Raw genomic sequence first — 52,438 nt, forward strand, 5'->3', positions numbered from 1 at the left:
GGTATCTGACTAGAACAAAAAAATGTATTTTCATCCAAATATGGCTTTGATGAGGTAACAAGTCCTATGGTAGTATAAATAGATTATAAGTAGGAGGGATAGGGTGGAAAATAAATCAGCGTGGCTACTTATTGCAATCGGTGCTTCACTATGGGGTGTTATCGGGGTTTTTGTCACTTACCTTTATGAAGTAGGGTTTACGCCACTTGAAGTTGTCGCTGTGCGCGTATTAACGGCATCCATCTTCATGGTTCCTTATGTTTTGATGAAAAATCGGAAGTTGTTCAAAATAAAGGTGAAGGATTCTAGGTATTTCATAGGTACCGGTATTATTAGTATTGTTCTCTTTAATTGGTGTTTGTTTAGTTCAATGAAAGAGTCTTCCATTTCGGTTGCCTTTATTTTGCTGTATACAGCACCGGCGTTCGTGACGATTTTATCGCGCATCTTCTTTAAAGAAGCATTAACCACTCGCAAACTCACAGCCCTTCTCATTACGTTAGTAGGATGCTCGCTTGTCATTGGAATCTTTTCTAATTCTACCGCATCCATTTCACTTTATGGATTAATCCTCGGACTCGGATCAGGATTTTTCTATGCGCTTTACAGCATATTCGGAAAAGCAGCCTTATCAAAATATGACTCGTTAACCGTTACGGTATACACGTTTCTCTTCGCGACCGTGGCAATTGTCCCTTTTAGTGGATTAGGTGCAAAAATAACTCTTCTGATGGACGTAAAAGTGCTTGGACTGGTAATTGGACTTGGCTTTCTTTCGACCATGTTGCCATTTATTTTTTATACAAAAGGTCTTCAATATGTCGAGTCAAGCCGCGCCTCTATTATCGCAACGATTGAACCTGTCGTTGCTTCGGTCGTAGGGTTCTTTATCTTTAATGAAACGTTATCAACGTGGCAATACGTAGGGATGGTTATGGTGATCAGCTCGGTCATTATTGTACAGGAATCAAAAAAACAAAAAGCCAATCGTCCCCAGCAATTTGACCAAGCTGGCGTGTGATTTGGTTAAACAACCTCTTTACTACTCAATAGGAGGATATGATAAAGTTTATCATGGTCACAAACCGTTTGGAGCGGAATCGAAAATTAAAGATCACTTTAACTTGTGAATGGCGGGGGAAAAATTTTGACTGTTTGAAAGTAGAAAGAGATTTTATGTAAGGAGGTAGTTGTTTTGTTAACGTATCCTGTTTCTACTACTCGAAGTGAAAAGTTAGAAATGATCGCTGTATTAAAAGACCGGTTGTTGGCAGCTTACGGGGAGCAGCTACTAGCCATCGGAGTATACGGCTCTATCGCGTTAGAAACAGAAGGACCGTATTCAGATATTGAAATGCATGTGGTGACAAAAGAGTATCATTCGATAGAAGATCTTGAATTTGTTTACGACAAGTTCAAAATCGAAATAGGTTTTCATGACAAGCAGGCGTTTTTTGAGAAAGCCAAAAAGATTGATGATGCTTGGGCGATCAAAGCAGGAGCGTTTATCCATGTTTTACCTGTATACGATCCTACAAACCTGTTTGAACAAGTGAAATGCTTGCCTTTTGAAGGGTTGAGTTCATCTGCTCACCGTGTAATGAAAGAATTCATGGTGGGGGAGCCATATGAGACCATGGCAAAAATTCGTAATAGTTACCATAGCGGCAACCACAACTACATCCCACTTGGCGCAAACGATTTGGTATGGGAAACAGCCAAGTTAATCGGTCTTGCAAATCATACATACTACAGTACAAGAGCAAAAACTTATGAAGAGTCCGTACGGATGAAGTCGGTGCCTACTGGTTACCGAGAACTCGTGCAGTTCGTTATGAATGGACAGTTGACGGATACGGAAACCGTTTACCAGCTTTGTGAAAGTTTATGGACAGGGTTAAATAGATGGATGGAGTCATTAGGCTTAAATTATCGACTCACTAAACTTCCATTTTAGTTTTAAGCAGGAAATGAATTTTGATAATAAGTATTTCAAAACGGAGGAACTTATAAAGTGGATAGCAATTGCTAAATTACAGGAGTACCGTATATATCCACAAGGGATTCGGTTACCGATCCAGCAGTTTGCAGAGAATCAGAAAAATGTTGTGTATTTAGGGGATATAAACTAAACGAAAAAGAAAGTATGGGTTTTTATTAAAAATGTAGTTATCTACTTAAGGATATTCTATTAAATTCATAACATAGCAACTAAAGAACTACTCAAGTGACTGAACAAAAGTGCAATCAATACACAAAGACCGCAGTTCAACTGGAACTGCGGTCTTTGAATTTTAGAAAAAAATAGATGGAAACAGCAAGTATCTTCTACGTAGCTACTGCCATCTTGTGAAAAAATGCTGTATAGTAATGAAGGATATAGAGAGAAGTGAAAGGGGTTTTCAAAAGATGATGCAAAACCCAACAGGAAGAAAACGGCTCGGGCTGGCATTGATTTTAAGCATGCTCGGCATATTAGCGCCATTGAACATTGATATGTACTTACCAGCGTTTCCAGCGATTGCAGATGAACTAGATGCGCACGTGTCATTAGTTCAACTTAGTTTGACTGCGTGTTTAATTGGACTCGCGGCTGGGCAAATCGTCGTTGGGCCTTTTAGTGACGCGGTAGGAAGACGAAAGCCACTCATTGTTTCCGTCATTTTGTTTGCACTCGCCTCCGTACTCTGTGCCCTTGCTCCGAACATTGAAACATTGGTTGCGGCTCGTTTTGTTCAAGGATTTACTGCATCGGGTGGTGTGGTGTTATCGAGAGCGGTCGTGAGCGATGTGTTTACAGGACGAGAAATGACCAAGTTTTTTGCGTTATTGATGGTGATTAATGCAGTTGCTCCTATGGCTGCTCCTATTGCAGGGGGTGCCATTTTGGCGTTGCCGTTTGCTGGCTGGGAAACAATATTTTATTTCCTTGGTTTACTAGGTGTAATCATGGTGATTGTGGTGATTTTGCGCTTACCGGAAACTTTGCCGCCTGAACAACGCGTGCCAAGTTCCATCGGTCATTCGGTTCGGACAATGGCCAGTTTGTTTAAGGAATGTCCCTTTATTGGCTACGCGCTTGTGGTCGGACTAATTCACGGGGGAAGCTTCGCCTATGTTGCCGGGACGCCTTTTGTCTACCAAGAAATTTACGGTGTGTCGCCTCAAACGTTTAGTGTGTTGTTTGGCATTAACGGTATTGCTATGATTCTGGGCAGTTTCATTATCGGAAAGTTTGGTGGCAATGTTTCTGAGCACCGTTTGCTGCAAGGAGCTGTCGTGGTCGCCGTGAGTGCTACGTTTGTGCTGCTGATGATGACACTCATCCAAGGGCCACTCGCAACACTTGTGATTTCCATTTTTATTTACATGATTGCGATTGGCATGATCTTTACGAGTTCGTTTACGCTGGCGATGAAAGGACAAGGACACCGAGCAGGGAGTGCAAGTGCCGTTGTGGGCATGTTGCCTTTAGTTATTGGGTCGCTTGTGTCACCGCTCGTTGGAATCAATGAAACCTCTGCGGTTCCAATGGGCGCTATTTTATTTGGAACGTCTGTACTCGGAACGATTGCCTTTTTCTTTTTAACTGGACATCGACAGCAAGTCAAACAATAATGAGAAACAAGAGCAGAGGAAAGTTAATCTCGCTCTTGTTTTTTAATTTTCATAAATAACATGAGTATTCAAATATCTTGGGTGTTAATTGGAAAACTCTTTTGTTGAACCTCGCAATTAAAGAGTCTTTTTTGTTTAACGTTTCCTAACTCGAGGTATAAGGAACAAAAAAGCTTGTGTCAACAGTAGAGAGCGAGGGATATTCATGTTTGACAAAACAGCTGGGAGTTATGTCACCGAGTTGCTGAAAGAGTGGAAAGTAAATCACATTTACGGGATGCCCGGAGACTCGATCAATGAATTGATGGTAGAATTGCGAAAAGAAGAAAGCATCCGTTTTATCCAAGTTCGGCACGAAGAAACCGGTGCATTAGCAGCTGCCGCTCTTTCCAAATTGACAGGAAACATCGGTGTTTGCTTGTCTATTGCAGGTCCCGGAGCGGTTCATCTGTTAAATGGGCTATACGATGCGCAAAAAGACAAAACACCCATGCTAGCTATCATTGGACAGGTCGATAGCAAGTTGGTCGGAACAGATACGTTTCAAGAGCTTAAAATGGAATCTCTGTTTGAGGAAGTTGCTGTTTATAATCGGTCTGTTCAGCATGCAGAACAACTACCGGCTATGCTTAATCAAGCGATTCGTACTGCCTATGCTGAAAAAGGACCTGCAGTGCTGATTGTTTCAGGTGATTTGTTTAGTACAAAAATCAAACATGAAAAACCACTTACGTCCGCTATTTTTTCTAGACCGAATATACGAGCTTCTGAAGAAGACTTGCAAGACGCATTAAAATTGCTAAATGCTGCGAAAAAACCCGTGATATTGGCTGGTAAAGGGGCAAAAGGGGCAAAAGCGGAAGTATTGGCATTGGCAGAAAAGCTGAAAGCGCCATTAATTGCTTCTTTTCCAGCGAAAGGCATTATTCCGGACGACCACCCACATAATCTCGGTCAATTGGGAAAGTTAGGGACTGATCCGGCTGAACAGGCTATGCAAGAAACAGACTTACTGATCCTAGCAGGTACTGCTTTTCCATACCGAGATTATTTGCCTGCGGATGTAGCTGCTATTCAAATTGATACAGATCCGAAAGTAATCGGCAAGTATTATCCGGTGTTGCTTGGACTAGTGAGTGAACTCGCAGCAACTGCTACTTGGTTGACTGCCAGACTAACGGAAAAAGAAGATGCCTTCCTTTTAACGTACCAGCAAAAGCGTGAACGGTGGCATGACACGTTGCAACAAGACATGAATACAGAAACTCACCAATTGCAGCCGCAGCAAGTTATAGCGGAGGTACAACGCATTTTACAAGAGGACGCCATTGTCTCACTCGATGTTGGCAGTATTACGTTGTGGGCGGCACGCTATTTGCAACTAAACAATCAACAACTCGTGGTGTCGGCGTGGCTCGGGACGATGGGGTGCGGCCTTCCGGGTGCCATTGCAGGGAAGCTGGCGTATCCCGACAAGCAAGTTGTGGCTTTACTCGGGGATGGCGGATTTTCAATGGGCATGCAAGACTTCGTCACGGCAGTTAAATACGACTTGCCGATGATTCTCGTTGTTTTTAATAACCAAAAACTCCAATTGATTGAACACGAACAACAAGAAATGGGCAACAAATCAACCCAAGTAGATTTAGCAAATATCGACTTTGCCGCCTTTGCTCATGCTTGTGGCGGAGAAGGGTATACCGCTAAAAACCGTGATGAGCTGAGACAAGCGTTGACAAAAGCGAAAGGTAGTCGGAAACCGGTGATTATCGACGTGTTTGTAGAAGACAGCACACCACCTTCTTAAATTCAAAATAAAAAAGCGGACGATTATCTTCGTCCACTTTTTTATTTTGGTTATTTTTTATATACCGTGGTCAAATCGTGCAACGCTGCAGGCAAGGGACGTCCAAAATAATATCCTTGGTCTTTATCGCATTTTTTACCTCGTAAAAAGGCTAATTGCGTATCGTCGTTATTTGTTGTTTACCCGATATTGCCTTGGTGTAACACTCACAACTTTCTTAAATGCCGCTTGAAACTGCGTATCGCTTTTGTATCCAATTTTACTAGCTATTTTGGAGATGGAACTATTACTCGTACATAGTAAGTATTTCGCTGTATTGATACGACAAGAGATGATGTACTGGAGCGGACTCACACCGGTAACTTGTTTAAAAAGACGTGCTAATTGATATTTATTCAACTCAAATCGCGTAGCAAGTTCTTCTAATGACAGCGATTTTGTGTAGTTTTCCTCCATATAATGCTTGATCTCTTGAATTGTTTTATCCAAGTTTGAGTAACTGATTGATTCTCGGTTATTCGCAGAACGAATTACGTGTAGCAAGATCAAATTTATCAAGTGATGTGCTATTTGGCTAGAGTCCGGTCGTGGATGTTCTGTTTCTTGCTTCAATTGCATCAAGAGTGAATTGAAGCTATCAATCTGACTAATAGGAATAATAGAAGGCAATTCCGCGTAACTTTCAACGTTTTCGGTACAAAAAGTGAGTCGATAGCCACTCTGCATGTCAGAAGCAGCATATAGTTGCTCATGCCATTTTCCTGCTTCTATGAAAAGAACCGTTCCAGCGGGGGCTAAGTAGGTTTGTCCGTCAATTTTGCAGTGAACCGTTCCAGCTACCACTAATAGCAACTCTACTGTTGCGGGGTGGTGGTGGAGCGGGTGATATTCCGACGTACCATATGGGATAGAAAAAGATTGAATGCTATGAAATAAGGTTGGATCCGTGGCTGCAGACAATTAAATCGCTCATTTCTTTTTCTTTAAGTTTAGCAAGAATTGATAAGAAAATCTGTATAATACCGGTAAATTTAAAGATAATTTCAATAGTAAATACAAGAATTGATAGGAAATCTATTAAAGATAAAGATTTTCAAGTAGAATAGCTTTAAAAACTAATTCTAGATATGAATATTCTGATAATTACACTAAAATAAACGTAAGATAATCGAATAAAAAAAGAAAGAAGGTTGAATATGATGAAGCAATTATGGATTAATTTACCTGTTAACGATTTAAATCGATCGAAAGAGTTTTTCAGCAATATTGGAATACCAATCATGGAAAGTCGCAGTGAGTCAGATCAAATGCTAGGTTTATTAATCGGCAATCCACCCGTACAAATTATGTTATTTACAGACGAGCAATTTAAAGGGTTTACGCAAAATGAGTTAACAAACACAAACGAGTCGACAGAAGTATTATTTTCCATCTCAGTAGAGACTAAAGAAGAACTTGATGAGACGATTGGAAAAGTGAAACAAGCAGGCGGATTTGTGTTTGGCGAGCCGACACAGCGAAATGGATTGTACGGCGCAGGATTTGCAGATTTGGATGGACATCGGTGGAATTTGCTGGTGATGTAGTTTAGCGAAGTTTGTAAATTAAAAGCTACTTAAAATATGAACATGAAGATTTGTATTTATTTAGAAAGGAATTTTTAAAAAGAAATTTTACAGAAGAATTTTCAAAACTAAAATTCTTCAATTACTAAATTTGTTGATCAATTGTAAAATTATAAACAACGTTACACAGAAAATGTTACAAAAATAGTTATACTATAAATTAGCTTAAAACGACGAAAAAATTGATTTTGTCTCACTGTCTTAAGTATACTCAATGAGTGAAACGTTACTTCCGATAATTTATATTATGTAAACTTAAAAAGAATTTAACGATTAGGCACGGTTTCTGGCTTCCCGCCTTTGTTCCTTGTTATCCAGCTAATTCGACGTTAGTTTCTTTGCAATCTAGCCACTGTCTTATATTTTGTTCCCTCTGACTTCATTAAGTTCACTGTTGTTTCCTTATTGGGTTTTTTAATCTCATCCTATAGCTATAAACTTCCTATATGTTTTTTCTTAGTCCCAACGACAAATTCATAGACTACTAGTTCGTAGTCTATAGTAACGCATCCTGTCAGTCACTTCATAACAAAAACAAACAAATAAATAAATCCCTTCTATGTAACCCCTAGTTTATCCAGTTATGAAGTCTATTGAGTTAGTAGTTCCTTATCAAAAAAATTACTACAAGACCATTAATTTCATAGAAGTAAAACCTCCCCCTTCATCTAGCTAAGATTTACCAAAAACACATTAGGTAAACACAAAAAACCTGCACCCAGATTGGATGCAGGTTTTCTCAAGTATTGCTGCGTTTCATGTCCCGAATAGCTTGAATGGACAGCCTTACTAGTAAAATAACACATAAAAACAGTCCGGTATAAGCTGCTGTGTTTAAGTAAACGGCATAGGCAGTATTGATAAACTGTGCAATGGCTAGTAATGCTGCTGAGATTAACCCGAATGTGATGCCCGAAAACAATAACACAAACCGAGAAAATAGCTGCAAAATGAAATTGGCATTATGTTTGTCGGAAAACACATCATGATGGAGAATCATTTTGCCACCTTCTATGCGCTGGATCAGCTGATCGGCACGTTTAGGCAACTTCATCAATTCTGGGATTAATAACGCTAATTCTTCTTCTACTCTTTGTTTCGTTTCACGCGGTTCTTTAAAAGGTTTTTTCAAGACAGCCGTTTTGTATTTTTTCGCAAACACTTTAGCTTCCGTGAACATATCAAATTTCGGATCTATCGTGTGTAAAGTGCCGTCCAGGCTGATTAATGACCGAAGTGCCATTCCGACTGATGGATAAAACGATAACCCGAATTCACGGACAATATCAAACATCGCATGAATCAGTTCTTCAGTTTGGATCTTATCGACATAGGCAATTTTCAACAGCAATTGACCAACTGATTGTTCAAGTTTTTGACGATCAATATGACTATTGTCTTCTACAAGCACGCTAATCGCGTCACAAATGACTTCTGCATCGTTTTGTTGCACACCGATGATAAAGAGGTTTAGTCCATCTTGCTGTTGCGCTGCAAGACGTCCAACAGCTCCAAAATCGAGTAATATGGGTTTTCCATCTTGTTCATCAATAAAAATATTGCCAGGATGCGGATCGGCATGAAAAATACCTGAAAACAGCATTTGCTCAAAAAACGAAAACAACACTGTACGTCCAAACTCTTTTTGATCGATAGCAAAATGATCAAAAACAGCTTGTCCGCGCGAAATGCTTTTTCCTTTAAAATACTGCATGACGATCAAATTATCATTGCAATACTCCTGAAAAATATGCGGAATTTTCACAGGATAATCACTTTTTCTTAAGGCATTTGCGACTTGAATGGTATTACGTGTTTCAATTTCAAAGTTGATTTCTTCACGCAAACCGTTCGCAAAGCCAATCGCTAACTCACGAAAACCGATGTTCTCAGCCCAAGTAGATTTACTCGTCACCCATTCTGCAAACTCAACAAGAATATCCAAATCGTTACGCATAACGCCTTTTACTTCGGGACGTAGTAGCTTAACGACAACTTTTTCTTGCGTTGATTTCAACACAGCCTGATGGACTTGTCCGATTGAACCTGCAGCTAATGGATCCATATTGAATTCCGAGAAAACATCTTCCACTCCAGCAGCTAATGATTTCTTTAAAATCGCTGTTACTTGCTCACTCGTTAACGGTTTAACATCTTGCTGTAAGGTCTCTAGTTCTTCGATAAAAACCGGTGAAAACAACTCTGTGCGCGTCGATAACACTTGCCCGAATTTGATGAAAATGCCACCACTTTGTTCTAATGTATCGCGAAAAGCAATAGCGAAATCACGATTATTCTCCCGGTGACGCGCATACCGAATTGTGCGTGAAAACCCGTTTCTGACGGCGATTTCTAGTACTTGACTCAATCGTTTTTGACGTCTCCACCGATGTCTGATGCGCTGTAAGATAAATTTCTGACCGGTGATCCGTTCTCCACGCTCACCGAGTTCAATTGGATCAAACAGTTCAAAAAACAGATAAAAGAGCATGGAAATTAGCAACATACTGCCGACCCAAATAATGGCACTAGCATCTGCAACCGCAAAACCAATATCTTCGCTCATAAAATCGATATAACGTAAATAGGAATACCAATACACGAATGTTGTTAAGCTGACTCCCAATAAGACAGAAAGAATTCTTTTCGTGAAATTGATCTTAGAACCCATTAAACGGCCACTGACGTAATAAATAAATAAAGCGATTGCCAATAATTCCAGTAACATAATAACGTAAATCATGGAGGACATTCTCCTTTTCTCATCCATCCCTAACTTGCGGACTTGGTTTCTTCAGTATACCAAAGCTCCGTTTAATGTTCTTGAAACGATAGAAAGTAACGACTAGTTAGTGTTAACAGGGTCCATCATCTTTTTTAAGATTGCAAGCAATCCAACTGGATAAAGAATGGTCTCAGCAAGCGACAGCTCTTGTAAACTAATCCAAGTCGCTTTGGTCTTATTGCTTCCTTCTACCACGTCAAATACGCGCTGATTGTAAAAACTGCTGTCCGTAAATTCCACTTCATAAATGAGTGAGATTTCATGAAAGACTTGTTCTTTCAGTGTGTAGATGTTTTCCAGTACATCTACATAGCGTATAATCTCAATACTGGCATTGATTTCTTCTTTGAACTCTCTCTGTAAGGTCATTGTAGAGGGCTCGCCAAGTTCAATGGTTCCACCCAGTGGTCGGTAAAACGGACCATTTCCAGCTGAATGATGCGCAAATTGTTGCTCAACTAAAATCGATTGTCCTTTTCTCAGGATTCCCAGTGTAGTTGCTCGAGGTCGAAGATGGCGACTTTTTTTATCGTGCCAATCATTTATGACTGAGGTGACAATGTGAACGGTATCCCATTCACCGCTTGAAAATTGGGTAATTGGGTAAGATTTCGAAAAAAGTTGTTCGTTGATGTCACTTAACTGCAGTCCTTTTTCATAAAGCTCAATGATTGTTTGCTGAAGGGTTTCTAAATACAGCAGTTTTTGCTCTAATAAAGACCGACCATTTTCTAAAACTCCTGCATGACTGCAAAAGACGGTTTGGAATGGCAGCGCTAGTAATTTACGAAGAGAAGCAGCAATGAGCGGCAGCGATTCACTTGTCATCATGACACGAGTTTTCGGTGAGATAAACAAATCTCCAGTGAAAAGCCGGCCGGATGGTGCATGGAATAACGAGATATGATCGTCTGCGTGTCCCGGCGTATGGATCACTTGCCAGCTCAGTGATCGCGAACAGATTTGATCATTCAGTGGCAACGCATCGAACGCGAAACGATTTCCCCAAGTAATTTTTCGGTAATCTGGGTATTCCCCATCTTTTTTGGTGATCGCGATTCCCATTGAATGAATAAAAATGGGTTTATGCTGATGCTGCTGGAGCCACGCGGCATTTCCCGTATGATCTTCGTGATGATGCGTTAAAACCACTTGATCAAATGACTGATTCGTAAAAAAATCAATCAATTCAGGCTGAAGCTTTTCAGCACCTGTGTCAATCAACATGCCGTCAACCAAATAGACAAAGACTTTACTGCGTGTTGCTTCTAAAAATCCTTCCACACATAGCACCTGTTCTTTTTCGTAGACCTTTATCACCGGCTATTCCCTCCTCGCAAAATTTAAGCACCCTGTTGTACTTTTTATGTATGATACAGAATTTGGCAGCTCTCTGCTACTTAAAATCGCAGCTTTATGAATGGGTTTTAGTTTTAAGTTGTACAAAGTTTTTTTCTTGTTGACGTAATTGATTTTATGTGATAAATCCTTATGTAGGATACTACATATTAAGTAAATAAATGATTTTTACTGCTCTGTCGTTAATAAATCATTTATTAACCGGTCAATCTCTTGACGATTTTTAATGACAATAAATTGATTGGGTAAGGTTTCACATTGCAGAAGAAACGCGGGCTTTATCGTTTCTTCGAAATATCGGTTCCAGTTAAACATTTTGACTAACATACTAAGACTGGGTTTATAATTAGAGCGCTCTACTCTCGCTTTTTGTTTCAAATAGCGAAAAACGAATCGATATGTTCTTACAGCATAAGGCATATCCAAAAAGACTACGACATCTGCAGCATGCATCGCTCGTTCTGTCCAACCCGTGTGTACACCTTCGACAATCCAGTTTATCTGTCTAACAGCGGTAAGCAACTGTTCGTCTCTCACTGATTCGGCATTACGCATGTCTCCGTCTCCTTGCCGACTCCAAACAAAATTATCTGTTTCAAAATGAGGAATTGTTAAAACCTTAGACAACTGACGAGCCAATGTGGTCTTGCCGCTCCCAACCGAGCCGATGATGTAAATCTTCACGATTCAGCGATCTTTACTACCCGCGCCAGTAACTCATCTACTTGTTGCTTACTGCTGTCATGAGGGTCAATTTTGAGTAAAGTTTTTCCGATTACATTGGCGCCTTTATTAGAACCGCTATAAACAAATAAAGTCCGTTCAGCATCCAGTCGACTTAATGCAAAACTCAATGTAATTTCGAAAAGTCCGGCTGCCACAAAATGGATGTCTTTGCGTTTTTGTTCGGGTAAATCGGTGTAGGCCGTAATTTCCATGACATAGCTAACCAAACGGCCAGCTATTCGGTTTTGCTGCGCATATTTTGATCCCACTCTGTTTGGTGATCCTTCAATTAATTGATGTTTTTCCAATTGCGGCATGATGCGCTGCAGTTGCTCATCTGAAAATAACGCCCATACTTGATCGATTGGTGCTGCAATAATGCGTTGCTCATTCCACTGAATCACGTCCCACACTCTCCTTTACAGTTTTAATGCTTCGTCTCTTACCCGCTCCATAAACGTCTTAATGGTTTGCTGGCGAGTTTTTTTACTGCCCGACAACAGCATCGCTTTGCCCATCATTCCTTTGCCTTTATTAGATCCTTCGTAGATAAATTTTGTGCGCTTTTCTCCGTCTTTTAATAAGGTAAACGAATAAAACACAACAACTAGCTGATTCATGTCAAACTGAGTTTGTTTGATTTTTTTGTCTGGCAAATCTTCATAACCGACGGTCTCCACAATGTACGTTTGCAATTGCCCCCCTTCGTAATAGCTTTGGGCATGTTTAGCGCCTAGCTGATCGTGATCGTTTTCAAGCAACACATGCTCTTCTACTTTGGGCATTAGTTTTTGTACACAGTCATCCCGAAATAAACTCCAAACTTTATCGATTTCAACAGCTATGATCATTTCTTCTTTCCATTTAACCATAATGACTCCTCCTTGAGGTTAACGACTCTTTTGACTATTATCCCATTAGCACACGAAAGATTCACGTCTCATTGCTCTACTTTTTGCAGGCAGCCGCTTGAATTAATGTGCAGCCGCTTTATAATGGATAACAGAACGGAGTTGATTTAATGAAAACTTCAACCGTATTGATTTTATTTATTGTCATGATGCAAGTAATCACTACAGCGAACGCAGTTGTTTTTGATGGTGGGCTGGGAGACATTGTCTTTTGGTTCAATTCCGCGTTATTCATGGGAGCACTTGCTGTCTATGTATACCGCATGGATAAAGACAAAGCGGCGGGTAAATAAAAAGCAGCAAAGACTTTTGTCTTTGCTGCTTTTTTGGTTAAATTTTGCTACCAGATTTTTGGAGGTGGCTCACTTGGTTATAATTTTTGATTAGCCATTGGTCTCGGTCAAACTGAATGTGACTAAGACAAGTATTCAGGAGTCTTGTTTTTCCAGAACCAATTTCACCATTTGACAATTCACCGAGCAAGGCATTGATGACACCTCCGTGTGAAACAAGCAACACCCGCTGATTTGGGTACCGATCGGCAATCCTTTTCAATCCGATTTCTAATCGCTTGGCAAACAAATCATTGTCTTCTTGATTTGGATAAAACCTATCCGGAAAAGTAAGTGCTCGCTCTTCATAGGTCATTCCTTCGGCGTCACCAAAATGCTTTTCTGCAAATTCTTCCATTTCAATAAGTGGTAACATTAAAGATTCATTGATAATTTCTGCAGTTGTACGAGCACGTTGGAGTGGACTTGTGATCATTAAATCCCAATTAGAAGCTGACAAATGATGACCACAGCGAGTGGCCTGTTCGACACCCGCTGCATTTAATGGAATATCTGTTTTTCCTTGAATTTTCCCTTGGGCATTCCAATCCGTTTCACCATGGCGAACCAAACAGATGGTGGTCATACTGTTCACCTCTTCTATCTTAACTTGATATTGGGCTATTTTATCACAAAATATTATGGAACTCACCTAAAAAGCACGTACTCCGTCTATACAAAACTAAAATCCAATCAAATCGATTAATTGAAAATCATTTAGCGTGATTCGATTGCCACAACCTCGACACGTAAAACACAATTCAAAATCAATGGTTTCCGAAAATGCATTTTCAGAAATCCCCTCTTCTAAGATTTCTTTTCGTTGTGCATCAGTTGTAGCTTTGCCCACTTGGCGGATAAACGCTTCTTGAAAATTTTCAATTACTTCACTTTTCCAACTAACCCCTACTTGAAAACCAGTTGTAATCGAATGAATTCCGACTTCTCCATTTTTTTGCGGTGAGCTAAATTTACCGGTGATTTTACAATCGTCGCATATTACATGGATTTCCATAGTTATTCCTCCTTTAGTCAAGGTTCATGAATGCATATGAACTGCTTATGGGTGTTTCATCTAATAGAAAGTTCATTTGTTCCGGTATAGTAAACGTTGTTGTTTTGATTATAAGGACCAATTGTCGAGAAGTTATCGAGAAAATAAGATTGAACTGATTTTTTTGCAATCTTTTCGTTATCCATAAGATTTAACTATCTGTATTTCGCGGCTAGTATGGAATGCATACCTATTTAACCATAAGTAAAAGACTACATGGATTCCTTCGATTGATTCCTGTACATTTCTAACGGCATATAAAAAAATCAGGTTACTTTTCCTCCAACAAAAGTAACCTGATTCCGTATGTGAAAGAGCATTTGCAGTAACACAAGCTTCGGAAAACACCAGAATCTTTCGGTTTTCCATAACCTGACAAACTTTTATTTATTAATCAAAATTTTTCGCTTAGTCAGTCGACTCAATGACAAAAGTGATCAATGTCTTTATCTTGCTGTCTTTTGCGTCGTCTACTTCATATAAGTCACAATACGTGTAGACTTTCTCAGTACCATCTTCTCCTTTTCGACTCATTTTACCGGTAAGTGCCGCTCCCTTCTTCCCAACTAACGACAACTCAGTTGAATAATTCATCCCCGTGTACCCTTCATTTATCCCGAATGCCGCATCAAGAAACGCTTGTTTCCCTACGATCGATTCGGCTCCTACCATCGTCCAGACAATGTCCTCAGCGATATAGTTTTCAATGAATTGCCGGTCTCCTTGAAAAAAGGCTTGATTAAATTGATGGAAAAATTCTTCATTCATCTCCCGCCACTCCTTTCAATTAGTAAGTTATCGTTTTACTATGAGATAGCTATTTCTAGCTGTCTTTAGCATGTAACGACCGGTCCGTTGCTTTTTTCTGCATTATTCAATACCCTATTTCTTTTAAAGTTATCCATTGGATCTGTCCTTTTTCTGTGTGATGTACACAAAAAACCGCTCCAGGATTTTTCCTGAAACGGTTTTGGATTAGGCAGCTGAAACTACTCTTTTTTTCAAAGCACCGACAACTAATGCCGTTATGACAGCACCTGCTAAAATAGCCAACATATAAAGTAAGATGCTGGGAACGCCGCCGTCGACCAGGCCGATAACAAAAATGCCGCCGTGAGGAGCACGCAGTCCGATATCAAAGAACATGACCAAAGCACCTGTCACTGCCGCTCCCGCCACTGAAGCCGGAATAACGCGCGCTGGGTCTGCTGCTGCGAATGGAATAACACCTTCAGTAATAAAGCAAGCTCCGAGCACGTATGCGGTTTTACCTGCTTCGCGTTCAGGTTTGGTGAATTTGTTTTTAAACAAACTTGTCGCAATGGCTAGGCCGAGCGGTGGGACCATTCCTGCTGCCATGACCGTCGCCATGAAATTGAAGTTTTGCGCGTCCAACATCGCTAGACCAAATGTATAAGCTGCTTTGTTAATAGGACCACCCATATCAATGGCCATCATCCCGCCGAGCAACAATCCGACCAACACCAAATTCGTACCACCGAGACTTTCCAAAAATGTAGAAATCGCTGTATAAACTTTCGTTAGTTGTGGATTGACAAGCATCATAATAATGCCGGTAATGGCAATCGCAAACACCGGGAAAAACAACACCGGTTTTAATCCTTCTAATGACTCAGGTAAACGAGAAAATAGTTTTTTTACTAGAAGTGTGACGTACCCGGCGAGAAACCCAGCAATCAGGCCGCCGAGAAATCCAGAACCGCCACTCGCGCCTTCAACACCTGTCACCGTAATCGCAATCAAGCCACCAATCATACCCGGTGCAAATCCAGGACGATCCGCAATACTCATCGCAATAAAGCCGGCGAGAACCGGAACCATTAAGAAGAACGCATTGGCACCACCAATGGTGTTCAGCATAGCCGCAAATTCGTTGTATTCCGGACTGTCGGGATTGCCGGCATTAATACCCCAGAAAAACGAAATAGCAATGAGAATACCACCCCCGACAACAAATGGCAACATATTCGATACGCCGTTCATCAAATGCTTATAAAATCCACTTTTCATGTCGTTTGTCTTCGCTTCGTCTTGCGATGTGTCGTGTTTATATATCGGTGCATCTCCATTTACTGCACGGTTTAATAACTGATCTGTTTCATAAATGGCTTTGCCCACCGCTGTTTGAATAACTGGCTTGCCGTCAAAACGACTCATTTCCACCTTGGTGTCTGCTGCAACAATAATGGCATCCGCTCCGGCAATGTCTTCAGCAGTCAACCCATTTTTCACACCACTCGAGCCGTTGGTTTCTACTGTTAACGAAATATTCAACTCTTTGGCCCGTTCTTTTAACTTTTCAGCCGCCATATACGTGTGCGCAATCCCTGTTGGACAAGCAGTCACTGCAAGAATTTTCTTTTCTGAACGATCGGTGGATGCCATTTCTGCAACTTCCGCTTTGTCTAAAGAAGCTTCTTTTTCTGCGACCACTTGCAGGATTTGCTGTTTCGACTCTGCCGCGAGAATATTCGTACGGAACCGTTCATCCATCAAAAATGTCGCCAAGCGGGACAGCGCTTCTAGGTGATCGTCGTTAGCGCCTTCACTCGCCGCAATCATAAAAAACAAATGCGCAGGCTGACCGTCAAGCGATTCAAAATCAAGCCCTTCAACCGACCGACCCAATGCAATGGCTGGTGACTTGACTGCAGCGGACTTGGCGTGTGGGATAGCAATACCGTCACCGATTCCTGTCGTACTTTGGCTTTCACGTGCTAATATGGCTGTGGTAAAAGCATCTTGATCCGCTAATTTACCAGCACGCTCAAGTTGAGATACCAGTTCTTCTAGTACTTGTTGTTTGGTTGTGGCGGATAAGTTTAAAATGATCGTTTGTTCGGTTAACAGCTGAGTGATGTTCATTTTGTCACATCCTTTTCTCCGTATGGGGAAACTACGACTTGTTCGACTAATCGATCAACTTCTTCTTTTTGGCACAAATCCGACCGAAAAGCAGTGGCACTGCCACTAGCAACCCCGTAGCGGAAAGCTTGCGCCACATCTTGACCCGCTACGTACGACGCGATAAATCCAGATACCAATGAATCGCCAGAGCCGACTGTGTTAACGACAGTTCCTTGCGGGGCTCTCGCGACAAGCGCAAGATCTTTTGTTACAAACAGCGCACCCTCACTTCCCATCGAAACAATCACATGTTGTGTACCTCGTGCCACTAACCTACTGGCATAGTCGTAGGCATCTGACAAATGAGCGATTTCAACACCGAACAAGTCACCCAACTCCTGTTGATTGGGTTTGATCAAAAAAACCGGTGTCGTCAGTATGTTCTTTAAGGCCGGACCGGATGTGTCTACTACAAAGCGAATGTTTTTGGCTTCACAAATAGTGGCCAGTTCTAAAAAATACGACGGTGCAATCGAACTTGGCAAACTCCCAGCCAGTACAAACCAGTCGCCACTCTTCATACGGCGCACTTTTTCGGTCAATGCAGACAGTTGTGCTTTCGTTAATTCTGGACCGGGACCGTTTAACTCCGTTTCTTCGGCTGATTTGATTTTAACGTTCATGCGGGTGATTTCAGTCGTTTCAATAAAGTCCGTCGTGATGCCTTCGTTTTTTAAAAACGCATCTATATAATGCCCGGTAAAGCCTCCCACATAGCCAAGCGCTCGACTTGTGACGCCTAGCCGCTGCAACACACGAGAAACATTAATGCCTTTGCCGCCTGGATAATAGTAAACGTCGTTGCTACGGTTCAATTTCCCCTGTTCAAAGTCCGGTACATAAACGGTGTAATCAATAGAAGGTGCAATTGTACACGTGTAAATCATCGAGTCACTACCTTTACAATTGTCTTTTTTTCAAGCATAGCATTGGCTTCTTTGGAAATTTCATCTACAATTAAGGTGGCACGTTCTAAGTCCATAATCTTGGCAAAACTGATTTTATTGATTTTGGAATGATCAGCGAGCACGAAGGTTTTTCGCGCTAACGAACTGGCTACTTGTTTGACGGCTGCTTCTTCCGGGTCTGGCGTTGTATAGCCATAGTCCGGGTGACAACCGTTGATGCCGAGGAAACAACTATCAAAGCGGTAGTTCTGCAAGGCTTGAATCGTTTGAGAACCGACAAATGCGCCAGTTCGCGGCTTCATCAATCCACCGGTTAAATAAGTAGTGATGCCTTGCTCATTGAGAGCTTCGACAAGCGTTAACCCGTTGGTTACAACGACCAAATCTTTATCTTTGAGAAACGGAATTAGTTGAAAGGTTGTCGTACCGGCATCTAGAAAAACACTATCGCCTTGCTGGACAAGTGAAGATGCAAATTCTGCAATCTTTATTTTTTCATCTAAAAACTGTGTCGATTTGTCGAAAATACTAGGTTCTAGCAGATTCTGCCCGGTTACAGTAGCACCACCAAAAACACGTGTTAACTTCTGCAACTGTTCAAGATCGGTCAAATCTCTTCGAATGGTTGATTCGGATGCGCCAGTGGATTCCACCAGTTGTTGAATTTTGACTGTTTGCTTTTCTTCAAGTAGCTGTAAAATATACGCATGCCGTTCGTTGGTTAGCAAGTATTCACCCTCTTTTCAATAAAGTAAATGTTCTGTTAAAGGGATGATACTTGAAATCGCTTCCAAAATCAATCATAATCGGTCATAAGCACTCAAAAAAGCCGTTTTTTATTTTATTTCACTTGATAACCGTCATAAACGGTCATTTAGTTTAAAATGGCAAAACCCATTAGAGGAGGAAATTAATCATGGTCGAAAAACAATTTACAATTACAGATGAAGCAGGTATGCACGCCCGTCCCGCATCCGCATTAGTTGGAGCGGTATCGAAATTCAAATCGGACATTACGATTGAACACAAAGGCAAAAAAGTAAACTTAAAATCTATTTTAGGTGTTATGTCACTTGGCGTACCAAGTGGTTCGGTGGTAACGATTGCCGCTGACGGTGAAGATGAAAACGAAGCAATTGAACAAGCAACAGCTGTTATGGAAAAAGAAGGGATTTCAAACCAATGACACAAACCATGTCCGGAATAGCAGCCTCCAATGGAATTGCGATCGCGAAAGCTTTTCGCTTGGAAGATCCGAAATTGAATGTTGATAAACGGACAATTTTGGATGCCCATGGCGAAGTCGTACGTTTAACAGCAGCTTTAGACATATCCATCCAAGAGCTAGAAGTGATTCAGAAAAAAACAGCTGCAGCAATTAGTGAAAAAGAAGCGGCGATTTTTGGCGCTCATCTTTTAGTATTGAGTGATCCTGAACTTGTTGGGCCGGTTACAGAGAAAATCAAGACTGAGAACGTTAACGCTGAGTTTGCTTTGCAAGAAGCAACTGATATGTTCATTGCGATGTTTGAAGCTATGGACAATGACTATATGAAAGAACGCGCTGCTGACATTCGTGACGTGAGAAAACGAGTACTTGCTCACCTACTTGGTGTCACGATTCAAAGCCCAAGCATGATTTCAGACGAAGTGATTATCATCGCAGAAGATTTAACGCCATCGGATACGGTTCAACTAGATGCGAAGTTCGTTAAAGGCTTTATTACCGATATTGGTGGACGCACTTCCCACTCGGCGATTTTGGCACGCACGCTGGAAATCCCTGCGGTAGTTGGCGCTAAAACAGCCATGGCCGATATTCAAAATGGCACAATCATTATTGTTGACGGCTTAGATGGAAAGATTTTAATCGCGCCAGAAGACAGCGTCATTGAAGAGTATAAAAATAAACAAGCAGACTTTGACAAACAAAAAGCACAATGGGCTGTCTTGAAAAACAAAGCAACCATCACCGCTGACGGTCAAGCGATTGAACTGGGTGCCAACATCGGAACACCTAAAGACATTGCAGGCGTTCTTGATAACGGCGGCGAAGCGATTGGGTTATACCGTACCGAATTTCTTTATATGGGACGTGATCAGTTCCCAACAGAAGATGAACAAGTCGAAGCATATTCGTCTGTATTAAAAGGCATGAAAGGCAAACCGACCGTTGTTCGTACGCTAGACATCGGTGGCGACAAAGAATTGTCGTATCTCGAATTACCGAAAGAACTTAATCCATTTCTTGGGTTACGTGCAATCCGTTTGTGCTTAGAAATGCCAGACATGTTCAGAACGCAGCTGCGGGCATTACTGCGTGCCAGCGTTCATGGAAATTTGAAAATTATGTTTCCGATGATTGCAACGCTTGACGAATTCCGCCAAGCAAAAGCATTATTATTAGAAGAAAAAGCGAAGCTTCAAGCTGAAGGCGTGGCAGTAAATGAATCGATCGAAGTCGGTATCATGGTCGAAATTCCTTCTACCGCAGTGATGGCAGATACATTCGCAAAAGAAGTGGATTTTTTCTCGATTGGTACGAATGACTTGATTCAGTACACAATGGCCGCTGATCGCATGAACGAAAGCGTGTCTTATTTGTATCAGCCATTTAATCCTGCTATTTTGCGTTTAGTTAAAATGGTCATTGATGCGTCGCATCGTGAAGGCAAATGGACTGGGATGTGTGGAGAAATGGCTGGAGACGAAATCGCCATTCCGATTCTTCTGGGTCTCGGTCTTGATGAATTCTCAATGAGCGCTTCATCGATTTTAAAAGCCCGTTCGCAAATCAGCAAACTGTCCAAAGCAGAAATGGCACAGCACACGGATCACATCCTTGCGCTAAGCAATTCCCAGGAAGTTGAAGATTACGTAACAAAACTAGCCAATAATTAAAAAAACGAGCCAGGAAAATTCTCCCTGGCTCGTTTTTTTGTTCAAAATGGATTGGTTGCCCATTGACTAGAAGTTGGAATGAAAATACGTGGATGCAGTTTCAGCTGCGCTACCATGTATTCTGCCAAATCTTCTGGCTGCATAAATTTTTCTTTTTGTTGTTCTGTTTCACCTTCTTTAACTGTTAAATCTGTTACTACGCGACTTGGTGTCAAAGCGAAAACCCGAATATTGTGCTTACGAACTTCTTGAGACAACGATTCTGTCATGCCGAGCACACCAAATTTTGAAGCGCTATAAGCACTCGACCCGACAGTTCCTCGCAATCCCGAGCTTGAGGAAATGTTAATAATGTCCCCCCCGTTCTTGTTGATCAATTGCGGCAAGACTGTTCTAGTAACATAGTACATCCCCATCAAATTGACATCAATCATCTGTTTCCAGTCTTTTGGATCTAGTTCTAAAAACGGTCCATATTTGCCGATTCCTGCATTATTAATCAAAATATCAATCGTTCCAAGTTCGTTCGTTAACTTTTTAACTGCTGCTTCTACTTGCGCCAAATCAGATACATCTGCCACAGCATATGCCGCACGACCGCGTAATGACTTAATTTCTGCAGTCAGCTTTATTAAATCTGCTTCGGTCCGCGCAATCAATCCGACATTGACACCTTCATTGGCTAAAGCCAGTGCAGTTGCGCGCCCGATGCCTTTTCCCGCTCCTGTAATAATGGCTGTTTTCTCTGTTAATACTTGCATACCTAAAAACTCCACCTCTCACTTGTCTCTTTCGTTTAGTTGTCTGCATCTAGAGGTCAGACTAGCAAATTCGAAAGCTGTATGGATTTTATTTACCCCTAAGAGCAGTCAACTTAAACAGTCGACTCACAAATTTAGTAGAGATTAGCAAATCACCTCAATTCAATCACATTATTCACTTCAATTCAATAACAAATGAATAATTATTTTTATTCATTTGTTATTGAAATAATTTCAATTGAATCATTTCGATGCATTCCTCCACTTTGTTTCGATTAGAATAATATTCAAATGAATGAATATATGATGAATAGCTAGTTAAATGCCATTTAATTTTAGGTGTGCTTTGGTTGTTTCGATAACGCATCTAAAATGCCCATGGCGCTCACTTGCATATCCAGTCGAATGTATGGATATACCCGGTGATTGTCTGGCACACCTTGCGTCCGTAAATAATATTGAATCCGCTCATAAAGTCGGTCAGCCAATTGCTCAACGCCGATCTCATTAGCAAAAGCACGCTGACCTTCTGACACGAATACTGTTAGCCATTCTGCTACCTGGCGAAGCGCCTTTTCTGGTTGATCCGTTTTTCCAAAATGACCATAATAGATGGCATCAAGCTTTGACATGGACATCCGTTCAACGGCATGTTGCATCGCTTGTGGATTGAATTGATTGGGCGATGTAGAAGGCAAATACAAGTCGATGCCTTCACTGACTAATTGTTCATAGCGAATTCCAACTGTATCTCCGGCAAACATGCCATTACTGACAGGATCGTAAATACTAAAATGGTGGTTGGCGTGTCCTGGGGTATCCCAAAATTCTAGTGTGCACGTAGGTCCAATGACTAGTTGATCGCCTTCAGTTTTAACAAGTAAGCGATCTGCTGGAATAGCAACGATTGGGTCAAACAATTGATCGAACTGCTCTCCGTAAACCTTTCGTGCTCCCGCTATCAGTCGGCTAGGCTCAATCAGGTGCCTAGCGCCTTTAGGATGAACAACTACTTGAGCGTTTGGACACCCTTGTAACAACAGTCCCGCTCCCCCTGAATGATCCAAATGGACATGGGTAACGATTATGTATTTGACGTCTTCAAGAGTAAATCCTAAAGCCGCTAGTCCTTTTTTGACGTGTTTGACAGAAGGGCTTGATCCTGTATCGACTACAGTCAACTCTTTCTCTCCAATCACATAAGTGCCGGTTCTTCTAGTGAGTCCTAAGTCAAATCCGTCAATTAAGTGCAAACGTTCACTAAAGCGAATGGGTTGTGAGTTTATCAATTTATCCATCTCCTTTGTTTTATCAACTACCTATCAATCCGGTGTTTAGCTTTCCATTGAAAGAATATTCTATCATTTATAATGGGAGCTTTGGCTTTTTCTGCTTCACTTTTTTTGAGCATGGAGAAAAAGAATGATGAGTTTTGCTATTGATAAAAAGAATGCGTACAGTTAACTAAACGAACTGTACACATTCTGAAAATGGGAGGAATAAAAATGACCTCATCCGTCATCTTGCAATCATGGACAACCGAACAAGTCGCCGCATCACTCCCTAAAAGACAGCCATCGAGTCATAAAGGAAGCTACGGTACAGCGCTATTAGTTGCTGGTACAAAAGAAATGCCAGGCGCTGCGCTACTCGCGGCACTTGGTACGACGAGGAGCGGTGTCGGTAAACTAGTCATTGCGACAGAAGCTGAAGTGGTGGCAATGATCGTCTCTCAATTGCCAGAAGCCACTTACGTACAAAATGGGTTACAGCAGATTGCAGAAAAAAAGACACCCATCGATTCATACCGCGCGATCGCAATTGGACCCGGCACAAATCCAGATGCGTTAACGGAAAACGCCGTTAGTACACTACTCGACAGCCACGTACCGGTTATATTGGACGCAGGTGCACTGAGCAAGCGAACTTACGTGAAACGTCACTCACCCGTAATCTTAACACCCCATCCTGCTGAATTTTCTCACATTACTGGCGTGGACGTAAATGAATTGCAAAAAAACCGCGCTTTCTATGCGGTGATTTGGGCGAAAAAAATGGGTGTGACAATTGTTTTAAAAGGACAAAATACTATTACTGCCTTTCCTGATGGTGAGGTTTGGTCAAACTCAACCGGCAATAGCGCGCTGGCAAAAGGTGGAACCGGCGACACACTGACCGGTATGCTGCTCGGCATGTTGTGCTGCCACGCTGACTGGAAGCACGCAGTATTAAACGCCGTTTATCTTCACGGAGCCTGCGCAGACGAGTGGGTTAAAACGCGCTCGCCTCATACCTTACTTGCCCATGAGTTGACCGTGCTGTTGCCGGAACTGTGGTTTCAGTTAGAAAAGTCCGAATGAATAAAAACCCAACTATACATTATGTTCTCTTTTAATCTTTCCAATTAATGCTGCACTGCCATTGCTTACGAGTTCATAGGTTTCTTCGAAATCGCCAGTGAAATAAGGATCGGGTACGTCTTTCGCTTGATCGGTTAAATCTAAAAAACGACAGATTTTCGGATGAGTGGTCTGACCGAGTATCAAACGGATATCCATGATATTGTGTTGATCCATTCCAAGAATGTAATCGAATGCAGCAAAATCAGCCGGCTGCAACTGACGCCCTTTTAAACCTGTTGCCGAAATGCTGTGGTCTTTTAAAATTTTCAAAGTTCCCGGATGCGGATCTTGGCCAATATGCCAATTCCCCGTTCCAGCAGAATCCACTTCTACATAACTGGACATTCCCGCCCTTTTTAATTGCTCACGTAAAACAGCTTCTGCCATCGGTGACCGGCAAATATTTCCGAGACAAACAAGTAACACACGAATCATGGAATCACTCCTCTTTTAATTAGGATACTTAAGCATTATAACTTGATTCACTAATCAACCGCTCCTATGAGTGAGTTCAGGACAATTCGTTGACTTAATAAGTTTAGCGGAAATGCTGTGCGGAATAGGCTTATTTAATTGGCATGGCTAGCGCCTTTATGGTGCAGCAAGCATGATACGGCTGAAGTCCTCTGCCCATTTTCATTCGGCTAAACGGCATTCGTACAAAATCCCTTTAGAACGACAAACATTGAAAACATACTAAATGGAAGACACCATTCGAATTGACCAGCAAACAATAAAACAGCTTGCTCCATCGGTAAATGGAGCAAGCTGTTTTAGCCAGTGATCAGATTTTGAAATGTCTTTTAGCGGTTGGTTTATTGTGTATTTTTTTACCCTTATACATAACCCGCAGCACGTATAGAATGCCGACGATATTCAATGAAAACAGCATAACCTGATGAAGAGCCAAACTGTTATGCAGCATTGTTTCTCCGTAACGGATGCAATTCATTGTCAGAATCAGTACCGGCAACCATAACCAGTTATTAGAAATTGACGCTTCCTCCCTTTTGCGAGCGACCGACTTTATCTACGAAAGCTTCTAATCAACTCAACATCTTATTTTAGCAAATTTTTAGGATAAATAAAGAATTTTTTATTTTCTTTATTTGATGATGGTATTTCCCAACTAATTGTCATAGAAAAAGCAGGCTGTCGCAGCCTGCTTTTTGTCATTCTACTGTAACGACTGTTTGGACATCTTGCTGTCGATTTTTTCTGGCTTTGCCGTAAAATAGCACAATCACTACCGCAGTCAGCACTAACCCAACGATGTATGAAAGATCAAGATCGAGATTAAAGCCGATTTTTTGATTGAGTATATAGACAAAAACCATATAGGTGATAAAGATAGCAGGCGCAAGCGACACCAAGTAGTTTTTACCTTGGATATAGAGATACATCGTTGCGATCCATAAAGCGATTCCCGCAGTTGCTTGGTTGGCCCAAGAGAAATAGCGCCACAGAAGATTAAAGTCAATTTGAGTCAAAGCCGCTGAAATAATAAAAAGTGGAATAGCGATAATCAATCGCTTTACTAGCTGGGTCTGATCCATCTTGATGTAATCTGCAATAATAGAACGAGCTGCACGGAATGCTGTGTCTCCTGAAGTAATGGGTAAAACAATCGCACCGAGAACTGCTATGGTACCACCCACTGCACCGAGCAAAGTCATGGATACTTCATTAACAACGGCAGATGGCGTTCCTGAATTGATCAGACCACTCAAAGATTGTCCATCAAAAATGCTCATAGCCGCAGCTGCCCAAATCATCGCGATGATGGCTTCTGCAATCATCATGCCATAAAATATATAACGGCCTTGCGATTCTTTTTCAACCGTCCGAGAGATAATCGGTGACTGCGTTGCATGAAACCCAGATAACGCGCCACAAGTAATGGTGAAAAACAAAATCGGAAAAATTGGCAAATTGCCTGGGTGCATGTTCGTGAAGTTGAGTTCCGGTATTTTGTAATCAGAGAATAACAGCGCAATGCCCACGCCCAGTGTCCCTATTAATAATACAGCACCGAAATAAGGATAAAATCGTCCAATAATTTTATCGATTGGCAAGATCGTTGATAAGAAATAATAAATAAAGATGACACCAATGATAATACCCGCTGCGATTTTACCATCCACCAAAATCGAAAGCAACGATGCGGGCGTCGTAACAAATACTGTTCCGACTAACAATAGCAGCAGCAACGCAAAGACGTTGACGATGTGCTTTGACGCTGCCCCAAGAAATTTTCCTGCAAGTTCTGGGATATGTGCACCTTTATTGCGTATGGAAATCATGCCGGTCAAATAATCATGAACCGCTCCAGCAAAAATCGAACCGATGACTATCCACAAAAATGCGACGGGTCCGTACAAGGCACCCATGATTGGACCGAAAATTGGACCGGTTCCAGCTATATTTAACAATTGAATCAGTGCATTTTTGTGTTTATTCATTGGGACAAAGTCGACACCATCTGCATTCGCATAAGCTGGTGTTTTCCTTGCTTCAACCGGATCAAATAGTTTTTCGATAAATTTACCATATGTAAAATAGGCTACCACTAAAATGACGATAGAAATTAAAAAAGTATACATTTGACACCCCTATCCTGTAGTGAAAACGCTTTCTTGCTATAACAAAAAAATAGCTTGATTTACTTTAACTTATGTAAAATTTCCAATGCGATTCTTTGTTTTCAATCTCTTCAGATTTCTAACAAGCAAAAAACCATTAGCTATTAGCAATATATTTTATATTAGTATTTTAATTTGGACGAGTCAATCTTTTTTTGTTCAATGGCAACAACTTACTCGGTCAAATCTTTTTACCAAATTAATGCTTGCTAGCAAAAAACAGGTCTTTTTGTTTTGAGAACGCTCTAGCCCCTTGTCTATCTGTAAAAAACCTAATCGCGATACTGTTCTAATTCATTTAATTGCCACTGTCTTTCTTCGGTAATCTTATTCATGTCAGCTTTTGAATCAAGCCCGACTGCTTTAATGGCGTAATCTGAACAAACTACTGCATGTCCCCGCATATGCCCCACACTAACAGCATGTCCAATTGCCCGAGCTGCCGCTTTTGCCGTTTCACTTTCACATCGTCTTGCTAGTTCATGTACGTTGAATCCCGCTTGTCTAACTTCCTGAACAGAAGCTTCGCCTCGTTGCCACAGTTCCCCAACTTGAATCCCATTTTGTAACTGGTCACTATGCGGAAACTCTTTTTCAACGTAACAGAGCACGCGTTTTGCCACACTCAATGCCCACGTTGCCAAATGAACGTGAGTTACCCGTTTTGTCGCTCTTGCTATCTCACTCCGCAACACCGTATTATCTACGATTTTGATTTTTGATTTATCTGTCATGGCTATCTCCTCCTTACCGCAGTAAACTGCAGTAGTTATAAACTTTTTTAAGATTTTCGTTATAAGGGTATGATAATTAAATAAACGACTTACCGTAGTAATTAACAGGATCCACAAAGTGGCCGTTTAAATCAGGTTCTTCGTTTACTCATCCTGATCCAAGTAACAAAGCTGTTGCTGTAGTTTAACGTCATTATTTTATGTTACACCTTCTAAAAGAAAGGAGTGATTATTCTGAATTTACTTTATTTACTTGTTGGCATGGCATTTATTATCCTGTGCATCGTCGATTTTATTTGGACGACTTTGTGGATTGATGGTGGTGCGGGACCCGTTACGAACCGCTTGTCTTCACTTATTTGGAGAATGGCTAGAATGATTGGAGGAAATCATTCCAAATCACTTAGCTTAGCAGGTCCGTTCGTATTGAGTGCAACGTTGTTGATGTGGATTTCTTTATTGTGGATTGGCTGGACTTTGATTTTTGCGGGACTTGGGCAAGCGATTGCCCCTTCTCATGGAACTGATGCTATCTCCTGGGTCGACCGCTTTTACTTTGCCGGTTATTTAATCTTTACACTCGGCAACGGCGATTTCAGCCCAAAAGAAGGAAGTGCGCAAATTGTTTCCGTTCTTGCAACAGGTACAGGTATGCTGTTCATCACTTTTGGTGTTACGTATCTAATCTCCATTTTAAGCGCGGTTACGATGAAACGTTCTTTCGCTTCGAGCATTCATGGTCTTGGAGAAACTGCTGAAGAGCTAGTTAGTAGCGCTTGGAACGGCCATGACTTTCATAACCTTGATCTTTTACTAGCTAGCTACTCAGAGCAACTCAGTTCACTTGCTGCCCAACACGCAGCTTATCCTGTTTTACATTACTATCATGCCGTGAGTCATAAGACCGCTATGCCATCAGCAATTGCGATTTTAGATGAAGCAGTGAGTTTAATCAAATTCGCTGTTCCCGTTAGCTATCATCCGAATCAGCTATTGTTGAAAGAAATGCGCTCTAGTATCGATCAGTATTTAGACACACTGAACAAGTCATTTTATAAGCCGTCCAAACAGATTCCACCTATTCCTAATTTCAACATTTTTCAGGAAGCAGAAATTCCAATGATGCCAGAAACAGATTACCTTAACGCATTTGCAACGTTAGAAAATCGCCGCCGAAAATTATTAGGAGGACTCGAAGCAGATGGACGTTCATGGTCTTCAAGTTAACCGTCTCAAACGGATCTCATTTGTCTGCGATCCCTTTAACTTGCAACAAAACGCGGATGAGTGTTATTTGTGATTTTGCTAAGTTGCTTGCTATAATTAGAATGTTAAATGAAAATTCAGTTAGTTGAAAAGAGGTTAACACACGATCCACTCCAATGAAGCTTTTTCCATACTTCTTTTATTTGAAAGTTTAGACCTGTTTTAACCGGCAGAGATACCATCCGATTAGAAACAATCGACTTTCTGAAACTTATTACCGAGCATTTCGTAACGAACGAAAGGAGTGAGGTAAATGCACAAGAAAAACCAATTTATCGTTTTATGGACCCTGCTCGTTTTCACGTTGTTTCCTCTTCAAGCATTTGCTGTGGACTATTCCATTTCTAAAGTCACCATCGATGCGCAAGTAACTAGCAACGGAACGGTTGCTGTCACGGAAAATCATACGTACAAATTTCAAGATGATTTTAATGGCATTATACGGGAAATCGTTCCAAAAAAAGGAACGTCGATTCATGAGTTTACCGCTTCTGAACAGGGGAAAGAATTAAAAGTCGAACAGGATGAAGAACTATACAACATCTTCCGTTCAGGTGAAAATGAAACCATTACCATCGAATTGCGTTACGAAATTCAAGGAGCTGTCGATACATACGCGGACGGCGCTGAATTTTATTGGCCATTTTTTGATGACCGCAACGACAGTGACTATGAACAAATGACAATAACCATTACACCGCCTGCTGATTCAGAAAAAACAGCTTTTACCGGTTACGATGGTGCTTACCAAACCGGCAGTTTACAAAGTGATGGTGGGGTTCAGTTTGACATGGGCAAGGTATTAGCAGGCTCTAACGGAGACGTCCGCGTCATTTTTGACAAACATCTATTCCCGAGTCTACCTCAGAAAGACGGCTTGGTCCTCGCTGACTTAGCCGCTGACAAAGAGCAAATGGCAAACGACGCTGCAGCTTTGTTAGCTAAACAACAGGTAGGAAAATCTATTGGCAACTGGCTGATTCCAGCTGCCGGAGCAGCGTTACTGGCTTTCTTCGCTTGGGCTTTTAGTCATGCGCGCAAAACCAAGCAGCAAGCAAAACCAGACACGCCTCACTTTTTCGTACCAAAGCAAAAAATGAGCATTCCAGCGACTCTCTATTTTACTAAGTCTTCCATTTTAACACCTGCTGTAACAGCAGCAGCCTTAATGGAACTGGTACGTAAACAAAAGATTGAACAGCTATCAGAAGAAAAATTCCGACTGATCGACCGCAATACTGAATTTATTCACGAGGCTACGTTAATCGAACTGCTTTTTGATAAAGTAGGTGATGGTGAAATTTTTGAAACAAAAGAGTTGGAAAGCTACACAAAACAAGAGCTGAATCATGCTTCTTACACCGACTCTATCACTCTTTGGCAGCAAGGCATTCAAGAAGAGGTCAAACAGTATGAGCTTTACGACAAACACCCCTTGTTGCGTGGGATCGTTGGAACTAGCGGACTGGTATTTGGTGTAGCTTCCATCTTTTTCGGGTTCTTAGAATTGTTTCCAATGATGGTTGTTTCTATAATCATTGCTATTGGCTTTATTGGATTTTGTTTTTACTCTCCGATTACTTATAAAGGCCATGTGATTCGAGAAGAATGGAAACAGCTACGGACTGCGATGAAAAATCTAGAGCCAACAGCTTGGAATCATTTAACGCAAGACGAAAAGATGCGTGCTTTTAGCTACCTACTTGGGGCAGACGAAAAATCCACCCACCTTACAACACTAAGCTTCACCACTGCCTATAGCGATTCGGCATTTGCAGATTTCGGATTGTTTTATAATCCTGTTTTGTTGACTGGACTGTTTGTTGCTGCCTATTCCAGCACCAGCACTTCTGCTAGTGCTTCAGGAGCGATATCTGCAGGCGGGGGTGTTAGCGGTGGCGGTGGTGGATCTGGTGCATTTTAATCGCTTGACCAAGAGGCTGAAAAAATCTCAGCCTTTTTTTGTTTTGCCCGCTGTTTCTTAGGGAACAACAAGTAAAACGCAATTTTATACAACAGGAGGAACTTCTCATGATTACGACAAACTCTGCTTTATTAACGAAAGAAGATTTTACAACACGCACAGACTTGCCTCAATGGCTATTAGCCGAATACACTACTTTTCACAAAACTGTAACGGATAAAACTTTTCCATGCTACTTCGGCATGAACGGCGAGATGAAAGGAGAATTACGCTATGCGTATATCACACAAGAAGACTGGCGCAATTTACCTGCAGCTGTTGATGCATTCTTAACGTTATTTGATGACCCAAAGCATAAACGCCACGGGCTATTTGTCTTTGTTGAGCCTTTCAAGAAAGAAGCTTCACTTGAAACTTATCGGCAACAGTTTTGGGACATTTTGCAGTACTTACATGATGAAGATGACACAGAATGGCCGAAAGAAGCCCCGCGCGATCCAGACCATTATTTATGGGATTTTACTTTTAAAGGGGAACCCATCTTTATTTTTGGCAATACACCCGCTTATAAACAGCGCAAAACTCGTGACCTCGGCAATGCGATGGTTTTAGGATTCCAGCCCCGCCGTATTTTTAAAGGATTAACAGGAACTGAAAAAGGCGGCATAATGTCACGTGATAAAGTTCGACAACGTGTAGAAGCATGGGATCATTTGCCAACTCATCCCGACATTAGCCACTTTGGTGACCCACAACATAACGAATGGAAGCAATTTTTCATCGGTGACGACAGCGAACCTATCCAAGGGAAATGTCCATTTACTCACAAAGAAATGAAATGATCAGTAGATTTACCATTAATGAAAATTTTTTGTAAATAAATCTGAAAGACCAAAAAGAGCCGTGCCGGTATGTTTGCCGGCACGGCTTTTTAAATTGACTAGATGAATTTCCAGCCACTATGGCTTGTTAACGTAGAGCAGTCGTTTTCCGTTCATAAAACTGCACATCTCTAGTCACATTAAACGCTTCGTCTTGATTGTAAAGAAGCATATCAAATAGTCTTTTTACCGCTTCTTGACCTAAATTTTCCAGGCTATCGGACGTTCCGACAGAAGTTAAGTTCAGAGATGAATGTTGGCCAATCTCTGAATTGCCAATTCCAACGATGCTGATGTCTTGTGGAATTTGATAGCCTTCCTGTTGATAAAAATCCAGTAATTGGATGGCAATTTCATCAGTAGCAGCAACAATAGCTGTCGGCTTTTTCTTTAATGCTTGTAAATTCTTAAAAGCTTTAAATAACGAGTTTTTATCTGTCTCCGTAACCACTAACCGCTTTTTACGAACTTTGATTTTCTGTTCTTGAATAGCTTGAATAAATCCTAGAAGACGATTATTATAAGAGGGATTATTCAATGTACCTCCTACCCAAGCAATTTCTTGATGGTTCATTTCTATTAAATGATGGGCAGCTAAATACCCAGCTTCAGTGTCATTCAAGCCAATTGAATGATGACTACCTGAATAATTAGAGTTCAGCAAAATCACCGGTGTGTTCGATTCACTTATTTTATCATACTCTTCTTTATTCAGTAACACAGAAATCAAAACGATGCCTTGTGCTTTGCTAGACAATACCGCATCGAATACATCCGATTCATTTTCTTTTGCAATAAAATGACTAATTACTTCATAGCCTTGCTGCTTTGCATAATTTATAATAGCCGGGGTGGCTTCAGTAAAGATTGGATCATCTAATGATCCAACTACCAAATGAATTGCTTTCACTTGGTTCGCATTCGCAGTAAATGGAACAGTCTCCTCTACTCCACCCAATGAATAATTTAGCTCATTCACTGCAGCCATTACTTTATCGTACGTGTCTTTCCTTACTTGATCTGGTTTATTCAGTACGCGTGAAACAGTCGTTTGTGATACACCTGCATGTTTTGCTACATCAGTCGTTGATACCAAATCTATCACCCTACCTTCTTTTTTCATCTAATTGAATTCACTATTCAACTGATTTTTCACCTAAATTTATTTACCCATTCATTGTATCACGTCTGCAAAAATAACTACACTTAAAAATGAATAGCATCTACAAAAAAACATTTACAGTAATAGGAGGAATGATTAGTCATGATGAATAAAGAAAAATACCTAGCTCGTTTTAACGCTTCTGCGATTCAAGAATATTATTTGCAAGATTTGACTGAATTGCAATCTTTGCATATGCAAAATATCCCATTCGAAAATTTAGACGTTATGCGACATGTTCCAATTTACTTAAACTTAGAGAAAATTTATGAAAAAATTGTTAATCAGCGGCGAGGTGGGTATTGTTACGAATTAAATGGGTTGTTTCACTGGCTTCTCAGTCAGTTAGGATATCAAGCAAAACTAATATCGGCAACCGTTCAAAGACCAAATGGCACTTGGGCCAAAACTGATACGCATGCGGCGATTCTCGTGGAGTTTGATACGCTTTACTTAGTAGATGCCGGTTTTGGAGACTCGACGATGAGTCCAATTCCGCTTGGTGGTGAACGCCATACTGATCACAGTGGTACTTACCGCATCGAAAAAGTGGATGACGTTTATTATGATCTGATTCGTGAAAATGAAGAGAACGAAAAAGTGCTTTATAGATTTTCAACAGATGAAAAGCAGCTGGTTGACTTTCATGAAGGATGTGTCTTTAATCAAGTATCTAAAGACTCTTCTTTTACACACAATGACTTAGTCACTCGGGCAACTCAAAACGGACGAATTACTTTGTCAGATCATCAGTTAACACGCTCAGAAAATGGACGAAAAACAAAAATCGAGCTGTCTCCAGCCGATAAGAGGAACGTATTAAAAGAGGAGTTCGGAATAGATCCAGCTAGCTTGGAATAACGCTATGATTTCCTGCATAAAAAAACTCCTCGCTTTTAAGGCGAGGAGTTTTTGTGTTTTAGTTAAATAAATCTGGGTAAATTGTTTTAGCTACTAATTCCACAGCGTCACCAATGCGCGGTCCAGGGCGTGATGTGATATCAGAATCCAAGAAAAAGACTTGATCGTTTTGAATCGCTTCGATATCGCTCCAGCCTTCACGTGCTTTGATCTCCCCGATTGGATCTTCCGTATAAGAAACCGTTGTTGTGATAATTTCTGGATTTCGTGTAATGACTTCTTCTTCTGAAATTTTTGGCCACCCTTCGAGGTCACCAAAGATATTTTCGACATTGGCATGGTTCAGTATTTCTTGTTGGAACGTTTTTTGACCTGCTGTATAAATTTCGGGCGAAGGACTGATTTCAAAAAACACTTGTTTTTTCGCTTCTACCCCTTCTATTTTTTCTTGTACTTCTTCAATTTGCTGCTGAATTGAGCTATTTAACGTATCCCCTTTGTCTTCAAGACCCATGACGGTCGAAATTTGTTCGATGTCGCCATACACATCTTCAAAAGATTGCGCTGATTCAATAACAAATACTTGGATACCTGCAGCTTCTAACTCTTCATAACCGGTTGGCGCACCTGTAGAATAACCGATGACGACATCTGGATCCATTTCAATGATGCGTTCTGCGTTAAAAACGACTGAATCTGAAATACGTTCAACTTCAGCTGCTTCTGCTGGATAATTATCATAATCAGTCGCGCCAATCACTTTTTCTCCTGCGCCAATGCCATACAAAATTTCAGTATTACTTGGAATAAGTGAGACAACTGTTTTAGGTACTTTTTCAAACGTCAACTCGTTGTCTAAATCATCTGTAACGGTATAGTTTGCTTGTTCCTCTCCTTTATTCGTTGGTTCTGCATCTGTTTTTTCTGTTGTTTCTGATTGACAAGCACCTAGAGTTAAAACAACTGCTCCGATAGCTACGTATTTGAACGAGGAAATTTTCATTGTTGATTGGTCACTTCTTTCTTTTTAGGTCTAGTTGGATAGGACTTGCTGACGAACGGGATTTCTTCCACTCCGTGATGCTGATTAACATAAACAGCCATCGTAAAAAGCACGTTGGCTAACAAATTGGCATAATCAAAGAGAATGTTCGGTATTTCTCTTTCTAAACTCACTTTGTGCAAGGCTCTTACTGATTTTTTCGCTTCACTGCGACAAACATGCAGGACGCATGCAGCGTGTGTTCCTTGCGGCAAAACAAAATTACCGATTTTATCCTTTGTGAAGTTTACATAATAATCATACATGTTACTTAGCTCAATCAAGTCTTCCTCATGAACGGCTATTTTACCGCGAACTGAGCCGTTCAAATGATAAGCCATAGGTTGTAAAATCTGCAGATCTCGTTGTATAGCTTCTATATCTTGTGTCAATGACAGGGCTTCTCCGATTCGGGTAGTTAACGAATCAGTCCTAATTTCAAAATCCACAGTAACTGCAGATTCCTGCATAAATGGATAACAAAGATAACGCATGTCTTTTTTCATCATTCCACCTCACTTCCGTTTGGTGAAGATCATGGCATTGAACGCTCTCTAAACAGCAAAAAGCCGCCCTCAAAAGAGGACGGCGGCATAGCTATTTAGAGACATACTTCAGCAGTCAAAATAGAAACGTTGCCGTATGATTCCCTTATCTTCCGAAGAGTAAAAATACGTTCAAAAAAAGGTAGGTCTCCTGGCTTGTGCATCGCTTTACTTTAAGAACCTTCCCGTTTAGTTGGTAACACTAAACAGTGGCATTTTCTTATTTCATACGCACTTACAGTTGCGGAAACAGCCCCGGAATCTAACCGGGTTCCCTGTTATGCTGACGAATCAGCACCTTTTTTCTGCATGATTATTCACTTGTTTCTAGTTTAGCATATGTCGTACGACAAAAGACATACTTATCGAACGATTATTGTTGATTGACCAGCAGTTTCACTTTAGGCAGTTCGGCAAAAACGATTCGTTTATGCCATCTTAAATAAAGAGCATGCTCTGGCGAAACGGGTATTTTTATCCCTCTTTTTAATTGGTAGGTGGGATAATGTTCTTCTGGAATTTGACTCGAAATACGGAGACTTCCGCCTCCGGTAAATGCGATGAACCCCGCTGAATACAAAGCAGCATGATTGGCACAAAGTAAGATGCCATTAAAAGCATCTAGCCGCTCTTCAGCTGAGCTGTCTTTCCAAGGCTTGGCATGCGTCGCTTTCAACACAGTGTCAATACCAATTCCACAAAGTGGACATTCTCCGTTCCAAAGCGGCAATAAACTATCTCTGAATTGTTCTTTACCTCTACGCATTTTCGTTTTGATTTGTAGTTCTGCTTCTGCAATCAAGCTGATTAATGGATCATGCTCTGTTTTTTTAATCACTTCCATTGACAACTCCAATTGTTCGACTTCCAAGGTGAAAATATTTAAGGCGCTAATTAGTTCTAAAAATTTCATCGCCAGTTCTTCATTGCATGGATACAAATAACCTGAATTGCCACTAGCATCTTCTTGAAATGCCGCGTATTTTACGGGCAGTAAAGGCTCTATGTCGCTAAAAAACGCCTTAATGGATAACGGATTGTCCAATTCGCGATAAACAGCCCGTGCGATAAATACCTCTTCAGTGCTGTCCTGCTGCTCGTCTGTACTTTTAGGTTTGGTTCCATGTTTACAATCTTCTCGTACATGACTAATAGCTACTAAAAATCCTTTTACATAATGAAAAACGATATCGCCTTTTTTTAACTCCTGCATTCGTTTCCAAGAGTGTGGAATCATCCCCGATTTATCAACCCTCGGTGACCAAAGAACCTCTGCGTTGCGTTCTTCTTGATAGGTCTCTCCTTGCATAACAATAAAACTATTCATGAATATCCTCCTAATAATAACATTGCTGAAATTCAATGACTCCTATGTAATAAATCAAGTTAGATAAAGAAAAACCTTTCCTTTTATTTTAACTCAAATCCAAAGCTTTTGTTGGGATTAAGAAAAGCATAAGCGCCGCAGCAAAAACAGCCACTATACACAGTGACTGTTTCATCATTTTTTCCGATTAAGATTTTACCAATTCACGTGCGTTTATTTCAGAATGAGCTGTCACACAATTTCTTCCATTATGCTTTGATTCATACATGGCATTATCGGCTTCACCAATCAATTCATCTAAGCTTTTGTCTCCTGTACTCATGCTGACACCCATTGACACTGTTAGTTTTCCTGCCGGTTGCAACTCTTCTCCGACAAACGGATAAAGCTCTATTTGTTTTCTAACAATTTCAGCAAGCATCAAAGCTTCACGTTGGTCTTGAGGGTTCGTAATGCAAAAAATAAATTCTTCTCCTCCATAACGAGCTACATGATCTTTGCTACGCGTATTGTCTTTCATTAATTGGCCAAGCGAACGAAGTACGGCATCTCCCTTTTGATGCCCATGTGTATCATTGTAAATTTTGAAATAATCCACATCCATCATAACAATGGCGAGTGGAATTTGTTGCACAATCAACGGCGCTAGTGTCTTTTTGAAAAAACGGATATTGGGCAACTGCGTCATCGGATCTTGATTTGAGTAATATTCCAGTTCTGTTCGCAGCAATAGTTGACGACTTTCTCCATTGGTGATTAAACCCATCGCCAATACCGCAACTCCAGCAAAAAACAACATGGCAATAATAATAGAAATAGTTGCTGGTGTAAATAAAAACATCCAGACTGATTTCAACATTTCGAAAATCAAAAAACCAGCCATCATTTTTTTGAGATTCAATAAATTGAAAAACTTATTTGATGATTTTTGATTGTGAAACAAGCTGCCAATAACGACTGGCAGTACAATCGTTTGCAAAATACCCAATACAACCGTCGGACCTTCGAAAGAGTACCGGAAGTATGCCGGGAATATAGCAGATAGCAGTCCAACTTTCCAACCAGCAATGTATGAAATAAAATAAAGTGGAACTTCACGCAAATCCAGTCTCATGCCCATATAAAAATACGGATTATACATGACGGAAAAGGTTAAAAAACTTATGAAGACAACACTTAATAGATATAAGAACTTTGATTCAGTCAAGTTTGGGAATAATAATTCTTTTGCTTTTAACGCCAAATACAATAAGGCGATAATTAATGCCATGTTTTCAAGAAAGAAAAAAAGCAATGCTGCCATCTATACATCTCCTATTCATAAGATATTCTATAATAGTCTACAATTAATAAGTCTAAAAATATAGATTAAATACAATATTGTACAAAATTCTAGTTGATTTGTGCTTTTCCTTTTCATATCCATGTATTTTTTATAAAGACAAAAAACACTTTAGCAATCTCAGTTCAAGACTGCCTAAAGTGCATGTATTGACTAAAAAAATTCTAGAGTAATTTCGACATAAACCATTCATTCATGTAGTTACCACCAATACCAATCGACTCTCTTTTGAGTCCCTCTACTACAAAACCTCTTTTTTTATACAACGCAATGGCAGCGTGATTGTGTTCTAATACGGTCAATTCAATGCGGCGAATTTCTTTGTCTTTTGCCCACTCTTCCATGGCCACGAACAATTGACACCCTATACCTTTTCCCCGCTCTCGCCGCGAAACGCCTATTGCGATGTGAATCGAGTGTTGCTTACGTTGGATTTCTTCTCCTATCGCAAACAAATATCCCATTAATTGTTGACCTTCCTCTGCAACGAACACAATTGACTCTTGCCCCATTGAAAAAAGGCGTTGTTGTAATTGCTCAGGAGTCGTCTTTCGTTCACCAGGATCAAATAGCATCAACCCGGATTGTTCAACTTGTTTCATTAGGCTAGCCAATTGTTCGGCATCCTTTGGAACTGCTTTTCTAATCAACACAGCCATTCTCCTACCTTTTTAAACGAAATTTTCAGATGATTTCGGGTCTATTCGCCAGTTTTCTTTTGGGCTTTCTGACAAATAATCCTGTATATACAAGAAGCGTACCAATCATAAGCAACACGCCCATATAGACAGACATCATCGTTGGAATTAAAAAAGCACCAATAATAATGGTCGAGCGCGCTAAAAGATCTGCCCCACTAAATGAAATGTTAGAAAACGCCGAATACGATCCCCGTTTGTCTTCTGGTATCATATTGGCCATTTCCGCATTTCGGACAGGTGAATAAACCAACTCCCCAATCGTGCCAATAAAATTAAACAAAATCAATAAATACCAGCTATTCGCTGATGTAATCGTGACATAGCCAATACTGTAAAGCAATAATCCTGTCAATAAAACATGCTTTTTAGAAAAGCGATCCGTGAATCGATTGACAACAAAAGTAAAACAGACAACTAGCAACATATTTTGGATATTTAGCAAACTAAGCATTCGTACACCTGCGACATCAAAGTCTGCAATCGTGAATGTCTGAAAGCTTTCCGCTAACCGGACACCAATATAGCTATTCAATGAAAATTCCGCTGAAAATATAAACATCGATCCAATGACTACTTTAACAAATGGACGGTCCTGAAAAGCCACTCGATAGTTTTGCAGTAAGTCAATCAGAACATTGTGATGCTGTTTTTTCAAGCTCACAACACGCTCATCTTTCAACCAAATGTGATAGGCAATTGGCAAGCTTGCAGATGTCACTGTCAACAACATAAATAGTTCAATTTGATGATTAAGATACAACAAGCCACCAAGTGCAGCGCCAATAGCCATCGACAAATTGACCATCCAGTAATCGATGGCATAAATAGCTTTGCGATTTTCTGGAGTCGTTGAATCAATGATGATGGCATGCATCGCGGGGCGTCCTAAACTACTCGCAATTATGAAGAACACATAGGCTAATGCAAACAAGCCAATCCATCTATCCGTAGGTAGCAAGCTTACTGCCATTAGCAAGAACATACAGGCACTCAAGAAAGATGTCATGACCAGTACTTTTTTTCTAGGAAAGCGGTCTGAAATGTATCCACCGATCATATTCACAAAAAAACCGATGAATACGGTGATAATCAAAAAAGACCCCGCCCAAACTTTGCTCATTTCCTGTGCAAAGAAAAGAGCCATGAATGGCATCACAGCTGAAGCCACAGCTCGATTAAAAAAAGAAGTAATTAAACGCACTTTAATATTCTGTGGATAGTCTTTCCATTTCATCTTGTCAGCCTCCTTTGTCTTATGTATATTAAACTAGACGGAAAATACTAAAAATAGACAATTTTTATAGTTATGTCCACTTTTAACAGGAGGCATTATGGAAAAAATTCTTTTAGCGTTATGGCGAACTGTCCCATCTGGCAATATTAAACAAACTCAATTAGCAAACAAACTCGGTTTAAGCACAAAACAAACGGCACGTCTTCTCCGCAAATGGTCTGATGAGGGTTGGTTTACGTTTATTTCAGGCCAAGGTAGAGGGAACGCCTCGCATCTTCAGTGGCACCAACATGTAGAAGAAGTATATGAACAACAACTTCTACAACTGATAGAAGAAAAATCAATCGAAACTGTCAGCAAATATCTTTTATTTGATTGGTCACCCGAAGTCAAACAGCGTATCTTGCATCAAATTCGTGCTAATTTCGGTTATGTTCAAAATAGTATGGGCAACACGGACAAACTGATTATCCCAAGACAATATCCGTTACTAACACTTCACCCTCTCGAAGCTGCAGATATTCAAAGTGCCAATATGGTAGCCACTATATACAACAGACTAGTATTTGTTGATGCTAGTGGTGTCGTATATCCTGAACTAGCTCATAGTTGGGATTTAACAGCTACCGACCTTCGGCTATACCTAAGAAAAGAAGTCCGCTTTCATGACGGTTCGTATTTGTCTGCAAATGATGTAATCGACTGTTTAAACCGGTTGCGCACAGATTCTTCCTATGTGGATTTGTGGCAACCCATTACAGAGATTGTAGCGATTAGTCCCTATATTATTGATATTTCTTTTCCAAGCGGCTGCAGCTATTGTTTACAGATGCTCGGCATGATTAATGCCAGTATTTACAAAGAAAATGCACAGCAACTTACCGGTTCTGGAAGTTTTTTTATCGTAGAAAATCATGAACTTAAAACGACATTGCAAGCATTTGGAGATTATTTTCAAGAACGACCTTTGATCGATATCGTAGAGTTTATTCAGGTTTCTGAGGATTATGATTTTACGTATCGGTCTACTGTGCAATATTTGGAGGGAAAAACCTTTCAAGTAGAAAGCGATTCGGGATTTGGAGTGGTAATTTTAAATGCACTTAGAAATTCCCCCATTAACCAACAAGAAGTGCGTGATTATGTTCATTATGCTATTGCTAAACACCGCCATAAAATTGAACTGTTTCATACACGGGCACTAGCTAATCAGACGAGTTGTTTAATTGGTCAGCAACAACAAATTGTTTCCTTCAGCTGTCCAGTACGGCCCCAAATCGATCAGCCTTTAATCATAAAAGCGGCAAACTACACAAGCGGTGCTACATTGTGGCTGAAAGAGGCTCTAGAAAGTGAAGGAATTGCAGTCGAAATTCAGTGGATGTCTTTTCAAGATAAATTATTGGATACAACAGAAGACCAAACAGCGGACCTTTTCGTTCACGGAGAAGTATTTGAACTAGATCAAAACTTTTCCTTTTTTTACTTTTTATCAAACGGCTCATCCCCAATAGCAACGATTATGAAATCTCAACCACAGTTCGCTAATTATCTGCAGCAATATGCTCAGACACCTTTTGAAGAGTGGACGGCATTAAATTTAAAAATCGAACAACAATTGATGGCATCGTCTATTATGATTCCTCTTTACTACGAAAAGCGACAAATTCCTTTCGCAATGGATTTAATGAACATCACGCTCAGTCATTTCGGATACATCAATTTTTCCAAGTTATGGGTACGTCCAACTAGTTAGGGATAACTAAAAAAATGAGACATAACGTCACTCTACGTTATGTCTCATTTTTTTGGTTTAACTGACTTTTGATATCGATTTAAAGGGAATTGAGGTGGGTGGTCAAAATGACATAAAGACTCAAGCTCAACATAGTGAACAGTACGAGATTGAATTTTAAATCTCCTTTTTTACCAATCAACGCTGTTACAACTCCTAGCCCACTTAGTAAATTTGGGAAATGAAGGTGAAGGTTCAGCAGAAAATCGAGCGGTCCCTCGAACCAATGAATCGCTTAATGTCAGTGGCAACAAAGTCAGGAGACAGAGACTTGCTGAAATGCGCGTGAAACATTTCTCATTCGTAAGCACCCTCTTTTACTGTTATCGGCCTCAACGCTTCAAAGACAGCTATAAAAATTAGTAGTTTGTTCACTAGCAAGACTTCTAGACTACTAAAATTTATTTTCCAATGCATTTAAAGATCTCTTTTGTCCCTGTTAGACTACAGCCGATGGTACAATATGCAAACAAAAATATACTATTTCATTATTTTTATTGCACATTAATTTTATGTAATGATTTTTTCAAACTAGTTTCCACCTTTTTTCTATAAGTGTTAATCTGTATTTCTGTATACCCGCACACAATTTCAAGCAGAAAATCGCGGTGGGTTTACCAGAAGTTTTTGTCATGCGTATTCACAAAATTCTTTTGCATTAAAAAAAGAACCTGTTAAAGGCTCTAGAGTGTTAAATTGAATTTTTCAAGCAACTCTTTTAACGCTGGTCTTTCATTGCCATTACGGCCAATAACAGCTTCTGCCGTAATCAATGAATTTAATACAGCTTCTTCTGTCGCTTCTCCGACGGCTCTAAAAGCTTCGTCCATATCCTCTTCGTGAATCGTATCAATTGTTAGATACTGTTGCGTTTTCGCATGAGGAATTTTGTTAGCTGTTGAGAACCCGAGTACGATTTCGCCACTCCCATTGGTAATAATCGAACCTGTACGTGAAAGTCCAGTCACTGACCTCTTTAAAATACGATTTAACTGGCGTTCAGACAACGGAAGATCTGTAGCAACAATAATCATGACAGAGCCTTTGTCTTCCTCTTTATGCGAGTGCAGCATTTTTTCTTTCAAAGCTTTGCCAATCGGATTGCTGCTGACAGTCAAATCGCTTAGCATACCAAAATTGGATAACACCAAAACTCCCATCGTGTAGTCTCTATGCTCTAGTTTGACAATACGAGATGCTGAACCAATTCCACCTTTTAGCGAATAGCATAGCATGCCTCTGCCTGCTCCGACGGCGCCTTCTTCAAACTCGACAGCACAATTTTCGAGTGCCTGACGTACATGTTGCTCTTGAACAAAGCGCCCCCGTACGTCATTTAAGAACATATCGTTGCATTCACCGACTACCGGATTAACAGTACCCGTCGTACTGCCGATATCAGGATTTTTCTCCAACATGTAATCAATGACGGCATTGGCCGCTGTGCCGACATTTAAGGTGTTTGTCAGGACAATTGGCGTCTCTAGCGTCCCTAGTTCGGCTAGTTGAATAGTGCCCATTGTTTTTCCAAAACCATTGATGACATGGCTAGAAGCAATGAGTTTATTATGAAATAAGTCTCCTGCATGCGGCAAAATCGCCGTCACCCCGGTTTGCATATTGCCGTTACTCAATGTGACGTGACCTACTGTAACGCCTGTTACATCTGTTATAGCGTTTAGCTTTCCAGTTTTTATATATCCGATCTCTACACCGTAATCTCTAATTCGTTTTTGATTGTGCAAAAGCTCACTCCTTATCATTTATCTTCTAATTATGTTCGAATCCGGCTGATAGTCTCTTTCACTATCATACAACTAGCACACGTTTTACTGAAGGACTTTTAAACTTATCGCCACCTTTTTAACAGTACGATACAGTCTCTTCTCCCTATTCTTTGCCCATGATGGTAAAATATATGAATGATTCGTTCTCTTTGTTCGTAAGGGATTTGTAAAACATGTTAAAGATTGAATGCTAAAAAGGAGTCATCGCTTATGGAAATTTTACTTACTTTAGTTAAAACCGTCATTTTACTTATCGCCAATATAGTCGTTGGTGCTGTTGGATTTATTCCTAGCGCCCTCATGACCGCCATCAATATTCAGTCGCTAGGACTCTATGGTGGCGCTACTTTAACATTTGCTGGTGAAATATTCGGAGCCTTGTTTGGATTTTATCTTTACCGCTTTGGCTTTTCCAAAGCAGACCCTAAATGGCTCATCCATCCGTTCTGGCAAAAGTTTCAGCGACAAACAACAAAACAAGTTTTCAGTTTGGTGATTTTCCTCCGTCTGCTGCCATTTATGCCTTCAGGTTTTGTGACAGCGGGTGCCGCATTAACAACGATTAATGGGAAAAAGTTTTGGGTCGCCAGCACCATTGGTAAAATTCCAGCTGTAATTATGGAGTTGGCCGTAGTTTACGGTTTGATACAAGTCGTTCCTAAAAGTGTTCAATACCTCTTGTTTGGGGCACTATTAACGGTTTCTGTCATCATCTGGCTACTAACAACTAAGCAGAAAAAAGCCCATCAATCAACTAATTGATGGGCTTTTCAATAAATCAATACACTTTATCTCCATTGAAAATGGAATTTTTAACGATAACATAATCAACATTGCGAATTGCTAATAGTTTGTCTCCACCCGCATAAGAAATCGCCGATTGAAGATCTTGTTCCATTTCTACTAACGTTTCTTTTAATGGACCTTTATATTCTACAAACATCTTCTTACCTTCAACGTTTTTCTTTTCGCCTTTTTGGAATTCTGAGGCTGAACCGAAATACTCTTTTAATAGTTTTCCGTCCTGGTTGATCGTTTGACCAGGCGACTCTTCGTGTCCAGCAAAAAGTGAACCAATCATCACCATTGACGCCCCAAAGCGCACTGATTTTGCAATATCACCATGTGTACGAATACCCCCATCTGCGATAATGGGTTTACTTGCTGCTTTGGCACACCAACGAAGTGCCGCCAACTGCCAGCCTCCTGTACCGAAACCTGTTTTAATCTTCGTAATGCAAACTTTTCCTGGCCCGATGCCCACTTTTGTCGCGTCTGCCCCTGCGTGTTCAAGTTCGCGAACAGCTTCTGGTGTGCCCACATTTCCAGCAATTAAAAAACTGTTTGGCAGTAGTTTTTTAACATGCTGAATCATGTCGATAACTGCGTTTGAGTGACCATGTGCCACATCAATTGTAATATATTCAGGTATTATTTTTTCATCAGCTACTAATTGAATGAAATCATATTCTTCTGGTTTAATCCCTACACTGATCGATGCAAAAAGTCCACGCTGTTGCATGTCTTTTATAAATGCTAAGCGCTTTTCTGGCTCGAATCGGTGCATGATATAGAAGTAATTATTTTCCGCTAAATATCCCGCAATTTTTTCATCTACGATTGTCTGCATATTGGCAGGTACAACCGGTAATTTAAAAGTTCGTCCACCAAATTCAATTGATGTATCACATTCTGAACGGCTGTTCACTACTGCTTTTGCAGGAACTAATTGAATATCTTCGTAATCAAATACATTTTCCATAAATTACACCCCTATACACGAATGATATATCTATATAACTTAATAATTGTTCGCCCATATGATAATGTACTTTATTTTCGAAGAGATGTCAAAGACGATAGAAAGCAAAAATTTAATTATTTACTTTTCGTCTTCTACTTCAGAATTTGCTGCAAAATTATTCTTTAGTTTTTACAATGCCTCGCTGCTTTTTCTTATCCCGACCTACTCAAAATAAATCCCTAAGTCATGTACATGACTTAGGGATTTATTTATTAGTTATTCAAACACGCATTGCTATTACTGTTTACGTGTACGAACTGCGACTACGGTCGTCAATGCCGCTAACATTAAGCCGGCCAGTACCCACATGAATGGGAATGATCCGGTATCAGACATACCACCCATGCCTGTTTTCGGCATTTCGGCTGGCATTTCAGTCGCGCCGAATTGGTCTGGGAATTGATCGACAATCGCTGCAGACAAGCCCGCTGCTGGCATTTGCATGTGTGCATACGCCTCGCGAATCGAGCTGTACGCTGCGTCATAATCGCCCGCTACATACGAATCAAATGCCGCCAGTAGTTGCCCAACGTGAGCAGTTAAACCTTCTTCCAGTGCTGCTGCAGGAACACGTCCCTCTGTTGCTGCGTCTAAGAAGGCTGCTTGGTCTACGATGTACTGATCAAGCTCGGCACGCGCTTGTTCTTGCCCTTCTTTGTTGCCTTCACCGGTTGCTGTTACGTAATCCACAAAGTAACCAATGTGCGACTTCCATGTTTCTTCAAATTGTGCACCGGCTTCGTCGCCGTAAACCGATCCTACGGCTGCTGACAAGTCATCGGCGTTCGCAAGAAGTGCCCCTGCTGCTTGGTCAAAACTTTCGGCGCCGTCCGCGCCGTCTTGCATCGCCATGACCGCAAGTCCTGCGTGTTCAGTGAACGTTGTGTTGAGTGTGGCACGCAAATCAATGGCCGGTGTATCGGCACTGGTGTTGTCAAATTTGTCCGGGAATTGCGTCGTGATCGCTACAGACAAGCTTTCGGCGAACATGCTCATGTGTTGAATCGATTCGCGCTCAAGTGAGTAAGCTTTTTCAAAATCGCCGGCCACATACGCGTCAAACGCCATGATCAACTGATCGACGTGCATGTCCAATCCTTCTTGAACCGCCGCTGCTGGCAAGAGTCCGCCTGTGGCAGTATCAAAGAATTTCGATTGTTCGACTTTGTAGGTTTCCAGTTCCGCTAACGCTTGGTCTTTGCCTTCTTGGTTGTCTTCAGCGGTTGCTGTCACGTAATCAACGAAATAGCCGATGTGCGACTTCCATACTTCGTCAAACTGTGCGGCGCCTTCTTCCCCGTAAACTGAACCAACAGCTGCAGACAAGTCGTCAGCGTTTGCCAGTAAGGCTCCTGCTGCTTGATCAAAATCTTCTGCCCCGTCGACGCCTTTACGCATCGCTTCAACTGCTAGAAATGCGTGCTCTGTTAAGGTCGTATCCAGTGCAATGCGCAGTTCCGCCGCAGGTGTTGTCGTGCTTACTTCTGTTGCGGTTTCGCTTGTTGAATGACCGCCGTGGCTGTCGGCAAGTGCTGCTGTTGGTACAAGCAACGCTAGGCTAAGTGGTAGGGCTAACAGTAATTTGTTTAATTTCATACTAAAATCGCTCCCTTTTTCTTGTTTTTTTTTTCGTTATACAGACATAACGCAAGGAGCGATCCATTAGATCACTTTATTTGAAAAAAGATTCAAAAGAAAAAAACTATCCGCAAAAGCGGATAGTTAAATTTCTGAACTTAATACAATTTCGCCTTCTGGCAATTGGTTTCCTGCTTTAGGTTCAAGCGTCACAGCAATAGTATCCCATTCTGCTGCTGTCTCTTCTAGTTGATAGTAGCTTGCACCTTCTCCATTGGGATTAGGCGAAAACGCGCCGGCTGGAATTGGCTTCCCATCTTTGATCAACCAAACTTGATAAACTTGACTTGCGTCTAATTCAGCTAATCGATCTGCCTGGACAACAAGGTTTACTAACCCATCTTCTTCGATGATTTCTGCTGTTGCAGTTCCTGAGAATGCTGCATTCGGCTCTAACTGGAATGATTGAATCGCTGTTTCTGGTCCACCTTCTTTGTCAGATAGCTGAAAGAAAGCATAGCCATTACCTAGTAGTGACAATAAAAGTACAGCTGCGAGCAGCGGTTTCCAGGTGTTTCTCCTGCTTTTATTTTTGCTTATCGGTATCGCAGACATTGCTGGTTTTAATGCCACTGACGGATTATCCTGAACAGGTTCTTCTTCAAATACATTAGCTAGAATTCGTGCTTTCATCGCTGTCGGTGGTTCCACTGGGTCTGCAAGATAAGGGAGCTGACCAGTTGCTTCTACTATCTCTTGGCATTCCGTACACGTTTTTAAGTGTTCTTCAAATTGCTGAACCTCAGCTATTGACAATGTTCCATTCAAATAATCTAGTAGGTAATCACAATCTATATTAGTCATCATAAGCCCCCCTTTCCTGCATTCCATGCAGTGATATTTTCAACTTCTTTAATGCCAGTCTTATTCGGCTCTTAACAGTTCCCAGTGGAATATTGCACATGTCCGCGATTGTCTCATGTGTATGTCCCTTGAAATAAAATAAATCGATCATTTTTTGCTGCTCTGCTGATAAGTGTTGAACAGCCATTTCAATCTGACTTTTCTCTTCTTGCCATTCGACCTGCTGCTCAACCGGTGCATCATTGCTGACCATTTGCGCCGCTTCTTCAATTGGAACAGATGGCTGTTTGCGTTTTCGTATTAAGTCAATAGCTGTATTCTGCGCCATTCTAAAAAGCCAGGAAGTAAATTTCCCTTTGCTTTCATCGTAAACCCCTTTACCGCGCCAAATTTTAATGAACACCTCTTGTAAGGCTTCCTCAGCTAGCTCGCGATCTTCTAGCATTTTATACAGAAAAGAAAAAAGGATTTTTTCGTAGCGGTCGTATAATTGTTCTAATGCGGCTTTATCTTGTTGACTGACCCGCATATACAAATTTGTATCAGTACTTTTTTCCATCCCCTGTCTCCTTTGTCACGTATTTCGTATTACTACCTTACTATACTTCCCGCTACAGGAAAATCTTTTCTTTTTATCAATCTCCTTAAAATGTGGAGTTCGAGAAATAGATTATCGCTGTGTCTTTTATTTCTCTTACTTATACTACGCAGTAAGCCGGTAATTAGATCACTTTTTTACGATATTAATATTCCTTAAAAAAATAAAAGCAATAGCATCTAATGTTTGTTAAAAGAGCAGTTTAACATGATCTACTTGCTTATAAAGAATTACAGCATTCAATCGTAAGAAAAAGTCCACCGTAATAAGAAGTTACTTTCTGCACTTCTAATCCTGATTGCTTTACCAGTTTGAGCGTATCACGGTTTAAATGACAGCCATCGCACATTTTTCTCCAGGCTGGTGTTAATGCTTCTTGAGTTTTGCCCATCATCTTCTGATCCATTTTGACATGTTCAAATAACAGGATTTTTGCTCCTACTTTACAAGTTCTCCGTATTTCTTGAAGTGCTTTTTCAGGATCAGGAATCGTACAAAAAACCAGTGTTGCAACAGTGGTATCAAAGCGGTTATCCTCAAAAGGCAATTCCTCTGCCTTTGCTTGATAGGTATAAATGGGGGTATGGGTTTTTTGGATGCGTTTGTTTGCTTGTTTACTCATAGCAGGATTTGGTTCAATAGCATCAACGCGTTCAACATCCTGATAGTAGTGGAAGTTTGCGCCAGTACCAAAACCAATTTCCAAAACTTTCCCTTGTGCTTGACGAACAAGATTTGCACGAATCCGCTCAAAACGCATTTTTTCTAGCGGCTTCATTGCAACATCGTATATATGAGGGAACCATTTAGCCAAATTCATCATTTCCTTTCATCATGTCTTTACTCAATATGAAATTCGACTTAGCTTCGTCCATTCCCTTTCACTAACAGTTAATGATAGAATACGAATCATTTTTTAGAAACAGCTAGTTGGTTTAACACAAAAAACGACAACCCCAATGCTGAGGCTGCCGATGTCACAGTCTTTTATTTTTTGGTGTTAGTAACAAATGGTCCATATTCACGACGTTGATGTTGAACCGATAGCCATTTTAACGTTGTAAACTCTTCTAGTACCCATTCACCATTGAAACGGCCTAGACCTGAATCTTTTTCTCCACCAAACGGCATATGCGCTTCATCGTTAACCGATTGATCGTTTACATGAATCATGCCCGTGTGGATTTGATGAGCGATGGTCGTTCCGTATTCGATATTTGAGGAATGGACAGCTCCGCTCAATCCATACGGATAAGCATTTGCCATCTTCACGACTTCCTCGTCGCTATCAAAAGGAATCAGAATTGCTACAGGACCAAAAATTTCATTTTCTGCAAGAGGCATATCATTTGTAACGCCAGTTAGAACAGTTGGTTCTAGCACATTGCCATCCGCTTGTCCTCCAAGACGAATTTGGGCACCTTGCTCCACACTTGCATTGATGTCTTTGAGAATCCGGTCGACTTGATCGCGGTTAATCAGCGGTCCGACTTGCGTATCTTGTTCGGCAGGATTTCCGAATTTTAATTTGCTAGCACGTGTAATGAACTGCTCTGCGAAATCGTCATAAATATCTTGATGAACAAAAATGCGGTTGATAGACATACAAATTTGACCTTGGTGATAGAATTTACCGAATAATGCGGAATCGACAGCCTGATCTACATCAGCATCTTTTAAGACGATAAAATTATTGTTTCCACCAAGTTCTAACGCAGTTTTCTTTAACGCGCCACCCGCGAGCTCACCAATACGCTTTCCGACTGGCGTAGACCCAGTAAAGGAAATCAAACGCGGTGTTGGATGCGTTACAATGTCATCACCGATTTCTGAACCACGTCCAACTACGACGTTTAATAGACCTTTGGGCAATCCAGCTGCTTCGAAAATGCTGGCAAACAACAATCCACCTGTTACGGGTGTATCGGTTGCAGGTTTGATCACAACCGCATTGCCAGTTGCAATAGCAGGCGCGATAGAACGAATCGCTAAATGGAATGGGAAATTCCACGGGCTAATAATACCGATAACTCCTAGTGCATTGCGGTATACACGGTTTTCTTTACCTGCTTGTTGCGAAGGAAGAATTTTACCTTCCATCCGGTAAGGGAAAGTTGCTGCTTCTTTCAAGATGTTAACTGACGCACCAAACTCAACTGTTGCTTTAATCACAGTACTGCCTGCTTCTTTAACTAACCAGTCAATAATTAGCTCTTTGTTCTCCTGCATGACTTCTATTGCTTTTTCAATAACCGCTCGTTTGTTTTGCGGTAGTTCTTTTGCCCATTCAACTTGTGCTTCTGCAGCAGCTTTATAAGCCAAATCTAAATCACTTTTATCGGCAGCTTGTGTGATTACTAGTTCTTCACCAGTAAATGGATTGGTATTTTTCATCTGGTTATTACTAGAACCTTGAATCCATTCACCATTTATATAAATTTTTGAAAAATCGGTTTTCACTTGGATCGTCTCCATTCTTTTTTTTGATTTACGGTTGTTGTCTAGGGCGAATCAAAATCTCATTAACGTCCACATATGCCGGTTGTTCCACGGCAAAAGCGATCGCATTGGCAATATCTTGTGCTTTAAGCATTTCCATCGGTTGACCATTTTTAAAAGCAGTTATTATATCTTCGTCTGTAATCGTATCGGTCAATTCGGTTTCAACCGCTCCTGGTGACACAATCGTCACGCGAATTTCATGTGAAGGATCAATTTCTTGACGCAACCCTTCTGTAATCGCACGAACTGCAAACTTGGTACCGCTGTATACCGCACTTCCTTTAGAAATTGTATGACCTGCCACGGATGAAATAGTTAAAATATGACCAAATTTTTGTTTTTCCATAACTGGCAACACAGCAGCAATTCCATAAAGAACACCTTTGATATTGACATCAATCATTTTGTCCCATTCATCAACTTTTAGCTTATTCATAAATGATAAAGGCATTAATCCGGCATTATTCACCAATACATCAATCGTACCGTTTGTCTCGAGCCCAGCTTCTATTAATGCAGTCATTTCACTTCGAGAAGTAACATCTGTAACTTTATAATCTGCCGTACCACCAGCAGCTTCAATCTCTTTTTTTAAGGCGATCAATCGATCTTCCCGTCTTGCAGCAAGTAGCACATGATAGCCTTTGCTAGCTAATTCCTTCGCCGTCGCTTGACCGATACCACTGCTTGCACCTGTAACGATTGCAGTTTTCCCTAATGCCATATTCGTCAACTCCATTCCCATCACTTTAGACGATTAACATAAAAACTGTCTATTATTATTACACTCTAACTGTTTACCACCCTTACAGCCTGTTTAAACAATGAAGAAAAAAGGACATCTGCTCACGGTTTTCTTGTGTTATAATTTTCACAAGATGGAGGTGTTTAGATGCGGAAAATTTCACCAGAAGAACGGCAGATTATGCGCCGTACCTATACTGAAAAAATTATAGAAACCGTTCGTACAGAGGGATTTATTACGTTGACAATTCAAGATTTGGCACGATTAATGGGTATTAGCCGCGCTTCTTTGTATAATTTTTTCGCATCTAAAGAAGACATCATCCTAGAAGTGACGGAAATCTATATCGACTACTTGAATAGAAGCAACCAGTTTATCAACAATTCTCGTTATCCTTATATTCAGCGGTTGCCAGCTGTATTTGAACAAACGGTGTTCTCTGCTGTTTACGCGTCTGAAATATATTTAACTGAATTAAAGTCAGTATGCCCGACATTCTATGAACGGAAATTAGCATTAGCGAACGAGCGGTTAGTCACACTTCACTCTTTTTATGAAAACGGTATCATCGATGGAGATTTTAATCCGCACTCCCCTGCGCTCGTAATTGAGCAAGATGAAGCATCTCTACGGAGGATTTTAAACTCTTCTTTTCTAGTTGAGCAAGGCATATCGTTAGAAGACGGCATGTACGGTTACTATGAAATGATGAAGCAACGTACTTTTGTTCCGGCAGTTTTAAAAACCGGAAGAGATCCTTATATCGAAAAAGCAGTGAGAGTAATCGTTAGCCAGTTAACGAAAGAATAAGATAGCTAGTGAGAAAACGAAAAACCTTGTCACAATTCTGTGACAAGGTTTTTCAGGCTGTCGAGAAACCCTCTCGACAGTCTTTTTTTGTTTATTTCGATACTTTTTTGATGTAAACTGAAAGAAAAAAGAAGGAGCGAAGTCCCATGATTGGTCCCGTCAAAAATCACCGTCATG

General features: G+C 40.7%; 48 protein-coding genes and 1 riboswitch. Of the genes, 16 read left to right on the plus strand and 32 right to left on the minus strand.

What is annotated here, in order from left to right; all coding sequences use genetic code 11:
• The first annotated feature begins 103 nt into the window (after nucleotides 1-103).
• The 4 genes from QMF37_RS15495 to QMF37_RS15510 all read left to right on the plus strand — a co-directional run bounded on the left by QMF37_RS15495 (nucleotide 104) and on the right by QMF37_RS15510 (nucleotide 5,425).
• Nucleotides 104-1,021, plus strand: a complete 918-nt coding sequence (locus QMF37_RS15495) for a DMT family transporter (protein ID WP_071153885.1) — start codon at nucleotides 104-106, stop codon at nucleotides 1,019-1,021.
• Nucleotides 1,022-1,195: 174 nt separating this feature from the next.
• On the plus strand, nucleotides 1,196-1,957 hold the full coding sequence (locus QMF37_RS15500; protein ID WP_078080405.1) for a kanamycin nucleotidyltransferase C-terminal domain-containing protein: 762 nt from the start codon (nucleotides 1,196-1,198) through the stop codon (nucleotides 1,955-1,957).
• Nucleotides 1,958-2,409: 452 nt separating this feature from the next.
• Nucleotides 2,410-3,618 carry a Bcr/CflA family efflux MFS transporter gene (locus QMF37_RS15505; RefSeq protein WP_283478802.1) on the plus strand — a complete coding sequence of 403 codons (1,209 nt, stop codon included), beginning with the start codon at nucleotides 2,410-2,412 and terminating at the stop codon, nucleotides 3,616-3,618.
• Nucleotides 3,619-3,823: 205 nt separating this feature from the next.
• Nucleotides 3,824-5,425, plus strand: a complete 1,602-nt coding sequence (locus QMF37_RS15510; RefSeq protein WP_283478803.1) for a pyruvate oxidase — start codon at nucleotides 3,824-3,826, stop codon at nucleotides 5,423-5,425.
• Nucleotides 5,426-5,593: 168 nt separating this feature from the next.
• Here QMF37_RS15510 and QMF37_RS15515 read toward each other — a convergent pair whose 3' ends face one another.
• Nucleotides 5,594-6,385 (minus strand): helix-turn-helix domain-containing protein, encoded by a 792-nt coding sequence (locus QMF37_RS15515; RefSeq protein ID WP_283478805.1) that lies wholly within the window; start codon nucleotides 6,383-6,385, stop codon nucleotides 5,594-5,596.
• Between the two features lie 236 nt (nucleotides 6,386-6,621).
• Between QMF37_RS15515 and QMF37_RS15520 the strand changes: the two genes are divergently transcribed.
• Complete coding sequence (locus tag QMF37_RS15520; protein WP_071153888.1) at nucleotides 6,622-7,011, plus strand: VOC family protein; 390 nt, start codon at nucleotides 6,622-6,624, stop codon at nucleotides 7,009-7,011.
• Nucleotides 7,012-7,789: 778 nt separating this feature from the next.
• On the opposite strand, the gene QMF37_RS15525 is transcribed toward QMF37_RS15520, so the two are convergent.
• From QMF37_RS15525 to QMF37_RS15545, 5 genes are all read right to left on the minus strand, one after another.
• Complete coding sequence (locus QMF37_RS15525) at nucleotides 7,790-9,793, minus strand: ABC1 kinase family protein (RefSeq protein WP_078080407.1); 2,004 nt, start codon at nucleotides 9,791-9,793, stop codon at nucleotides 7,790-7,792.
• Between the two features lie 102 nt (nucleotides 9,794-9,895).
• Nucleotides 9,896-11,155, minus strand: a complete 1,260-nt coding sequence (locus QMF37_RS15530) for an MBL fold metallo-hydrolase (RefSeq protein WP_071153889.1) — start codon at nucleotides 11,153-11,155, stop codon at nucleotides 9,896-9,898.
• A gap of 207 nt (nucleotides 11,156-11,362) precedes the next feature.
• The gene (locus QMF37_RS15535; RefSeq protein WP_083387012.1) at nucleotides 11,363-11,878 is read right to left on the minus strand and encodes an AAA family ATPase; all 516 of its coding nucleotides are present in this window, start codon (nucleotides 11,876-11,878) and stop codon (nucleotides 11,363-11,365) included.
• Nucleotides 11,875-12,324 (minus strand): SRPBCC family protein, encoded by a 450-nt coding sequence (locus QMF37_RS15540; RefSeq protein WP_058385366.1) that lies wholly within the window; start codon nucleotides 12,322-12,324, stop codon nucleotides 11,875-11,877. The genes QMF37_RS15535 and QMF37_RS15540 overlap by 4 nt, the downstream gene beginning before the upstream one ends.
• A 15-nt stretch (nucleotides 12,325-12,339) precedes the next feature.
• Nucleotides 12,340-12,792, minus strand: coding sequence for an SRPBCC family protein (locus tag QMF37_RS15545; protein ID WP_078080409.1), 453 nt, complete (start codon nucleotides 12,790-12,792; stop codon nucleotides 12,340-12,342).
• Between the two features lie 149 nt (nucleotides 12,793-12,941).
• Between QMF37_RS15545 and QMF37_RS15550 the strand changes: the two genes are divergently transcribed.
• The gene (locus QMF37_RS15550) at nucleotides 12,942-13,124 is read left to right on the plus strand and encodes a hypothetical protein (protein ID WP_078080410.1); all 183 of its coding nucleotides are present in this window, start codon (nucleotides 12,942-12,944) and stop codon (nucleotides 13,122-13,124) included.
• Nucleotides 13,125-13,161: 37 nt separating this feature from the next.
• On the opposite strand, the gene QMF37_RS15555 is transcribed toward QMF37_RS15550, so the two are convergent.
• The 6 genes from QMF37_RS15555 to QMF37_RS15580 all read right to left on the minus strand — a co-directional run bounded on the left by QMF37_RS15555 (nucleotide 13,162) and on the right by QMF37_RS15580 (nucleotide 18,781).
• The gene (locus tag QMF37_RS15555; protein ID WP_058385363.1) at nucleotides 13,162-13,749 is read right to left on the minus strand and encodes a histidine phosphatase family protein; all 588 of its coding nucleotides are present in this window, start codon (nucleotides 13,747-13,749) and stop codon (nucleotides 13,162-13,164) included.
• Between the two features lie 96 nt (nucleotides 13,750-13,845).
• A complete protein-coding gene (locus QMF37_RS15560) occupies nucleotides 13,846-14,178 on the minus strand; it encodes a hypothetical protein (RefSeq protein ID WP_283478809.1) in 333 nt (110 codons plus the stop codon).
• A 447-nt stretch (nucleotides 14,179-14,625) separates the two neighbouring features.
• A complete protein-coding gene (locus tag QMF37_RS15565) occupies nucleotides 14,626-14,985 on the minus strand; it encodes a nuclear transport factor 2 family protein (protein ID WP_078080412.1) in 360 nt (119 codons plus the stop codon).
• A 207-nt stretch (nucleotides 14,986-15,192) separates the two neighbouring features.
• The gene (locus QMF37_RS15570; RefSeq protein WP_283478810.1) at nucleotides 15,193-17,103 is read right to left on the minus strand and encodes a PTS fructose transporter subunit IIABC; all 1,911 of its coding nucleotides are present in this window, start codon (nucleotides 17,101-17,103) and stop codon (nucleotides 15,193-15,195) included.
• Nucleotides 17,100-18,032 carry a 1-phosphofructokinase gene (pfkB, locus tag QMF37_RS15575; RefSeq protein WP_071154305.1) on the minus strand — a complete coding sequence of 311 codons (933 nt, stop codon included), beginning with the start codon at nucleotides 18,030-18,032 and terminating at the stop codon, nucleotides 17,100-17,102. Before pfkB ends, QMF37_RS15570 begins: the two co-directional genes overlap by 4 nt.
• Nucleotides 18,029-18,781 (minus strand): DeoR/GlpR family DNA-binding transcription regulator, encoded by a 753-nt coding sequence (locus QMF37_RS15580; protein WP_058385358.1) that lies wholly within the window; start codon nucleotides 18,779-18,781, stop codon nucleotides 18,029-18,031. The genes pfkB and QMF37_RS15580 overlap by 4 nt, the downstream gene beginning before the upstream one ends.
• Before the next feature lie 188 nt (nucleotides 18,782-18,969).
• Between QMF37_RS15580 and QMF37_RS15585 the strand changes: the two genes are divergently transcribed.
• Together QMF37_RS15585 and ptsP are read left to right on the plus strand one after the other, a co-directional pair.
• Nucleotides 18,970-19,239 carry a phosphocarrier protein HPr gene (locus QMF37_RS15585; RefSeq protein WP_058385357.1) on the plus strand — a complete coding sequence of 90 codons (270 nt, stop codon included), beginning with the start codon at nucleotides 18,970-18,972 and terminating at the stop codon, nucleotides 19,237-19,239.
• On the plus strand, nucleotides 19,236-20,954 hold the full coding sequence (gene ptsP, locus QMF37_RS15590) for a phosphoenolpyruvate--protein phosphotransferase (protein ID WP_283478813.1): 1,719 nt from the start codon (nucleotides 19,236-19,238) through the stop codon (nucleotides 20,952-20,954). The genes QMF37_RS15585 and ptsP overlap by 4 nt, the downstream gene beginning before the upstream one ends.
• A gap of 41 nt (nucleotides 20,955-20,995) precedes the next feature.
• Here ptsP and QMF37_RS15595 read toward each other — a convergent pair whose 3' ends face one another.
• Nucleotides 20,996-21,715 carry a 3-ketoacyl-ACP reductase gene (locus QMF37_RS15595; RefSeq protein ID WP_078080414.1) on the minus strand — a complete coding sequence of 240 codons (720 nt, stop codon included), beginning with the start codon at nucleotides 21,713-21,715 and terminating at the stop codon, nucleotides 20,996-20,998.
• Nucleotides 21,716-22,050: 335 nt separating this feature from the next.
• The gene (locus QMF37_RS15600; protein WP_071154303.1) at nucleotides 22,051-23,004 is read right to left on the minus strand and encodes an MBL fold metallo-hydrolase; all 954 of its coding nucleotides are present in this window, start codon (nucleotides 23,002-23,004) and stop codon (nucleotides 22,051-22,053) included.
• Nucleotides 23,005-23,220: 216 nt separating this feature from the next.
• On the opposite strand from QMF37_RS15600, the gene QMF37_RS15605 reads away from it, so the two are divergent.
• A complete protein-coding gene (locus QMF37_RS15605) occupies nucleotides 23,221-24,075 on the plus strand; it encodes an NAD(P)H-hydrate dehydratase (protein ID WP_071154302.1) in 855 nt (284 codons plus the stop codon).
• Nucleotides 24,076-24,087: 12 nt separating this feature from the next.
• Here the strand turns inward: QMF37_RS15605 and QMF37_RS15610 are convergent, their stop codons facing one another.
• The 3 genes from QMF37_RS15610 to QMF37_RS15620 all read right to left on the minus strand — a co-directional run bounded on the left by QMF37_RS15610 (nucleotide 24,088) and on the right by QMF37_RS15620 (nucleotide 27,493).
• A complete protein-coding gene (locus QMF37_RS15610; RefSeq protein ID WP_283478817.1) occupies nucleotides 24,088-24,552 on the minus strand; it encodes a low molecular weight protein-tyrosine-phosphatase in 465 nt (154 codons plus the stop codon).
• 737 nt (nucleotides 24,553-25,289) lie between these two features.
• Nucleotides 25,290-26,720 (minus strand): carbon starvation CstA family protein, encoded by a 1,431-nt coding sequence (locus QMF37_RS15615; protein WP_078080416.1) that lies wholly within the window; start codon nucleotides 26,718-26,720, stop codon nucleotides 25,290-25,292.
• A gap of 311 nt (nucleotides 26,721-27,031) precedes the next feature.
• A complete protein-coding gene (locus QMF37_RS15620; protein ID WP_058385350.1) occupies nucleotides 27,032-27,493 on the minus strand; it encodes a putative immunity protein in 462 nt (153 codons plus the stop codon).
• A 225-nt stretch (nucleotides 27,494-27,718) separates the two neighbouring features.
• Between QMF37_RS15620 and QMF37_RS15625 the strand changes: the two genes are divergently transcribed.
• The 3 genes from QMF37_RS15625 to QMF37_RS15635 all read left to right on the plus strand — a co-directional run bounded on the left by QMF37_RS15625 (nucleotide 27,719) and on the right by QMF37_RS15635 (nucleotide 31,525).
• Entirely contained in the window at nucleotides 27,719-28,720 is a 1,002-nt protein-coding gene (locus QMF37_RS15625; protein ID WP_245830147.1) for a potassium channel family protein, read from the plus strand.
• Nucleotides 28,721-29,012: 292 nt separating this feature from the next.
• A complete protein-coding gene (locus tag QMF37_RS15630) occupies nucleotides 29,013-30,683 on the plus strand; it encodes a DUF2207 domain-containing protein (protein WP_283478821.1) in 1,671 nt (556 codons plus the stop codon).
• Nucleotides 30,684-30,790: 107 nt separating this feature from the next.
• Nucleotides 30,791-31,525, plus strand: coding sequence for a YqcI/YcgG family protein (locus QMF37_RS15635; protein WP_058385347.1), 735 nt, complete (start codon nucleotides 30,791-30,793; stop codon nucleotides 31,523-31,525).
• A gap of 127 nt (nucleotides 31,526-31,652) precedes the next feature.
• Here the strand turns inward: QMF37_RS15635 and QMF37_RS15640 are convergent, their stop codons facing one another.
• The gene (locus tag QMF37_RS15640; protein ID WP_283478823.1) at nucleotides 31,653-32,669 is read right to left on the minus strand and encodes a LacI family DNA-binding transcriptional regulator; all 1,017 of its coding nucleotides are present in this window, start codon (nucleotides 32,667-32,669) and stop codon (nucleotides 31,653-31,655) included.
• A gap of 159 nt (nucleotides 32,670-32,828) precedes the next feature.
• Here QMF37_RS15640 and QMF37_RS15645 point away from each other — a divergent pair, with 159 nt between their 5' ends.
• Complete coding sequence (locus tag QMF37_RS15645) at nucleotides 32,829-33,587, plus strand: arylamine N-acetyltransferase family protein (protein WP_245830150.1); 759 nt, start codon at nucleotides 32,829-32,831, stop codon at nucleotides 33,585-33,587.
• 58 nt (nucleotides 33,588-33,645) lie between these two features.
• Here QMF37_RS15645 and QMF37_RS15650 read toward each other — a convergent pair whose 3' ends face one another.
• The 6 genes from QMF37_RS15650 to QMF37_RS15675 all read right to left on the minus strand — a co-directional run bounded on the left by QMF37_RS15650 (nucleotide 33,646) and on the right by QMF37_RS15675 (nucleotide 39,778).
• A complete protein-coding gene (locus QMF37_RS15650) occupies nucleotides 33,646-34,590 on the minus strand; it encodes an ABC transporter substrate-binding protein (protein WP_071154695.1) in 945 nt (314 codons plus the stop codon).
• A complete protein-coding gene (locus tag QMF37_RS15655) occupies nucleotides 34,587-35,135 on the minus strand; it encodes a hypothetical protein (protein ID WP_071154694.1) in 549 nt (182 codons plus the stop codon). The genes QMF37_RS15650 and QMF37_RS15655 overlap by 4 nt, the downstream gene beginning before the upstream one ends.
• A 163-nt stretch (nucleotides 35,136-35,298) precedes the next feature.
• Nucleotides 35,299-35,492: riboswitch (cobalamin riboswitch) on the minus strand.
• Nucleotides 35,493-35,547: 55 nt separating this feature from the next.
• On the minus strand, nucleotides 35,548-36,501 hold the full coding sequence (locus tag QMF37_RS15660; protein WP_283478824.1) for an HNH endonuclease: 954 nt from the start codon (nucleotides 36,499-36,501) through the stop codon (nucleotides 35,548-35,550).
• Between the two features lie 187 nt (nucleotides 36,502-36,688).
• Nucleotides 36,689-37,804: a GGDEF domain-containing protein gene (locus QMF37_RS15665; protein WP_283478825.1), complete on the minus strand. Its 1,116-nt coding sequence runs from the start codon at nucleotides 37,802-37,804 to the stop codon at nucleotides 36,689-36,691.
• Between the two features lie 203 nt (nucleotides 37,805-38,007).
• Entirely contained in the window at nucleotides 38,008-38,496 is a 489-nt protein-coding gene (locus QMF37_RS15670) for a GNAT family N-acetyltransferase (RefSeq protein ID WP_078080420.1), read from the minus strand.
• Nucleotides 38,497-38,527: 31 nt separating this feature from the next.
• Nucleotides 38,528-39,778 carry an MDR family MFS transporter gene (locus tag QMF37_RS15675; RefSeq protein WP_078080421.1) on the minus strand — a complete coding sequence of 417 codons (1,251 nt, stop codon included), beginning with the start codon at nucleotides 39,776-39,778 and terminating at the stop codon, nucleotides 38,528-38,530.
• 97 nt (nucleotides 39,779-39,875) lie between these two features.
• Between QMF37_RS15675 and QMF37_RS15680 the strand changes: the two genes are divergently transcribed.
• Nucleotides 39,876-41,534 (plus strand): ABC transporter substrate-binding protein, encoded by a 1,659-nt coding sequence (locus QMF37_RS15680; protein WP_078080422.1) that lies wholly within the window; start codon nucleotides 39,876-39,878, stop codon nucleotides 41,532-41,534.
• Between the two features lie 722 nt (nucleotides 41,535-42,256).
• Here QMF37_RS15680 and QMF37_RS15685 read toward each other — a convergent pair.
• Nucleotides 42,257-43,318, minus strand: coding sequence for a DmpA family aminopeptidase (locus QMF37_RS15685; RefSeq protein WP_078080423.1), 1,062 nt, complete (start codon nucleotides 43,316-43,318; stop codon nucleotides 42,257-42,259).
• A 252-nt stretch (nucleotides 43,319-43,570) separates the two neighbouring features.
• Here QMF37_RS15685 and QMF37_RS15690 point away from each other — a divergent pair, with 252 nt between their 5' ends.
• Nucleotides 43,571-44,122 (plus strand): TVP38/TMEM64 family protein, encoded by a 552-nt coding sequence (locus tag QMF37_RS15690; RefSeq protein ID WP_143039548.1) that lies wholly within the window; start codon nucleotides 43,571-43,573, stop codon nucleotides 44,120-44,122.
• 16 nt (nucleotides 44,123-44,138) lie between these two features.
• Here QMF37_RS15690 and guaC read toward each other — a convergent pair whose 3' ends face one another.
• The 7 genes from guaC to QMF37_RS15725 form a co-directional block, all read right to left on the minus strand.
• The gene (gene guaC, locus QMF37_RS15695) at nucleotides 44,139-45,122 is read right to left on the minus strand and encodes a GMP reductase (protein WP_078080424.1); all 984 of its coding nucleotides are present in this window, start codon (nucleotides 45,120-45,122) and stop codon (nucleotides 44,139-44,141) included.
• Between the two features lie 279 nt (nucleotides 45,123-45,401).
• A complete protein-coding gene (locus QMF37_RS15700) occupies nucleotides 45,402-46,760 on the minus strand; it encodes a copper amine oxidase (protein ID WP_283478828.1) in 1,359 nt (452 codons plus the stop codon).
• 126 nt (nucleotides 46,761-46,886) lie between these two features.
• Complete coding sequence (locus tag QMF37_RS15705; protein ID WP_071154296.1) at nucleotides 46,887-47,606, minus strand: anti-sigma factor; 720 nt, start codon at nucleotides 47,604-47,606, stop codon at nucleotides 46,887-46,889.
• Nucleotides 47,599-48,165, minus strand: coding sequence for an RNA polymerase sigma factor (locus tag QMF37_RS15710; protein WP_058385335.1), 567 nt, complete (start codon nucleotides 48,163-48,165; stop codon nucleotides 47,599-47,601). Before QMF37_RS15710 ends, QMF37_RS15705 begins: the two co-directional genes overlap by 8 nt.
• Nucleotides 48,166-48,424: 259 nt before the next feature.
• Nucleotides 48,425-49,018 (minus strand): class I SAM-dependent methyltransferase, encoded by a 594-nt coding sequence (locus QMF37_RS15715; protein WP_071154295.1) that lies wholly within the window; start codon nucleotides 49,016-49,018, stop codon nucleotides 48,425-48,427.
• A 173-nt stretch (nucleotides 49,019-49,191) separates the two neighbouring features.
• Entirely contained in the window at nucleotides 49,192-50,664 is a 1,473-nt protein-coding gene (locus QMF37_RS15720; RefSeq protein ID WP_071154294.1) for an aldehyde dehydrogenase family protein, read from the minus strand.
• 28 nt (nucleotides 50,665-50,692) lie between these two features.
• Nucleotides 50,693-51,430 carry an SDR family oxidoreductase gene (locus tag QMF37_RS15725; RefSeq protein WP_283478831.1) on the minus strand — a complete coding sequence of 246 codons (738 nt, stop codon included), beginning with the start codon at nucleotides 51,428-51,430 and terminating at the stop codon, nucleotides 50,693-50,695.
• A 168-nt stretch (nucleotides 51,431-51,598) separates the two neighbouring features.
• Between QMF37_RS15725 and QMF37_RS15730 the strand changes: the two genes are divergently transcribed.
• Complete coding sequence (locus QMF37_RS15730; RefSeq protein WP_283478832.1) at nucleotides 51,599-52,261, plus strand: TetR/AcrR family transcriptional regulator; 663 nt, start codon at nucleotides 51,599-51,601, stop codon at nucleotides 52,259-52,261.
• The last annotated feature ends 177 nt before the right edge of the window (nucleotides 52,262-52,438 follow it).

Source organism: Planococcus sp. S3-L1, from assembly GCF_030063085.1.
Classification (GTDB): domain Bacteria; phylum Bacillota; class Bacilli; order Bacillales_A; family Planococcaceae; genus Planococcus; species Planococcus kocurii.

Coding starts and splice junctions, on each gene's coding strand:
- QMF37_RS15505 (WP_283478802.1), top strand. CDS start 2,410: ATGATGCAAAACCCAACAGGAAGAAAACGGCTCGGGCTGGCATTGATT.
- QMF37_RS15510 (WP_283478803.1), top strand. CDS start 3,824: ATGTTTGACAAAACAGCTGGGAGTTATGTCACCGAGTTGCTGAAAGAG.
- QMF37_RS15520 (WP_071153888.1), top strand. CDS start 6,622: ATGATGAAGCAATTATGGATTAATTTACCTGTTAACGATTTAAATCGA.
- QMF37_RS15525 (WP_078080407.1), bottom strand. CDS start 9,793: ATGATTTACGTTATTATGTTACTGGAATTATTGGCAATCGCTTTATTT.
- QMF37_RS15545 (WP_078080409.1), bottom strand. CDS start 12,792: ATGGTTAAATGGAAAGAAGAAATGATCATAGCTGTTGAAATCGATAAA.
- QMF37_RS15550 (WP_078080410.1), top strand. CDS start 12,942: ATGAAAACTTCAACCGTATTGATTTTATTTATTGTCATGATGCAAGTA.
- QMF37_RS15555 (WP_058385363.1), bottom strand. CDS start 13,749: ATGACCACCATCTGTTTGGTTCGCCATGGTGAAACGGATTGGAATGCC.
- QMF37_RS15560 (WP_283478809.1), bottom strand. CDS start 14,178: ATGGAAATCCATGTAATATGCGACGATTGTAAAATCACCGGTAAATTT.
- QMF37_RS15565 (WP_078080412.1), bottom strand. CDS start 14,985: ATGAATGAAGAATTTTTCCATCAATTTAATCAAGCCTTTTTTCAAGGA.
- QMF37_RS15570 (WP_283478810.1), bottom strand. CDS start 17,103: ATGAACATCACTCAGCTGTTAACCGAACAAACGATCATTTTAAACTTA.
- pfkB (WP_071154305.1), bottom strand. CDS start 18,032: ATGATTTACACGTGTACAATTGCACCTTCTATTGATTACACCGTTTAT.
- QMF37_RS15585 (WP_058385357.1), top strand. CDS start 18,970: ATGGTCGAAAAACAATTTACAATTACAGATGAAGCAGGTATGCACGCC.
- ptsP (WP_283478813.1), top strand. CDS start 19,236: ATGACACAAACCATGTCCGGAATAGCAGCCTCCAATGGAATTGCGATC.
- QMF37_RS15595 (WP_078080414.1), bottom strand. CDS start 21,715: ATGCAAGTATTAACAGAGAAAACAGCCATTATTACAGGAGCGGGAAAA.
- QMF37_RS15605 (WP_071154302.1), top strand. CDS start 23,221: ATGACCTCATCCGTCATCTTGCAATCATGGACAACCGAACAAGTCGCC.
- QMF37_RS15610 (WP_283478817.1), bottom strand. CDS start 24,552: ATGATTCGTGTGTTACTTGTTTGTCTCGGAAATATTTGCCGGTCACCG.
- QMF37_RS15615 (WP_078080416.1), bottom strand. CDS start 26,720: ATGTATACTTTTTTAATTTCTATCGTCATTTTAGTGGTAGCCTATTTT.
- QMF37_RS15620 (WP_058385350.1), bottom strand. CDS start 27,493: ATGACAGATAAATCAAAAATCAAAATCGTAGATAATACGGTGTTGCGG.
- QMF37_RS15630 (WP_283478821.1), top strand. CDS start 29,013: ATGCACAAGAAAAACCAATTTATCGTTTTATGGACCCTGCTCGTTTTC.
- QMF37_RS15635 (WP_058385347.1), top strand. CDS start 30,791: ATGATTACGACAAACTCTGCTTTATTAACGAAAGAAGATTTTACAACA.
- QMF37_RS15645 (WP_245830150.1), top strand. CDS start 32,829: ATGATGAATAAAGAAAAATACCTAGCTCGTTTTAACGCTTCTGCGATT.
- QMF37_RS15650 (WP_071154695.1), bottom strand. CDS start 34,590: ATGAAAATTTCCTCGTTCAAATACGTAGCTATCGGAGCAGTTGTTTTA.
- QMF37_RS15655 (WP_071154694.1), bottom strand. CDS start 35,135: ATGAAAAAAGACATGCGTTATCTTTGTTATCCATTTATGCAGGAATCT.
- QMF37_RS15660 (WP_283478824.1), bottom strand. CDS start 36,501: ATGAATAGTTTTATTGTTATGCAAGGAGAGACCTATCAAGAAGAACGC.
- QMF37_RS15665 (WP_283478825.1), bottom strand. CDS start 37,804: ATGGCAGCATTGCTTTTTTTCTTTCTTGAAAACATGGCATTAATTATC.
- QMF37_RS15675 (WP_078080421.1), bottom strand. CDS start 39,778: ATGAAATGGAAAGACTATCCACAGAATATTAAAGTGCGTTTAATTACT.
- QMF37_RS15680 (WP_078080422.1), top strand. CDS start 39,876: ATGGAAAAAATTCTTTTAGCGTTATGGCGAACTGTCCCATCTGGCAAT.
- QMF37_RS15690 (WP_143039548.1), top strand. CDS start 43,571: ATGGAAATTTTACTTACTTTAGTTAAAACCGTCATTTTACTTATCGCC.
- guaC (WP_078080424.1), bottom strand. CDS start 45,122: ATGGAAAATGTATTTGATTACGAAGATATTCAATTAGTTCCTGCAAAA.
- QMF37_RS15700 (WP_283478828.1), bottom strand. CDS start 46,760: ATGAAATTAAACAAATTACTGTTAGCCCTACCACTTAGCCTAGCGTTG.
- QMF37_RS15705 (WP_071154296.1), bottom strand. CDS start 47,606: ATGACTAATATAGATTGTGATTACCTACTAGATTATTTGAATGGAACA.
- QMF37_RS15710 (WP_058385335.1), bottom strand. CDS start 48,165: ATGGAAAAAAGTACTGATACAAATTTGTATATGCGGGTCAGTCAACAA.
- QMF37_RS15725 (WP_283478831.1), bottom strand. CDS start 51,430: ATGGCATTAGGGAAAACTGCAATCGTTACAGGTGCAAGCAGTGGTATC.
- QMF37_RS15730 (WP_283478832.1), top strand. CDS start 51,599: ATGCGGAAAATTTCACCAGAAGAACGGCAGATTATGCGCCGTACCTAT.